At 50.8% G+C, this 57,671-nt stretch carries 48 protein-coding genes and 2 tRNA genes (2 of these 50 running past the window's edge); 35 read left to right on the plus strand and 15 right to left on the minus strand.

Annotated features, from left to right (window positions below):
* Positions 1-514: the start of a transglutaminase family protein gene (locus tag DWB84_RS04140; protein ID WP_187408470.1), read on the minus strand. Its footprint begins 1,022 nt before the window's first position; only the first 514 of its 1,536 coding nucleotides appear in the window; the start codon lies at positions 512-514; its stop codon lies beyond the left edge, outside the window.
* A gap of 229 nt (positions 515-743) precedes the next feature.
* On the opposite strand from DWB84_RS04140, the gene DWB84_RS04145 reads away from it, so the two are divergent.
* The 13 genes from DWB84_RS04145 to mgtE all read left to right on the plus strand — a co-directional run bounded on the left by DWB84_RS04145 (position 744) and on the right by mgtE (position 13,316).
* Positions 744-1,964, plus strand: coding sequence for an argininosuccinate synthase (locus tag DWB84_RS04145; RefSeq protein WP_187408471.1), 1,221 nt, complete (start codon positions 744-746; stop codon positions 1,962-1,964).
* A 106-nt stretch (positions 1,965-2,070) separates the two neighbouring features.
* A complete protein-coding gene (locus tag DWB84_RS04150; RefSeq protein WP_187408472.1) occupies positions 2,071-2,625 on the plus strand; it encodes a hypothetical protein in 555 nt (184 codons plus the stop codon).
* 298 nt (positions 2,626-2,923) lie between these two features.
* Positions 2,924-4,375 carry a cytochrome-c oxidase, cbb3-type subunit I gene (ccoN, locus tag DWB84_RS04155; RefSeq protein WP_187408473.1) on the plus strand — a complete coding sequence of 484 codons (1,452 nt, stop codon included), beginning with the start codon at positions 2,924-2,926 and terminating at the stop codon, positions 4,373-4,375.
* Between the two features lie 13 nt (positions 4,376-4,388).
* Positions 4,389-5,000, plus strand: a complete 612-nt coding sequence (gene ccoO / locus DWB84_RS04160; protein ID WP_187408474.1) for a cytochrome-c oxidase, cbb3-type subunit II — start codon at positions 4,389-4,391, stop codon at positions 4,998-5,000.
* Positions 5,001-5,003: 3 nt separating this feature from the next.
* Positions 5,004-5,198, plus strand: coding sequence for a cbb3-type cytochrome c oxidase subunit 3 (locus tag DWB84_RS04165; RefSeq protein ID WP_187408475.1), 195 nt, complete (start codon positions 5,004-5,006; stop codon positions 5,196-5,198).
* Positions 5,195-6,091: a cytochrome-c oxidase, cbb3-type subunit III gene (gene ccoP / locus DWB84_RS04170; protein ID WP_187408476.1), complete on the plus strand. Its 897-nt coding sequence runs from the start codon at positions 5,195-5,197 to the stop codon at positions 6,089-6,091. Before DWB84_RS04165 ends, ccoP begins: the two co-directional genes overlap by 4 nt.
* A 61-nt stretch (positions 6,092-6,152) precedes the next feature.
* The gene (ccoG, locus tag DWB84_RS04175; protein ID WP_187408477.1) at positions 6,153-7,598 is read left to right on the plus strand and encodes a cytochrome c oxidase accessory protein CcoG; all 1,446 of its coding nucleotides are present in this window, start codon (positions 6,153-6,155) and stop codon (positions 7,596-7,598) included.
* Entirely contained in the window at positions 7,595-8,104 is a 510-nt protein-coding gene (locus DWB84_RS04180) for a FixH family protein (protein ID WP_187408478.1), read from the plus strand. Before ccoG ends, DWB84_RS04180 begins: the two co-directional genes overlap by 4 nt.
* Complete coding sequence (locus DWB84_RS04185; protein WP_187408479.1) at positions 8,105-10,498, plus strand: heavy metal translocating P-type ATPase; 2,394 nt, start codon at positions 8,105-8,107, stop codon at positions 10,496-10,498.
* 84 nt (positions 10,499-10,582) lie between these two features.
* Positions 10,583-10,789, plus strand: coding sequence for a cbb3-type cytochrome oxidase assembly protein CcoS (ccoS, locus tag DWB84_RS04190; RefSeq protein ID WP_187408480.1), 207 nt, complete (start codon positions 10,583-10,585; stop codon positions 10,787-10,789).
* Positions 10,786-11,517 (plus strand): sulfite exporter TauE/SafE family protein, encoded by a 732-nt coding sequence (locus DWB84_RS04195; protein WP_187408481.1) that lies wholly within the window; start codon positions 10,786-10,788, stop codon positions 11,515-11,517. The genes ccoS and DWB84_RS04195 overlap by 4 nt, the downstream gene beginning before the upstream one ends.
* Before the next feature lie 17 nt (positions 11,518-11,534).
* Positions 11,535-11,933, plus strand: a complete 399-nt coding sequence (gene gloA / locus DWB84_RS04200) for a lactoylglutathione lyase (protein WP_187408482.1) — start codon at positions 11,535-11,537, stop codon at positions 11,931-11,933.
* 15 nt (positions 11,934-11,948) lie between these two features.
* Positions 11,949-13,316, plus strand: coding sequence for a magnesium transporter (gene mgtE / locus DWB84_RS04205; protein WP_222868002.1), 1,368 nt, complete (start codon positions 11,949-11,951; stop codon positions 13,314-13,316).
* Positions 13,317-13,329: 13 nt separating this feature from the next.
* Here mgtE and nth read toward each other — a convergent pair whose 3' ends face one another.
* From nth to map, 4 genes are read right to left on the minus strand one after another with little or no spacing between them, the layout of a single operon-like run.
* Positions 13,330-13,992: an endonuclease III gene (nth, locus tag DWB84_RS04210; protein WP_222868003.1), complete on the minus strand. Its 663-nt coding sequence runs from the start codon at positions 13,990-13,992 to the stop codon at positions 13,330-13,332.
* Positions 13,993-14,014: 22 nt separating this feature from the next.
* Positions 14,015-15,211, minus strand: a complete 1,197-nt coding sequence (gene dapC / locus DWB84_RS04215; RefSeq protein WP_187408483.1) for a succinyldiaminopimelate transaminase — start codon at positions 15,209-15,211, stop codon at positions 14,015-14,017.
* Positions 15,211-17,922 carry a [protein-PII] uridylyltransferase gene (locus tag DWB84_RS04220; RefSeq protein WP_187408484.1) on the minus strand — a complete coding sequence of 904 codons (2,712 nt, stop codon included), beginning with the start codon at positions 17,920-17,922 and terminating at the stop codon, positions 15,211-15,213. Before DWB84_RS04220 ends, dapC begins: the two co-directional genes overlap by 1 nt.
* Positions 17,922-18,692, minus strand: a complete 771-nt coding sequence (map, locus tag DWB84_RS04225; protein WP_187408485.1) for a type I methionyl aminopeptidase — start codon at positions 18,690-18,692, stop codon at positions 17,922-17,924. Before map ends, DWB84_RS04220 begins: the two co-directional genes overlap by 1 nt.
* 339 nt (positions 18,693-19,031) lie before the next feature.
* Between map and rpsB the strand changes: the two genes are divergently transcribed.
* The 16 genes from rpsB to DWB84_RS04305 all read left to right on the plus strand — a co-directional run bounded on the left by rpsB (position 19,032) and on the right by DWB84_RS04305 (position 34,920).
* The gene (gene rpsB, locus DWB84_RS04230; RefSeq protein WP_187408486.1) at positions 19,032-19,772 is read left to right on the plus strand and encodes a 30S ribosomal protein S2; all 741 of its coding nucleotides are present in this window, start codon (positions 19,032-19,034) and stop codon (positions 19,770-19,772) included.
* Positions 19,773-19,894: 122 nt separating this feature from the next.
* On the plus strand, positions 19,895-20,767 hold the full coding sequence (gene tsf / locus DWB84_RS04235) for a translation elongation factor Ts (RefSeq protein WP_187408487.1): 873 nt from the start codon (positions 19,895-19,897) through the stop codon (positions 20,765-20,767).
* A gap of 111 nt (positions 20,768-20,878) precedes the next feature.
* Positions 20,879-21,610 carry a UMP kinase gene (gene pyrH / locus DWB84_RS04240; RefSeq protein WP_187408488.1) on the plus strand — a complete coding sequence of 244 codons (732 nt, stop codon included), beginning with the start codon at positions 20,879-20,881 and terminating at the stop codon, positions 21,608-21,610.
* Positions 21,607-22,164, plus strand: coding sequence for a ribosome recycling factor (gene frr, locus DWB84_RS04245; protein WP_187408489.1), 558 nt, complete (start codon positions 21,607-21,609; stop codon positions 22,162-22,164). Before pyrH ends, frr begins: the two co-directional genes overlap by 4 nt.
* 58 nt (positions 22,165-22,222) lie before the next feature.
* The gene (gene uppS, locus DWB84_RS04250; protein ID WP_222868056.1) at positions 22,223-22,927 is read left to right on the plus strand and encodes a polyprenyl diphosphate synthase; all 705 of its coding nucleotides are present in this window, start codon (positions 22,223-22,225) and stop codon (positions 22,925-22,927) included.
* Positions 22,920-23,738, plus strand: coding sequence for a phosphatidate cytidylyltransferase (locus DWB84_RS04255; protein ID WP_370589663.1), 819 nt, complete (start codon positions 22,920-22,922; stop codon positions 23,736-23,738). Before uppS ends, DWB84_RS04255 begins: the two co-directional genes overlap by 8 nt.
* An 8-nt stretch (positions 23,739-23,746) precedes the next feature.
* Positions 23,747-24,934: a 1-deoxy-D-xylulose-5-phosphate reductoisomerase gene (ispC, locus tag DWB84_RS04260; protein ID WP_187408492.1), complete on the plus strand. Its 1,188-nt coding sequence runs from the start codon at positions 23,747-23,749 to the stop codon at positions 24,932-24,934.
* A 27-nt stretch (positions 24,935-24,961) separates the two neighbouring features.
* Positions 24,962-26,314 (plus strand): RIP metalloprotease RseP, encoded by a 1,353-nt coding sequence (gene rseP, locus DWB84_RS04265; RefSeq protein ID WP_187408493.1) that lies wholly within the window; start codon positions 24,962-24,964, stop codon positions 26,312-26,314.
* A gap of 95 nt (positions 26,315-26,409) precedes the next feature.
* Positions 26,410-29,040: an outer membrane protein assembly factor BamA gene (gene bamA, locus DWB84_RS04270; RefSeq protein WP_187408494.1), complete on the plus strand. Its 2,631-nt coding sequence runs from the start codon at positions 26,410-26,412 to the stop codon at positions 29,038-29,040.
* A gap of 77 nt (positions 29,041-29,117) precedes the next feature.
* Positions 29,118-29,705 (plus strand): OmpH family outer membrane protein, encoded by a 588-nt coding sequence (locus DWB84_RS04275; protein WP_187408495.1) that lies wholly within the window; start codon positions 29,118-29,120, stop codon positions 29,703-29,705.
* Positions 29,706-29,816: 111 nt separating this feature from the next.
* Positions 29,817-30,869, plus strand: a complete 1,053-nt coding sequence (gene lpxD, locus DWB84_RS04280; RefSeq protein WP_187408496.1) for a UDP-3-O-(3-hydroxymyristoyl)glucosamine N-acyltransferase — start codon at positions 29,817-29,819, stop codon at positions 30,867-30,869.
* 124 nt (positions 30,870-30,993) lie between these two features.
* Positions 30,994-31,434, plus strand: coding sequence for a 3-hydroxyacyl-ACP dehydratase FabZ (gene fabZ / locus DWB84_RS04285; protein WP_187408497.1), 441 nt, complete (start codon positions 30,994-30,996; stop codon positions 31,432-31,434).
* Between the two features lie 18 nt (positions 31,435-31,452).
* Positions 31,453-32,235 (plus strand): acyl-ACP--UDP-N-acetylglucosamine O-acyltransferase, encoded by a 783-nt coding sequence (gene lpxA / locus DWB84_RS04290; protein ID WP_187408498.1) that lies wholly within the window; start codon positions 31,453-31,455, stop codon positions 32,233-32,235.
* 105 nt (positions 32,236-32,340) lie between these two features.
* A complete protein-coding gene (gene lpxB, locus DWB84_RS04295) occupies positions 32,341-33,588 on the plus strand; it encodes a lipid-A-disaccharide synthase (RefSeq protein ID WP_187408499.1) in 1,248 nt (415 codons plus the stop codon).
* Positions 33,585-34,169, plus strand: coding sequence for a ribonuclease HII (rnhB, locus tag DWB84_RS04300; RefSeq protein WP_187408500.1), 585 nt, complete (start codon positions 33,585-33,587; stop codon positions 34,167-34,169). The genes lpxB and rnhB overlap by 4 nt, the downstream gene beginning before the upstream one ends.
* A gap of 190 nt (positions 34,170-34,359) precedes the next feature.
* Positions 34,360-34,920 (plus strand): PilZ domain-containing protein, encoded by a 561-nt coding sequence (locus DWB84_RS04305; protein ID WP_370589664.1) that lies wholly within the window; start codon positions 34,360-34,362, stop codon positions 34,918-34,920.
* A 45-nt stretch (positions 34,921-34,965) separates the two neighbouring features.
* Here the strand turns inward: DWB84_RS04305 and DWB84_RS04310 are convergent, their stop codons facing one another.
* On the minus strand, positions 34,966-35,499 hold the full coding sequence (locus DWB84_RS04310) for an energy transducer TonB (RefSeq protein WP_187408501.1): 534 nt from the start codon (positions 35,497-35,499) through the stop codon (positions 34,966-34,968).
* A 90-nt stretch (positions 35,500-35,589) separates the two neighbouring features.
* A complete protein-coding gene (gene yciH / locus DWB84_RS04315) occupies positions 35,590-35,919 on the minus strand; it encodes a stress response translation initiation inhibitor YciH (protein ID WP_187408502.1) in 330 nt (109 codons plus the stop codon).
* Between the two features lie 325 nt (positions 35,920-36,244).
* On the opposite strand from yciH, the gene DWB84_RS04320 reads away from it, so the two are divergent.
* A complete protein-coding gene (locus DWB84_RS04320) occupies positions 36,245-38,407 on the plus strand; it encodes an EAL domain-containing protein (RefSeq protein ID WP_370589665.1) in 2,163 nt (720 codons plus the stop codon).
* A gap of 25 nt (positions 38,408-38,432) precedes the next feature.
* On the opposite strand, the gene DWB84_RS04325 is transcribed toward DWB84_RS04320, so the two are convergent.
* The gene (locus DWB84_RS04325; protein WP_187408503.1) at positions 38,433-39,899 is read right to left on the minus strand and encodes a M48 family metalloprotease; all 1,467 of its coding nucleotides are present in this window, start codon (positions 39,897-39,899) and stop codon (positions 38,433-38,435) included.
* Between the two features lie 226 nt (positions 39,900-40,125).
* Here DWB84_RS04325 and DWB84_RS04330 point away from each other — a divergent pair, with 226 nt between their 5' ends.
* The 3 genes from DWB84_RS04330 to aceF all read left to right on the plus strand — a co-directional run bounded on the left by DWB84_RS04330 (position 40,126) and on the right by aceF (position 45,457).
* Positions 40,126-40,386: a sulfurtransferase TusA family protein gene (locus DWB84_RS04330; protein ID WP_370589667.1), complete on the plus strand. Its 261-nt coding sequence runs from the start codon at positions 40,126-40,128 to the stop codon at positions 40,384-40,386.
* Between the two features lie 466 nt (positions 40,387-40,852).
* A complete protein-coding gene (aceE, locus tag DWB84_RS04335) occupies positions 40,853-43,504 on the plus strand; it encodes a pyruvate dehydrogenase (acetyl-transferring), homodimeric type (RefSeq protein WP_187408504.1) in 2,652 nt (883 codons plus the stop codon).
* Between the two features lie 15 nt (positions 43,505-43,519).
* Complete coding sequence (gene aceF, locus DWB84_RS04340; RefSeq protein ID WP_187408505.1) at positions 43,520-45,457, plus strand: dihydrolipoyllysine-residue acetyltransferase; 1,938 nt, start codon at positions 43,520-43,522, stop codon at positions 45,455-45,457.
* Positions 45,458-45,528: 71 nt separating this feature from the next.
* On the opposite strand, the gene galE is transcribed toward aceF, so the two are convergent.
* The 5 genes from galE to DWB84_RS04365 form a co-directional block, all read right to left on the minus strand.
* Positions 45,529-46,548: a UDP-glucose 4-epimerase GalE gene (galE, locus tag DWB84_RS04345; protein ID WP_187408506.1), complete on the minus strand. Its 1,020-nt coding sequence runs from the start codon at positions 46,546-46,548 to the stop codon at positions 45,529-45,531.
* 207 nt (positions 46,549-46,755) lie between these two features.
* A tRNA-Asn gene (locus tag DWB84_RS04350) sits at positions 46,756-46,831 on the minus strand.
* A gap of 116 nt (positions 46,832-46,947) precedes the next feature.
* Positions 46,948-47,024, minus strand: a tRNA-Val gene (locus DWB84_RS04355).
* Between the two features lie 82 nt (positions 47,025-47,106).
* Positions 47,107-49,695 carry an SLBB domain-containing protein gene (locus DWB84_RS04360; RefSeq protein ID WP_255428819.1) on the minus strand — a complete coding sequence of 863 codons (2,589 nt, stop codon included), beginning with the start codon at positions 49,693-49,695 and terminating at the stop codon, positions 47,107-47,109.
* Positions 49,601-51,154 (minus strand): capsule assembly Wzi family protein, encoded by a 1,554-nt coding sequence (locus tag DWB84_RS04365; protein ID WP_187408507.1) that lies wholly within the window; start codon positions 51,152-51,154, stop codon positions 49,601-49,603. The genes DWB84_RS04360 and DWB84_RS04365 overlap by 95 nt, the downstream gene beginning before the upstream one ends.
* Before the next feature lie 425 nt (positions 51,155-51,579).
* On the opposite strand from DWB84_RS04365, the gene DWB84_RS04370 reads away from it, so the two are divergent.
* A complete protein-coding gene (locus tag DWB84_RS04370) occupies positions 51,580-51,792 on the plus strand; it encodes a cold-shock protein (RefSeq protein ID WP_187408508.1) in 213 nt (70 codons plus the stop codon).
* A gap of 109 nt (positions 51,793-51,901) precedes the next feature.
* On the opposite strand, the gene DWB84_RS04375 is transcribed toward DWB84_RS04370, so the two are convergent.
* Positions 51,902-52,825 carry a CsiV family protein gene (locus DWB84_RS04375; protein WP_187408509.1) on the minus strand — a complete coding sequence of 308 codons (924 nt, stop codon included), beginning with the start codon at positions 52,823-52,825 and terminating at the stop codon, positions 51,902-51,904.
* Between the two features lie 17 nt (positions 52,826-52,842).
* The gene (mfd, locus tag DWB84_RS04380; RefSeq protein ID WP_187408510.1) at positions 52,843-56,346 is read right to left on the minus strand and encodes a transcription-repair coupling factor; all 3,504 of its coding nucleotides are present in this window, start codon (positions 56,344-56,346) and stop codon (positions 52,843-52,845) included.
* A 458-nt stretch (positions 56,347-56,804) separates the two neighbouring features.
* On the opposite strand from mfd, the gene DWB84_RS04385 reads away from it, so the two are divergent.
* A protein-coding gene (locus tag DWB84_RS04385; protein ID WP_187408511.1) for a Na(+)-translocating NADH-quinone reductase subunit A crosses the window boundary here: on the plus strand, positions 56,805-57,671 show its 5' portion. It continues 474 nt past the right edge of the window; the window shows 867 of its 1,341 coding nt (coding positions 1-867); its start codon is at positions 56,805-56,807; the stop codon falls past the right edge of the window.

Here is a 57,671-nt window from a genome sequence, read left to right on the forward strand (position 1 = left end):
ATGCGTGCGAGGGGAGTAGAACGCCCTGAACCCGCAGGTTGTAGTGACGCGCCAAGATCGCGTACAGCAGGCTGGCGCTGATGCAGTTGAACTCGCCGGTTTCAAAGATCCCCATGAGCCGTGATTGATCCGTCGAATAGCCGTTGGGAGCGCCGCCCCGGCTCTCCTTGAGAAAGAAAGTGTTGTGCATCTCGATATTGAGCAGCTGTCCGATCAGCCAGTCGTTTTTGCGCTCGACGATCAGTTTGTCGATCTGTTTGCGGAATTGAGCGATACGGGTTTTGACGGATTCGTAGTCGGCAAAATCCCGCACCCCGGAGGCGACGAGATAGAGGGCGAGCAGGGCGTCCGGATCGTCGCGGCCGGCGAGGTGGAGATCGCCCAGGGTGGCGCGCTCGAAGTAGCTGAGTTCGGACCAGATAGGGTAGTGCGTCGTCCCATAGTTGGAACGATCTTCGTCTGCCAGAGCGCCTCCCGCCAAGCCAAGCAGTAGTAATAGCAGCAGCGCCAGCACGCTTCTGCTCCTGGTCGGCGGTAGGGGAATAAAATGAAGGCTGCGGTTCGACATGGTCACTTGGATGGCGCGCTGTGCAAATGGTTCTCTGATTAATTTTTACCCGGATTTAAAGTATGACCCAGCATGCCGCTGATTACTGTTAATTCGTCGACTATGGCGCTACAATGCGCGCCCAGGCAAATCCGCCACTCCCCATTCCCCCCGCTCATAAATGTTGGAGAGCATCATGTCTTCCGTTAAAAAAGTCGTATTGGCTTATTCCGGTGGTCTGGACACTTCGGTGATCGTGCGTTGGTTGCAAGACACCTACAAATGCGAAGTGGTGACCTTTACAGCAGATATCGGTCAGGGCGAGGAATTGGAGCCAGCGCGCGCCAAGGCACAAGCGCTGGGCGTTAAAGAAATTTATATCGAAGACCTGCGCGAAGAATTCGTGCGGGATTTCGTGTTCCCCATGTTCCGCGCCAATACTATTTACGAAGGCGAATATTTGCTGGGCACTTCCATCGCGCGCCCATTGATTGCCAAACGTTTGGTCGAGATCGCCAATATCACTGGTGCGGACGCTATCTCTCACGGCGCTACTGGAAAAGGTAACGACCAGGTTCGTTTCGAAATCGGTGCTTACGCCCTCAAGCCCGGCATTAAAGTCATCGCGCCTTGGCGCGAGTGGGATCTGACTTCACGTGAAAAGCTGATGGCTTATTGCGAAGCTCATAACATCCCGGTCGATTTCGCGAAAAACAAAAAGAAATCTCCATACTCCATGGATGCCAACCTGCTGCACATCTCTTACGAAGGTGGCATGTTGGAAAATCCTTGGGCCGAGGCCGAAGAGGATATGTGGCGCTGGACTGTGTCACCCGAGGCCGCGCCCGACAAACCAGAATATGTTGAACTGACCTATAAAGGCGGTGACATTGTTGCGATCAACGGGCAGCAAATGTCTCCTGCAACGGTTTTGGCAACCCTTAATAAACTCGGTGGCGCACACGGTATTGGCCGCTTGGATTTGGTGGAAAACCGCTACGTCGGCATGAAATCTCGCGGCTGCTACGAAACTCCTGGCGGCACCATCATGCTGAAAGCGCACCGCGCCATTGAATCCATTACTTTGGATCGCGAAGTCGCGCATCTGAAAGATTCCTTCATTTCGCGTTACGCCTCCATGGTTTACAACGGCTACTGGTGGTCACCTGAGCGTTTGATGCTGCAAAAAGTCATCGACGAATCTCAAGTGTTTGTGAATGGCGATGTTCGAGTGAAATTGTATAAAGGCAGCGTAACGGTTGTCGGCCGCCGCTCTGCGGACAGTTTGTTCGATGAAAAAATCGCAACTTTCGAAGACGACGCAGGTGCATACAACCAGAAAGATGCGGAAGGCTTTATCAAGCTGAACGCTCTGCGCATGCGCATCGCAGCACAAAAAGGACGCAAGCTGATTTAATCATTGCTCATTAGCTTGTTAATCGGGGCCGAGCGCAGCTCGGCCTTTGTTAATGAATGGAGCCGCCAGTAAGAGCGGTGACCCCAATATTATTTTGAGGACCATCATGCTCGTACGAATTTTTGCCGCCATTCTTTTGGTTGCTACGACTATCGCCCCCGCGCTCGCCGCTCGCCCCAACTACAATTACATAGGTGCAGGTTATGCACGCCAACATCTTGACTTGGATTGTGAGCAGGATGGTCTATTTTTAGAGGCGAGTTTCACTCTCAATGAGCTGATTTATTTCCACGGAAGTCACACTGATTTGACGAGCAGCAGTTGGTGCGGCTCTACGTCAACAGCACTTTCTCTCGGTGTGCGTGCGGATATCGGTCGTCAATCGAGCCTTTACGGTATGGCGACCATGATTAATCGCGATTATGGCCCGGATTCTGATGCAGGTTTTGGCGGCACTATAGGTGCGCGCGGTTTCGTTTCGCCAGGTTTTGAAGCGCGCGCTTTCATCACTTATGAATCCATTGATGAAATTCGAGAAACTATTTACGGCGTTGGTATGAACCTCTGGTTCTCGCGCGCATTTAGCCTCAATGCGGAAGTGGCCACCAGTGACGACAGCAATGAAAGCTTCGCTGTAGGACTGCGCTTTAACTTCTATTGATTCTGGAATTTCTGGTTGTTCAGTTTTTTCAGACTTTTCTGAAAATTCAGGCTATAGTATTGGGAGCTGTATTTGTAAACGTTTTTTGTAGTGGACGTTATGCAACAGGGCGGAGTACCAGCAGGCGGTTATTTCCAAAGGGTTTGACGCTCGTCAAATCCTAGAATGGGATCCTATCTATACTGCTTTTAACAGCATCGAAAATCTTTCATACCGCGTAAATACAGCTCAAGACCGCAGAAAGGAACAGTTCTGTGAGTGCTCCGGTTTTTCTTTAACCAACCTTTTGGAAGTTGATATGAGTAACGACACGGCGGCATCCGCCCTTCCTGCGCCTGCCTACAACTATCACGTGGTGCGTCAGTTCTCCATCATGACCATCGTGTGGGGCGTTGTTGGCATGGCGGTAGGTGTGCTGCTCGCAGCGCAATTAATGTGGCCGGATTTAAACGATTTTTGGCAACCCTTTAGCCATTTTGGACGCTTGCGTCCTCTGCATACCAATGCGGTGATTTTTGCTTTTGGTGGCTGCGCTTTGTTCGCGACTTCTTATTTTGTCGTTCAACGCACGTGCCAAGCGCCTCTTTTCGGAGGCTTTTTAGTTCCGTTTACGTTCTGGGGTTGGCAGGCGGTTATTGTTGCTGCTGCTATTACTCTGCCAATGGGATTTACTACCTCTAAAGAATACGCAGAACTTGAATGGCCAATTGATATTCTGATCACCCTGGTATGGGTGGCTTATGCGATCGTGTTTTTTGGCACCATCGTGAAGCGTCGCACTCAGCATATCTATGTTGCCAACTGGTTCTTCGGTGCATTTATCATCACCGTCGCAGTACTTCACGTAGTGAACAGCGCTGCGGTGCCTGTGCATTGGCTGAAATCTTATTCCGCCTATGCCGGTGCTGCAGATGCCATGATCCAGTGGTGGTATGGTCACAACGCGGTAGGCTTTTTCTTAACCGCAGGCTTCCTTGGCATCATGTATTACTTCGTTCCCAAGCAAGCTGGTCGCCCTGTTTATTCCTATCAATTATCAATCGTTCACTTCTGGGCGTTGATTTCCGTTTACGTTTGGGCGGGTGCTCACCACCTGCATTACTCCGCCTTGCCAGATTGGGCTCAGAGCCTCGGTATGGTGATGTCCTTGATTCTGCTGGCTCCGTCTTGGGGTGGCATGATCAACGGTATGATGACCCTGTCCGGTGCGTGGCACAAACTCCGCACTGACCCGACGCTGCGCTTCCTAGTGGTTTCTCTGTCCTTCTACGGTATGTCCACCTTTGAAGGCCCGATGATGTCGATCAAGACTGTTAACGCGCTTTCTCACAACACCGACTGGACCATCGGCCACGTACACGCCGGTGCGCTGGGATGGGTGGCAATGATTTCCATTGGTTCTATCTATCACTTGCTGCCTGTGCTGACTGGTCAAAAAGCCATGTGGAGCGTACGTCTGATCAATGCGCACTTCTGGTTGGCTACTGTAGGTACCGTGTTGTATATCGCCTCTATGTGGGTCAATGGCATTACTCAAGGCTTGATGTGGCGTGCGTTCAATACAGATGGCACTCTCACTTACAGCTTTGTGGAATCGGTTGAAGCCAGTTACCCAGGTTATTTTGTCCGCTTCCTTGGTGGAGCGTTTTTCCTCTCCGGCATGCTTTTGATGGCCTACAACGCCTATCGCACGGTTAATTCAAAAAATGCGATAGAACCGGAAAAAGCTGCACAACCGCAATTGGCGTGAGGAAGAAGTCACCATGAAACACCATGACATAGTGGAAAAAAACATCGGCTTAATGATCGTGTTGATCATAGTCGCCATCAGCTTCGGCGCACTTGTGGAAATTGTTCCGCAATTTTTCCTCAAGGATACGACCGAGCCTGTTGAAGGGCTGAAGCCGCTTAGCGCAGTGCAGTTGGAAGGCCGCGATATTTATATTCGAGAAGGTTGCCACGTGTGCCATACCCAAATGGTGCGGCCGCTGCGCGCGGAAGTGGAGCGCTACGGCCATTATTCCGTTGCTGGTGAATCGGTTTATGAGCACCCGTTCCTGTGGGGCTCAAAACGTACGGGACCTGATCTGGCGCGCGTGGGGCAGCGCTACAGCGACGAGTGGCACAAAGCGCATTTGTATAACCCCCGCAACGTGGTACCACAGTCCAACATGCCAGCTTTCCCTTGGCTGTATGACCGCGTCCTGACCGGTAAATACACCGCTGACAAAATGAAAGCATTGCGTTCAGTGGGTGTGCCTTATACGGACGAAGATATAGCGGGCGCCGCGGACGCAGTTCGCGGAGTGACAGAGATGGACGCCCTGGTCGCTTACTTGCAACAGTTGGGAACACTCTTGACCTACAAGCGGTGAGCCATGGACATCAATACGTTACGCAGTATCTCTCCGATACTGGTTTTATTGGCGTTTATCGGGGTGTGTTGGTGGGCTTTTTCGCCCAAACGGCGCAAGCGTTTCGATGAGGCGGCAAATCTGCCGTTTGCTGACGAAAACGAGAAAAAAGACGCGCAAAAAACCACCTCATCCGAGCAAGAGCGGGACAAATTATGAGTATTTTTTGGAACATCTGGATTATTGGCTTGACCCTGGCGTGCATTGCTTTGGTGACCTGGGTATTGTTCGCCAATCGCAAAGTCGCCATCAAAGATGACGAAGAACCAGAAAATCGCACTACCGGCCACGTCTACGATGGCATTGAAGAATATGACAATCCACTGCCCAAGTGGTGGTTTCAATTGTTTGTCGGAACCTTGGTATTCACTGCGGTTTATTTGGTTATCTATCCTGGTTTGGGTAGTTTTCCAGGGGTAACTGGTTGGACTTCCCTGAACCAGTTGGAGCGTGAGCAAGACAAAGCACGTGATGTCCACAGTGAAATTTACAGCGCTTTTTTGCAGACTCCGATCGAAGAATTAGCTCAGGACAACGCGGCCATGAAAATGGCAGTGCGCCTGTTTGCTAACAACTGCGCGGTATGTCATGGCGCTGACGGCGGTGGTAACTACGGCTTCCCCAACTTGACCGATAAGGATTGGTTGTATGGCGGCAGCGCAGACAAAATCAAAGAAACCATCACTCACGGACGTGCGGGCAGTATGCCAGCTTGGGGCCCCATTATCGGTGAACCCAATGTATTGGCTGTGAGCGAATACGTGTTGTCTCTTTCCAATCAGGAACACGACAAGGATCTCGCGGCAAAAGGTTCTGCGGTTTTTCAACAGAATTGCATTGCATGCCATGGTGTTGACGGAACCGGTAACCAAGCGCTCGGTGCTCCTAATCTGGCGGACAATATTTGGCTGTACGACGGCAGTCGTGAAGGTATTGCTTATTCCGTCCGCAATGGCCGAGCGAATGTGATGCCTGCGCAGAAAGATATGTTGCAGGAAGAAAAAATCCATCTGTTAGCCGCTTACGTTTACAGCTTATCGCTGGAGAATTAAAAATCCCCGCGGCACTGTTTAGTAGTACCTAGGTAGTGCCGCCATTCCGAGGGCTTGTGAAGTGTCCGAAGACCCCAAATCGGGCCACGCGCCTGATAAAAAGGGAGACGCTATTCGCTACGTCAACCTTTACGAATCTGAATCCAAAATCTACACCCGAAAAGTTTCCGGCTTTTATCAAAAAATCAGACGTTACACGGGACTTCCGTTAATTCTCGGTTTTTTGTTATTGCCGTGGTTCACCATTGATGGTCGTCCGGCTGTTTTATTTGATCTTGCCGCCCGTAAATTTCACATACTCACGCTGACGTTTTGGCCGCAAGACTTCATGCTGCTGGCCTGGGCGCTGATTATTTCCGCGTTTACCTTGTTTACCGTCACGGTGTTGCTCGGCCGCGTGTGGTGCGGTTTTACCTGTCCACAAACAGTTTGGACATTGATGTTTATTTCTGTTGAGCATTTGTGCGAAGGCGATCGCAACAAGCGCATCAAACTGGATAAACAGCCGTGGAATTTGGAAAAAGTACTGCGCAAATCCAGCAAACATTTTTTGTGGGTGGTAATTGCGTTTATTACTGGAGCCACGTTTATCGGCTATTTCACGCCGATTCGTGAACTCTTGCTGGGATTTGTTCCGCATCGTGCGGAGAGTGGTTTGGTTTATTTCGATATCCATCCAGTTGCCGCGTTCTGGACGTTGTTTTTTACCGGCATGACGTATCTCAACGCCGGTTGGATGCGTGAGCAAGTGTGTAAATACATGTGTCCTTACGCGCGTTTTCAGGCGGTTATGTATGACCGCGATACTTTGGCCGTGTATTACGATCCGAAGCGCGGTGAAAAACGCGGTCCGCGTCGTCCAGGGGATGACTATAAGAAAAGCGGCTTGGGTGATTGCATCGATTGTTCCTGGTGCGTGCAGGTTTGCCCGGTGAATATCGATATTCGCGACGGTTTGCAATACGAATGCATTAACTGCGGATTATGTGTCGATGCGTGCAACACCGTTATGGATAAGATGTCTTATCCTCGAGGCTTGATCCGTTTTACTTCCGAGGACGAATTGCAGACCGGTAAAACGCGATTTTTCCGTCCGCGCTTGTTCGGTTATTGCTTCGCAGTTCTGGCAATGGTTAGCGTGTTTGCTTATGCCATCGCAACTCGCAGCCCTATAGGTATAGATGTGATTCGCGACCGGGGCGCGCGTTTGTATCGCGTAATGGGGAACGAGATCCAGAACGTGTATACGGTGAAAATCAACAATATGGATTCGCACGACCATGTTTATGACATAGAAGTGGAAGGCGATTATCCGTTTGAGTTGAGAAACTACCACCCGAAAACTGTGGAAGCAGGGGAAGTCTTTACTTTGCCAGTGCGTGTTTCTGTTCCGCGCGATCAACTGAAAGGCGAGAAAAACAAGCTGCGTTTTATTGTGCGTGCTCAGGATAATGAGTCCATTCACGCCTCCGAAACCACCGTTTTTATGGGACCCGACGTTAAATGAACCTCGAAGCCAAAAAGCCCGCCTACAAAGAACCCTGGTTTTGGATGGTCCTGGGGCCGTTGCTGGTGGTTATGGTCGTCAGCTTGACCATGGTTTCTGTGGCATTTCGTTTGGCGGATGATCGAGTCAAGGATGACTATTACAAGGAAGGTCGCATGATCAACAAGCGCTTTGCGGAAGAGCAAGTTGCGATCACTCAGGGAGTGGTGGGTGATATCACTTTTGATTTCACCACAGCTGAAGTTTTTGTCGAACTTCAGGCGAAGGAATTACCGGATCAGTTGGTTCTCACTTTCTCTCATCCTGCCAATGCGGATGCGGACGAAACCTTGTTGTTGCGCCGCATCGCAGGTGGTCGGTACCGTGCCGATCTTGCTCATAAGTTTCAAGGGCGCTGGTATTTAATTGTCAGCAATTCCGGTGCAACGGAAGACGACAATTGGCGGGTCACTACAGAACTGGATTTCAATCGCGGCCATAGTGCGCGTTTCAGCGCCCATCTTTAAATGTCTGGATCTGTTGCTGCTGTTTCTTGTTTCCATTGTGGCTTGCCTGCGGACGCGAATTTCCGCGCGGAGATCAATGGTCAACAGCAGTATTTTTGCTGCATCGGTTGCCAGGCCGTTGCCCAGGCAATAGTCGGCCAAGGTTTGGCGGATTTTTATCGCCATCGTGAGCAACTCAATCCCCGCCCTCAAATGATCGATACGCGCTTCGACGCTTACGATCTTCTCGCGGTGCAGGAGGATTTTGTCGAACATCATGCAGACGGATCGATTACCGCGAATATATTTGTGAGCGGCATCAGCTGCGCAGCCTGCGTCTGGCTGATCGAAAAACATTTGCAGTCTTTAGCGGGCGTTATGCAAGTTCAAGTCAACGCCAGTACCCTGCGCGCACGAATTCGCCTTCAGCCGGAAAAAACCAAAGTCAGCGAAATTTTTGCTGCTCTGACCAATATAGGTTTTCAGCCACAACCTCTGGTTGGTAGGGCGGAGCAGGAGTTGTGGCAGAAGGACCAGCGCGATTATTTATTGCGTATGGCGGTCGCTGGCATCGGCATGATGCAAGCGGGCATGGTGGCGGTGGCGCTGCACGCCGGTGGGTTGCAAGGTATAGAGCCGCAGTGGGAACAATTGCTGCGCTGGGTGAATCTGCTGCTGACGCTGCCCATTATGTTCTTCAGCGCAAAACCTTTTTTCAGTGGCGCTCTTCGCGCTCTGCGCGTTGGGCGGTTGGTAAACGACGTATCCATTTCTCTCGGCTTGACCCTGGCGTTCAGCGCGAGTGTTTACGCCACCTTCACCCACAGCGGTGAAGTCTATTTTGATTCCGTTGCCATGTTCGCGTTTTTCCTCCTGCTCGGACGCTATCTGGAAAAGCGCGCGCGCTACGCCAACTTTAAAGCCTCAGCGCATTACCACAATTTGCTGCCCATGACGGTTAACCGGATTCTCAGTGATGGCTCTGTAGAAACGGTTCCTTACAAACAACTGCAACAGGGGGAGCAGATACTAGTATCGCCGGGTGCGGTATTTCCGTGTGACGGAACCATTCTCGACGGCCATAGTGAAGCGGATGAAAGTCTGTTAACTGGTGAAGCCACTCCGCGCCCCAAAGCGCCGGGCGACACAGTGTTTGCCGGCACCTATAACGGCGGCACACCTTTGCGAGTGGGTGTTAGTGCGGTGGGCAAAAATACGCAGCTCGCGGCAATCGAAAATCTGGTTCAGCAAGCTGAGCAGGAGCGCCCGCGGCAGGTGACCTTGGCCGACCGTATTGCTGCGCGTTTCGTTGGCACTATTCTCACCATTACCACTATGGTGGGGGTTGCTTGGCACTTTATCGACCCAACCAAGGCTTTTTGGGTCAGTTTGTCGGTGTTGGTCGTGTCATGCCCTTGCGCACTCAGTCTGGCGACGCCGACTGTTTTGACGGTTGGTGTCGGGCGATTGCGCCAATGGGGCATATTGGTGACGGGGGGCCAAGTCTTTGAGAATCTCAACAGCGTCGATTACGTCGTCTTCGATAAAACCGGCACACTCACTGACGGCGCTCTGCGCATTGTGGAAACCCGCTGTTTGGCGGATATGGATGAATCTGCGGCGCTAAGTCTGGCTGCGGCCTTAGAGGAGGGCAGCAGCCATCCTATCGCGCGTGCGTTCTCAGGGATTGAGCACGCTCACACAGTCACAAGCCGGGTAAGCCAAACCGCAGCGGGTGTCGGAGCTGTCATCGCTGGCCGCGAATATCGTTTAGGGACACCGAGTTATGCGTCTCCCCAAGCGCCGTTAAGCTATCCATCTGACGGCTTGTGGCTATTGCTTGCGGATGCCGAAAAACCGCTCGCCTGGATTCGTCTGGAAGATCGCTTGCGCGAGACCGCCAGCCAATGTATCGAGCAATTGCGCCGTTTGGGCTGCAAACCGGTACTGCTCAGTGGCGACCGCGTGGAAAACGTGGCTCGTGCGGCGCAGAACCTGGGTATTGATGAATGGCAAGGTGGTTTATTGCCGGGCGATAAGCTCGCATACGTGCGCGGCCTGCAAAGCAAAGGCGGAAAAGTTTTGATGATCGGCGACGGCATCAACGATCTGCCGGTGCTGAGCGGTGCGGATGTGTCCTGTGCCATGGGTTCGGCAACGCGTTTGGCGCAGACTAAGGCTGACTGCATTTTGTTGGGTGAAGACCTGCTGCAAATACCCGCGTCCTTGCGTTTTGCCCGCGAGGTGCGCAAAACTATCAAACAAAATCTCACCTGGGCTATTGTCTACAATTTGTGTGCTCTGCCGCTCGCCGCAGCCGGTTTAGTTCCCCCCTGGTTGGCCGCGATCGGCATGTCTTCGAGCTCGTTGGTGGTCGTGCTCAACTCTTTGAAAGTAGGGCGTAACAAGACCTAAACGGATTTTTGTTTTTCCACTATTTTTGCTTTTTCAGTCTTTCCTCAATCCCCTACAATGCCCGCTTTTCGCGCTGGAGGTGTCGTGGACAGTCTTTATCTTCTGATTCCCCTGGCAGTGATTTTGGTTGCTGCAGCAGTTTGGCTGTTGTTCTGGGCCGTCAAATCCGGCCAATACGATGATCTCGATACCGAGGGGCGGCGCATTCTGTTTGACGATGAGGATCGCCCACCTCCGCCTAAAAAGGACGAAGGGGAAAAGCGGGACGATACCCCCGGTGACTCAAAATGACAGAACTCATTCCGACATTACTGGCGGCGTTGGTACTGGGGTTGATGGGAGCTGGCCATTGTCTGGGGATGTGCGGCGGAATCGTCGCGGCCCTGACTTTCGCGATTCCTGAGCATGCGCGCGCGGCGCAATGGCGGCTCAATCTCGGCTATAACCTGGGGCGGGTCGCCAGCTATAGCGTGATCGGTGTTATAGCTGGTGCCCTGGCCAGTCAGGTGCCCTCTACCGGTTTTCCCTGGGGGCGGACTTTAGCGGGCCTTCTGTTGATTGCCATGGGCTTGCATATCGCGGGAGTGTGGCGCGGCATTCTCTGGCTTGAGCGCGGCGGCCGGTATCTGTGGCATTGGATCAAGCCAGTCGGCGATCGATTTATGCCGCTGGATTCGTTTCCAAAGGCGCTGGTCATTGGCGCTGTGTGGGGCTGGTTACCCTGTGGTTTGGTCTACGCTGCTCTGGGTTATGCAGTGGCGCAACAAAGTGCTGTCGCGGGTGGACTCGTCATGTTGGCGTTTGGTTTAGGCACCTTACCTGCGCTCATTTTGGGCGGAGTCGCCGCTGCCAAGATAAAACCTTTTTTCAACAAGGGTCAGGTGCGTGCAGGTTTGGCCTGCGCTTACATCTTATTCGGGGCATGGATGGTCACATCGGCCTGGTATCACCTGCTCGCGCATGGCGATCACTCGTCAGCAGCCGAACAGACTGAACACCAGCATCACCATCATCATTAAAAATTGAGGTACATACCATGCGCTTGTTACATACGATGTTGCGAGTGGGCAACCTGGACAGATCCATTGAGTTTTATCGCGACGTGCTGGGTATGACGCTTTTGCGTCGCCAGGATTATCCGGAAGGGCGATTTACCCTCGCTTTTATCGGTTACGGCGAGGAGGCAAACCATACAGTGATTGAGCTGACCCACAATTGGGATACGCCATCCTATGATTTAGGTAACGGCTATGGCCATATCGCCATTGGGGTCAATGACGTTTATGCCGCCTGCGAAAAAATTCGTGCGGCCGGAGGAAAAATCGTGCGCGAGCCAGGCCCAATGAAGCACGGCACAACTATATTGGCATTTGTGGAAGATCCGGACGGGTATCGTATCGAGCTTTTGTCCGACCACAATCACGTGTTCATTTAACGCATAAGGATTCCTATGCAACCGCCGCACGAAGAACTCGATCCAGCGCGCGCTATCGCGGAATTGGCTGCTCATTTGGAAGAAGATGACGCCAATACCAAGGCACGTGCGTTAGCGGCGGAAATTTTTCATAACCTGGAGACTGAAGAAGTCGCCCTGGCGCTGGAGTCGCTGCCGTTCGAGCAGCGTCTGGCGGTCTGGCAACTGATTCCCAAAGACGAGCAGCTGGACGTTCTGGTGGCCATGCGCGGTGAAGCGCGCCTCCTGCTGCTGCGCCAGCTGTCTCCCTCCGAACTGCACGCCTTATTCGAAGATATCGAATCGGAAGATTTGATCGAACTGGCGGAAACCGTACCGGATTCAGTCGTCGATATGGCGCTCAGCCGCATGGATGAGCAGCAGCGCAAATACTTCGAAATGGCGCAGCAATATCCGGACGAATCCGTCGGTCGTTGGCTTAATCACGACATTCTGGTGGTTTCGCAAAATACTCGCGTCGCTGATGCATTGCGCCTGTTGCGGCGTGAAGTGCCGGATTACACCGAGGTGCTGTATCTGGTCGACCGCACTGGCCGCTGGACGGGCTGTACCAAGATCACCCGTCTGTTGTCCGCTCACCCGCACCAACACGTCTCGGAAATTCGCGAAGAGGATTACCCGCATCTGCAAGCTGCTGACGACATGTACGAGGCGGCGGAAGAGGTGGAACGCTCCAGTTATACAGCATTGCCAGTGCTTAATAACGATGGTGTTCTGCTCGGTCGTTTGGATGTGGGCACAGCCATGGATTTATTGCGCGAACAGGCAGAAGGCCAATTGATGGCGTCGGCAGGTCTCGGCGAAGACGCGGACTTGTTTGCGCCGGTGAAACGCAGCGCACAAACGCGCGCGGTCTGGCTCGGCGTCAACCTGATGACTGCCTTTATGGTGTCCTGGTTTATCGGTTTGTTCGAAGCCACTCTGCAGCAAGTGGTCGCTTTGGCGGTGCTGATGCCGGTGGTTGCCTCGATGGGAGGTGTATCCGGTAATCAAACCCTGACACTGATTATTCGCGGTCTAGCCCTCGGGCAGATTTCTGCGTCCAACCTTAAAGCTCTGTTGTTTAAGGAGTTGGGCGTAGGGGCATTGAATGGCCTGCTCTGGGCCATAGTGATCGGTGCTATTGCTGGAACCTGGTTTCACAGTCCGACGCTGGGATTTGTTATCGCCTGCGCCGTGGTCACCAATATTCTTACCGCCGCAACTTTCGGGGTATTAATTCCGGTGCTGCTCGACAAACTCAAATTGGATCCGGCGTTGTCAGGTGCCATGATCTTGATGGCATTTACCGATGTGGTGGGATTTGTCGCCTTCCTTGGCCTAGGTACATTAATTTTGCTTTAAGTAGTTTTTCGCCTCACGCTTTACGCGTGACTTTCGGCTTTTTCCGATCCGGATAACAAGTGGTACAGATCGGACAAACCGTGCCGTCACAGCCGCGTGCGGTGCAGTATTCCCGCCCGTAATAAATAATCTGCAAGTGCAATTTTTCCCAATATTCCTGCGGAAATAATCGTTTGAGATCTTTTTCGGTCTGCTCAACGCTTTTGCCGGAGGTCAGGCCCCAGCGCTGCGCCAGTCGGTGAATATGGGTATCGACAGGAAACGCTGGTATGCCAAAACAATGGCTCAGCACCACACCAGCGGTTTTATGGCCGACACCGGGAAGCGCTTCCAACTCTTCGAATGTTCGGGGAACTTCACCGGCATATTCTTCCGTCAGTATTTGCGACAGCTTTTGAATGGCTTTCGCTTTTTGTGGTGACAAGCCGCAGGGGCGAATAATTTCCTGAATTTTTTCCACCGGCATTTTCGCCATGGCAGCGGGCGTGTCCGCCAGCTCCCACAATTTGGGTGTGACGCGATTGACGCGTTCGTCGGTACATTGAGCCGATAACAACACCGCCACCAGCATGGTGTAAGGATCTTTGTGATCGAGTGGAATTGGCGGGTTCGGGTAAAGTTTCTGCAATGTTTCCAGAATTACCGCGACCCGCTGGGATTTGTTCAAATTCGCCATGAACTGATATCAAACACGCATTTTATGGATGGGCTAAAAATCGTTTGATTCGCTCAGCCGCTTCACAACACTCTTCCAGAGTTGCAACCAATGCCATGCGAATGCGATTTTCGCCGGGATTGCCATCCGCTGTCGGGCGAGCGAGGTATTGACCGGGAAGTACGGTCACATTTTGCTGGGCGAACAAATCACGGGTGAATTCGGTGTCGCTGTAAGGCGTCTGTGCCCAGAAATAAAATCCTGCATCCGGCATGGTGAGGTCGAGATGATTTTTTAATATTTCGGAAACAGCTGCGAATTTGCGGCGGTACAGCTCACGGTTTTCGCGCACGTGTTCTTCATCCCGCCACGCCGCTATGCTGGCGAGTTGGGTCGGCACAGGGAGGGCGCAGCCGTGATAGGTTCGATAGAGAAGATATTGCCGCAAAATTTCCGCATCGCCCGCAACAAATCCCGAGCGTAAACCAGGCAGGTTGGAGCGTTTTGACAGACTGTGAAAAACCACGCAGCGGCGAAAATCGTGGCGGCCAATCTCATCGCACACCTGCAACAAGCCGAGCGGCGGATTTTCTTCGTCGAAATACAACTCGGAATAACATTCATCACTGGCGATGATGAAGTCGTACTTATCGGCCAATTCAATCAGATATCGGAAGGTTTCCCGATCCAATACGGCACCTGTCGGGTTGCCGGGAGAGCAGACATACAACAACTGGCAGTCGCGCCAGACTTCGGCGGGGACTGCGGAAAAATCCGGGGCAAAACGATTGTCGACCGTGCAGTTGAGAAAATAGGGTTGCGCACCCGCCAGCAATGCCGCGCCTTCATAAATTTGATAGAACGGATTTGGCATCAACACTTTTGCATTCGGCTTTTTTTCGACGCACGCTTGCGCAAACGAAAACAAAGCTTCGCGAGTACCCGCAACTGGCAATACATGATGTTCTGCCGTCAAAGTGCCGCTCTTGAGATTAAAACGGCGTGTCGCCCATTGGGCGATGGATTCGCGCAACTCGGGCAAACCTTTGGTCGCGGGATACTGCGACAAACCGCTCGACTGTTCCGCCAGGATTTTTAATAAAAACGGCGGCGGCGCATGTTTAGGTTCGCCGATGGAAAGCGCAATATGCGGCAAATGCGTTGGCGGTTGAATGCCCGCTTTGAGCGCCGTGAGTTTTTCGAAAGGATAGGGCTGCAACAACGCCAGATGTTCGTTCATCAGATATCTTTTTCCACTTGTAAATCGAGTTCCCGGCAGATGGTTTGCTGGAGGCGATCACATAAATCCGGGTCTGTGAGAGGTTCTTTGTTTGCGTCTGTAATAAAAAAGATGTCTTCCACTCGTTCACCCAAAGTGGAAATTTTGGCGTTCTGCAGCTGTACACCGAATTCCATGAAAATGCGACCGATGGTCGCCAGAAGTCCGGGTCTGTCGGGGCTGATGACTTCCAGCGCAGTCACATTGCTATTGGGCGCATTGTGGATACTGGTGCGCGTTGGTGTGGCGAACTGCTTTAACAAGCGCGGAGTGCGCCGGCGGACAATTTCCGAGTACTGGTCGACCAAACTCAATTCATCGGCCAGGGCTTTATGCACTACCGCCAATTTCGCCGGATCATTGCCGAGTGGTTGATAATTTTCATCGAGCACATAAAAGGTATCGATGGTATAGCCGCGTTTGGAGCTGTAAATTCGCGCATCCTGAATGTTTAAGCCGAGTTGCGCGAGTGCTGTTGAAGCAGCGACAAAAACATTGTTTACGTCTTTGACCCGCACAAATATTTGCGTTGCACCCTGCCAGGGTTGATGCTCCGAATCCCGAATCAAAATCAGCGGTTCTTCGCTGTTGTGCCGCAAAATCGCTTCCGTTTGCCAGACGATATCCTTGACACCTTCGCGCACAAAATAATCGTCGCGCATTTCCGCCCAGATTGCCCGCGCTTCCGCTTCACTAACGCCTTTTTCCGCTAGTGCTGCAAGAGCATTATTCCTGTTTTCTTCGACAACTTCCTTCAAGTCGACAGGATTTTCCAAGCCGCGGCGCAGGGCGAGTTTGGTCTCGGTGTACAGCTGGCGCATCAGGCTTGCGCGCCAGCTGTTCCAAATTTCCGGGTTGGTGCCGCACATATCGGCGACGGTGAGCAGATACAGATAATCCAAATGCGTGGTGTCGCCGACTTGCTGGGCGAATTTATGGATGACATCAGGATCGGAAATATCTTTTTTCTGTGAGACGTAGGACATCAACAGGTGTTTTTCCACCAACCATCTCACTAGGCGGGTTTCGCGCGCGTTGAGGCCGTGTTCCTGACAGAAAAGTTCCGCGTCTTCCGCACCGAGCTGCGAATGGTCGCCACCGCGGCCTTTGCCGATGTCGTGGAACAGTGCAGCTATGTAAAGCAGTTCGGGTTGCGGAAGATTTTTAATGATATTGGCGGCGAGAGGAAAATCCTGTTCAGCACTCGCATTACGGAAGCGCCGAATATTTTGCATCACCAATAAAGTGTGTGCGTCCACTGTATAGCGGTGGAACAGGTCGTGTTGCATTTGCCCGGTGATTTTGCCAAACGCCGGCAAATAGCGGCCGAGAATGCCGTAGCGTTTCATGCGCTTGAGCTGGGGAACGAGTCCTTTCTCGATTTTGAACATACGCAAAAATTGCGCGCGAATTTCCGGATCCTGGCGGAATTTTTCGTCGACAAGTGCGCGCTTCTCGCGAATTAATCGGATGGTTTGCGATTGCACACCTTTGATCGACGAGTCCTCGCACATGCGCACAAAGATTTCCATCAATGCAGCCGGGCGCTCGTCGAACACTCGATTGTGGGTAACGCCGATATAGTGGTCGCGCAATTGAAAATCCGCGCTCAGTTGTACGGTTTCACTGGGGGTGACGGCGACTTTATTTTCTTTTTCGTGAATACGCTCATCGAGAATGCGCAGCAGAATATCGTTCAATTCCCGCAGCGCTAATACGGTGCGGTAATACTCATGCATGAATTGCTCGACGGCGAGGCCGCGCTCATTGTCTTTATAGCCAAATTGTTTGGCTAATTCGCGCTGATATTCAAAGAGCAACCTTTCTTCCGCGCGCCGCGCCATTTTGTGCAGCCCGTAACGCACACGCCACAGCAAGGCTTCGCCGTTGCGCAGCAGGCCGAATTCCTGTTCGGTGAAGAAGCTTTGGCCTTCGAGTTGCCGCAAGGTTTGCACGCCGTAATAGCGTTTGGCCACCCAGTGAATGGTTTGAATATCGCGCAGGCCACCGGGGGAATTTTTGACGTTGGGCTCGAGATTGCACTCGGTGAAATTGTGTTTTTTGTGGCGCTGGACCTGCTCTTCAAATTTCGCCCGATAAAATTCTCCGAGAGGCCACATATAGTCTGGCCCAGTGAGGGTTTGCAGTTGGTCGCGCAAACGATCATTGCCCGCCAGGCGTCGCGCCTCCATCAAATTGGTAGCGACTGTGATGTCTTGTTTGGCGATGGCGACACATTCGTCCAGAGTGCGAACGCTGCTGCCGATTTCCAAACCTATATCCCACAGAAGCGTAATAAAACTCTGGATCTCTTCCTGGTAGCGATTGCCGGCGTCGTTGGCGAGCAATACCAGCAGGTCGATATCCGAATGTGGGTGCAATTCGCGCCGCCCGTATCCGCCCACGGCGATCAGGCAGACATCATCGCCCCAGGCGTATCTGTGCCAGGCGTAGTGCAGGATCAGATCGATAAAGGTCGCACGTTCGGCCACGAGGAAACGAATGTCCTCACCTTCCTCGTAGCGGCGGTCGAAATGGGCATTGACGCCATTAATGGCGTCTTTAAAAACTTTGATAACCGGCTTTTTGGCGAAATCCTCGCGAAATTGCCGCTGATTAAAAAAGATGGGCTGGTACGGATACTCAGGCCAGGACTCGGGAGGGACGTTCATCAAAATGGTTCTTCTTTGCGCGCTGTTAGAACTTCCACACCCGTAGCGGTCACCGCCAGAGTGTGTTCCCATTGAGCCGACAGGCGGCCGTCGCGGGTTTCAACTGTCCAACCGTCGCTTTTTAATTTGGTCGCAGCTTTACCAGCGTTGAGCATGGGTTCGATAGTGAAGGTCATGCCTTCCACCAATTCCATACCTGTGCCGGGGGTGCCGTAGTGCAGAACTTGTGGGTCTTCGTGAAAGCCCAAGCCTATGCCGTGACCGCAATAATCGCGCACGATAGAGAAATAATGAGCCTCTGCATGCTTCTGGATGACATGGCCAATATCGCCGAGATGAGTGCCCGGTTTAACAAGTTCAATAGCCTTATATAGGCACTCCTGGGTAACGCGGACCAAGCGCTCGGCATGGGGAGCAACTTTCCCTACCAGAAACATCTTGCTGGTATCGCCGTGGTAGCCGTTATCTATGACGGTGATGTCAATATTGATGATGTCACCACTTTTCAGAATCTTTTTCTCGGACGGGATACCGTGACAGACGACTTGATTCACGGAAGTGCAAATGGATTTTGGAAAGCCTTTGTAGTTCAGCGGGGCGGGAATCGCTTTTTGCACCTGGGTTATGTACTCATGGCACAGCCGGTTCAATTCTTCGGTGGAAACGCCGGGAACGACATAGGGCTCGATATACTCCAGGACTTCTGCCGCTTTGCGTCCCGCAATGCGCATCTTCGCGATTTCATCTTCAGTTTTAATCGTTACGGCCATGAGGAATCACTGCAAAAGGGTTTGTTTCAGGATAGCCGTACATTCTAAACGATAGTGGGCGCGCCACCTACTGTTCCGCATTGGGTAGTCCCCGCGCGAGTCGTTCAACAAGCGTTGTCTGCTGAGAATCGGCTCGTTTGTGGGACGTATAGAGGTGAATCAGACTTTAATCAGGCAGTCGTTTGTGGTATAAAGCGCGCCCTGCTTACGGGCAGGTAATCTAAACCAACGTCGCACACACATCGGCACACTGTTCTGGGTGCCTTGCTCCTTCAGGAGTAGGGTTGAATGGTGGGATGTGTGGAGGCTTAACCCAACAATGTATTGAAGGAATACATCATGCCTACAGTTAGCATGCGCGATATGCTGAATGCCGGTGTCCACTTTGGTCACCAAACCCGTTACTGGAACCCCAAGATGCGCAACTACATCTTCGGTTCTCGCAACAAAATCCACATTATCAACCTGGAGCACACTGTTCCAGCGTTCAACAAAGCGCTCGAATTAGTTCGTCAAATGTCCGCACAGAAGAAGAAAATTCTGTTCGTCGGAACCAAGCGCGCCGCCCAAAAGACCATCGCTGAGCAAGCAACACGCGCTGGTATGCCGTACGTCAGCCACCGCTGGCTGGGTGGTATGTTGACCAACTACAAAACTATCCGCGCTTCTATCCGTCGCTACCGCGATCTGGAAACTCAGAGCAAAGACGGTACTTTCGACAAGCTGACCAAAAAAGAAGCTCTGATGCGTACCCGCGCTATGGAGAAGTTGGAGCAAGCGATCGGCGGTATCAAAGATATGGGCGGTCTGCCTGATGCATTGTTCGTGATCGATGTTGATCATGAGCGCATCGCCGTTCAAGAAGCCAACAAGCTCGGCATCCCAGTTATCGCAATCGTAGATACCAACAGCGATCCTGCTGGCGTTGACTATGTCATTCCGGGTAACGATGACGCTATCCGCGCGATCAAGCTCTATGTGACCGCACTGGCAGATGCCTGCATCGAAGGCGCTGCTCAGCACAGCTCAGTTCCTAACAAAGACGAATTCGTCGAAGTGGACGAAGCAGCTAAAGCCTAATTTCTGCGTTTCACGATTTACGCCGAATTGACGGCGCAGACTGGATATTGTGAAAAGGGGGGAGAACCCCCTTTTTCTTACGTATCTCTCCCATTTGAATACTGACGACAGAGGACTAAATCATGTCAATTACCGCTTCTCTGGTAAAAGAACTGCGCGAGCGCACTGGCCTCGGAATGATGGAATGCAAAAAGGCGTTGGTTGACTCCAACGGCGACATCGAACTGGCTATCGAAAATCTGCGTAAAGCAAGCGGCTTGAAAGCGGCTAAAAAAGCTGGTCGTACCGCAGCTGAAGGTGTGGTTCTGGCTCGTGTTGCAGACGATGGCAGCTTTGGCTTGTTGCTCGAAGTTAACTCTGAAACAGACTTCGTTGCACGCGACGACAACTTCCTCGGCTTTGCCAACACTGTTTTGGAAAAAGCTTACAGCTCCAAACAATCTGATGTGGCAGCTGTAATGGCTGGCGAACTGGAATCTGCTCGTGAAGCTCTGGTACAAAAAATCGGTGAAAACATCAGCGTGCGTCGCATCGCTGCAGTTTCTCCCGCTGATGGCGTAGTGGGCTCCTATGTTCACTCCAACAACCGCATCGCTGTGTTGGTGGAATTGAAAGGTGGTTCTGTTGAGCTGGCTCGCGACATTGCTATGCACGTTGCCGCGGTTAACCCTCAAGTGGTTGATCCGAGCCAAATGCCTGCCGATATCGTCGAGAAAGAGAAAGATATCATCAAGGCGCAGCCCGACATGGCTGGCAAACCAGCTGAAATCGTCGAGAAAATGGTGCAAGGCCGCATCTCCAAATTCCTGAAAGAAGCGAGCTTGACCGAGCAGCCATTCGTCAAAGATCCGGAAGTCACTGTAGGTGCGTTGGCGAAAAAAGCCGGTGCGCAAATCGTTTCCTTTGTGCGTTACGAAGTAGGCGAAGGTATCGAAAAAGAAGAGACCGATTTCGCTGCAGAAGTGGCTGCGCAGGTGCAGGCATCCAAGGGTTGATCGAGGCTTAACCTCTCGGTTCGACCGGATAATTTAAAGGCGGGAGGAGATCGCTTCTCCCGCCTTTTTGCTGTTAAACTGCCGCCAATTTTTGCTTCGGAGAAAGAGTCTATGGCTACCACCCGTGATCGCAAATATAAACGGATTCTGCTCAAACTCAGCGGTGAGCAGCTGATGGGTGATGAAGGATTTGGCATAGATCCCAAAGTGCTGGACAAAATGTCTCTGGAAATCGGACAGCTTGTCGGCATAGGGGTACAAGTCGGCTTGGTGATCGGGGGCGGCAATCTGTTTCGCGGTGCCGCGCTGCATAAGGCTGGGCTCGATCGTGTGACAGGTGACCACATGGGTATGCTGGCCACCGTTATGAATGCTCTGGCGATGCGTGACGCCCTGGAACGCTCCAATATTTCTTCCAGCGTTATGTCCGCTATTCCGATGAGTGGGATTGTCGAGCATTACGACCGCCGCCGCGCCATTCGTCTACTGGAAAACGGCGAAGTGGTCATCTTCTCTGCTGGAACTGGCAATCCTTTCTTTACAACGGATTCTGCGGCTTGCCTTCGCGGTATCGAAGTCAACGCAGAATTGGTTCTGAAAGCCACCAAGGTCGATGGCGTCTACAGCGCCGATCCAATGAAAGATCCCACAGCTACCCGTTATACGCACCTCAGCTACGACCAGGTTTTGGCCGAGAAACTCGGGGTGATGGACTTAACGGCTATCTGCCTGTGCCAAGAGCATAAAATGCCGGTGAGAGTATTCCGTATGGATAAGCCGGGAGCCCTGCTGAACATAGTCGTCGGGGGTGATGAAGGTACTTTGATTGAGGACATCGCATGATTAATGACATTAAAAAAGATGCTCAAGAAAGAATGAAAAAAGCGGTTGAAGTTCTTGGCGTGAACTTCAACAAAATCCGCACTGGTCGTGCACACCCCAGCATTCTCGATGGGGTAATGGTGTCGTACTACGGATCCGATACACCGCTGTCTCAAGTTGCCAATATCAGTGTTTTGGATGCGCGTACGCTGTCTATTAGCCCTTGGGAAAGAAAGATGGTCCCGGAAATTGAAAAGGCCATCATGAAGTCCGACCTGGGTTTGAATCCGTCCACAACCGGGGATTTGATTCGCGTACCTATGCCCGCCCTGACGGAGGAAACGCGCAAGGGCTTTATCAAACAAGCTCGCGCCGAGGCGGAGCACGCACGGGTTTCCGTTCGCAATGTTCGTCGCGACGCTAACAACCTGCTGAAAGACAAAGTTAAAAACAAGTTGATCAGCGAGGATGACGAGCGCAGGGCGCAAGACGAAATTCAGAAACTGACGGACAAGTACATTGCTGAAGTTGATGCAGCTTTGGCAGCGAAAGAAAAAGACCTGATGGAAATCTGACGGATTCGACGGGAGCTAATGGGTGAGTTCTGAGGCATTGCGGCATGTGGCCATCATCATGGATGGCAATAATCGATGGGCCAAGCGAGAAGGCAAGCAGGGCATCATGGGACATCGCGTTGGAGTTGAGCGTATTCGCGATGTGCTAGAGGTCTGTCGCAAGAATCAGATCGAAGTGCTGACCGTATTCGCCTTTAGCAGTGAAAACTGGCGCCGTCCGCCGAAGGAGGTTGAGGCCTTGATGGGGCTTTTCCTTAGCTATCTTCAGCGCGAAGCGCGCCGCTTGGCGGAAGAAGGGGTTCGGTTGCGGGTTATTGGCAACCGCAATCGTTTCAGCGCCAGTTTGCGCAATGCGATCGAAGAGGCGGAACGCACAGCGTCTCAAGGTGATTCGACCTTGGTCATAGCTGCCGATTACGGCGGTCAGTGGGATATGGCTCAGGCGGCTCGTCGTGTGGCGCAGGACGTTATGGAAGGGCGGTTGTCGCTTGATGATGTTGATGCAGATCGCATTGATCAGAACATGTCCACAACCGGTCTGCCGCCATTGGATCTTTTGATTCGCACCGGTGGCGAGCTTCGCATCAGCAATTTTTTGCTGTGGCAGGCCGCCTATGCAGAGCTTTATTTCACCCCATTGTTATGGCCGGAATTTGATGCGACGGCCATGGAAGCCGCGATTGCCGACTTCTATCAACGCCAGCGCCGGTTTGGCCGTACTGCCGATCAATTGGCATCCAGTAAGGGCGTTTTCAGTGCTTAAGCAACGAGTGATCACCGCTTTGGTGCTGGCTGCAGTTTTTCTCGGTGTGCTTTTTCTCTTCCCGCCGTTGGCATTTGCCGCGTTTGCCGCAGTTGCCGCCGCTATAGCTGCTTGGGAGTGGGCTAATCTCTGCCATCTTACGTCCACCAAGGCTCGGCTCATCTATGCATTTGTGATCCTTGGTGTGGGCGGAGGCTTGCTGGAGCTTTTGCGTGTATCGGATTTGATTACCCTGGATCAGCTGCTGTTACTGAGTTGTGTCTGGTGGGCGGTGGCGCTTTTGTTTGTGCAAGGGTATCCCAGCAGCGTGATTTTATGGCGTCACCAGATTATTCGAATGGTAATTGGGGCCTTGGTGTTGATTCCGGGATTTATTGCCCTGATCCATTTGCGCAACTTGGCAAATGGGCAGTGGTTGGTTATAGCGGTGGTATTGCTGGTGGCGGCGGCTGACATAGGCGCTTATTTTTCCGGGCGCCGATTTGGCCGGCACAAGCTCGCGCCGCAAGTGAGTCCTGGTAAATCCTGGGAGGGTGTTGCAGGCGGTGTGTTAGCCGTAGCGGTGTTGAGCATCGCGTATGCCTTGTCTCGCGGCGCATCTGTAGGAGTCATCTTGGCGCTGGCTCTTCCTGCGGCGCTCGTATCTGTTGTTGGGGATCTTCTCGAGAGTATGCTGAAGCGCTTTCGCGGCATTAAGGATTCCGGGCAGATACTGCCAGGGCACGGCGGAGTTCTGGACCGCATCGACGGCCTGGTCGCAGCAGTTCCTGTATTCACTCTGGCGGTTATTACTGCTAACAGAATGTTGTAGGAGACCTTATGCAGCGGCTAACTGTACTGGGCTCCACCGGCTCAATTGGGGTAAATACTTTGGATGTGGTTAGCGATCATCTTGACCGCTACCAGGTGTATGCCCTCGCAGCAAACAACAATGACGCCAAGTTGTTCGAGCAGATTGTGCGCTTTCAGCCCCGCTATGCGGTGCTGTGTGACGAAACAGCGGCGGCGCGGTTGCGCGAACGTACCAAAAGCGCGCACTTGTCGACCGAAATTCTGTGTGGCGAAAAAGAGTTGGTGAACGTCGCCAGCAATGCAGAAGTGGATACGGTTGTCGCAGCAGTCGTTGGTGCGGCGGGTTTACCAGCGACTATGGCTGCTGTGACAAGCGGCAAACGGGTTTTGCTGGCGAACAAAGAATCCCTGGTAATGGCTGGTCGTTTGTTCATGGAAGCTGTGCGTGAAAACGGCGCGCAGTTATTACCAGTGGACAGCGAGCACAACGCGATTTTCCAGTGTTTGCCGCAGCCTTTTGTCGATCTGTATTCCGCCGGGGTGCGTCGCCTCCTGCTCACAGGATCCGGCGGACCTTTTCGTGAATTTGAACTAGGCTCATTCTCTAGCATTACGCCAGAACAGGCGTGTGCACACCCCAACTGGAACATGGGGAAAAAAATCTCGGTGGATTCGGCCACCATGATGAATAAAGGGCTTGAATATATTGAGGCGTGTTGGCTGTTTGGCGCATCGCCTGAGCAAATTGAAGTTGTCCTTCATCCACAAAGCATCATTCACTCGATGGTGGAGTTTGTGGACGGTTCCGTGCTGGCGCAGATGGGACAACCGGATATGCGGACACCGATTGCTCACTGTCTCGCTTGGCCGGAGCGCATTAAAAATCGTGTTTCCAGTCTGAACTTTTTGCAGTTGGGAAGTCTGAGCTTCGGCGCGCCGGACCCGCAGCGGTATCCATGTTTGTACGCCGCAGTCACAGCTTTCAAAGAGGGCGGAACAGCACCCGCAGCACTGAACGCGGTCAATGAAGTGGCGGTAGCCGAGTTCCTGGCAGGTCGTATTCGTTTCACCCAGATTGCCGAAACCGTCGATCAGGTCATGCAGGGGTGGCAGTCCTGGGAGCCGCGAGATCTCGATTGCGTAATTCAAGCCGATCAGCTAGCTCGAGTGCGAGCCAAAGAAACATTAATGGCACGCGCTTGTGCGGTGTCGTGACATTTGAAGACTAGGTGGTAGAAGTTCATGGATCTAATCCAAACCATTGCAGGCTTTCTGGTCGCTCTATTCATACTGGTGAGCGTGCACGAGTTTGGGCACTTTTATGTGGCTCGTTTGTGCGGTGTAAAAGTGCTGCGTTTTTGTATCGGCATGGGCAAACCATTCTGGTCATTCCGTGATCGCCATGGTACAGAGTTTGGCCTCGCGCCAATTCCGTTGGGTGGTTACGTCAAAATGCTCGATGAGCGAGAAGTGGATGTCCCGCCTGAAGAGCGCCATCTCAGCTACAACGGCAAATCCGTATGGCAGCGCATCGCTATTCTGAGTGCCGGGCCGCTGGCCAATTTCCTGCTCGCATTAGTGATCTTTTTTGTCTTGTTGTTATCGTCCGGCAGTGTCGGTATAGCGCCTGTTGTTGGATTGGTCGAGAAAGACTCTCCTGCCGATAAAGCCGGCTTGGAAATCGGGCAAGAAATCGTGGCGGTCGATGGGGTTCCCACCCCGACGAGCCAAGCAGTAATGGAGCGTTTGTTCATGCGCTTGGGGGAAACGGGTATTCTCGAATTGCGCGTAAGACAAACGGATTCTGATCTCTACTACGACCTTAATATTCCCCTGAGCAGCTGGTTGAGCGATGCACGGGATCCCAATCCAATCGAGGGGCTGGGGTTCGATTTTTATCTACGATCAGTGATATTTGGGGACGCTCAGCCCGGCACCCCCGCCGAACGCGCAGGCCTGAAGGCCGGCGATGTGTTGCGCACGGTCAACGGCGAAGTTCTGCCTGGCGTTGATCATTTTATAAAGTTGATTCGCAGCTCCGTAGGTCAGCCGCTGGATATTGAGGTCCGTCGCAATGATGAAACCGTGCGCTTGTCGGTGGTGCCTGAGATGAAGACTTTGGACGATGGTACTCAAGTTGGGCAGATAGGCGTGGCATTAGGTTACGGCCCGTGGCCGCAACATCTGATACGACAGGAATCCTATGGCCCATTGAAAGCAATGTGGCTGGGATTTAATCGCACTATAGACACCTCCGTGTTTGTTCTTGTCTCCCTGAAAAAACTGATCGTCGGCGAAATTTCGACGAAGAACTTGAGCGGCCCTATTGGCATTGCTAAAGTGGCGGGCGATCACGCCAGGGCAGGTTTAGTGTATTTCGTTGAATTTCTTGCGATTCTCAGCGTTTACCTGGGTGTTCTGAACCTGCTGCCCATCCCCGTTTTGGACGGTGGACACATTCTCTACTCCATTGCTGAAGCCATTAAAGGAAGCCCGCTTTCGGAGCGGGTGCAGATGTTTGGCTATAGCCTCGGCCTAGTGATTTTGGCCGGTGTGATGGTAATGGCTTTTTACAACGACTTGCTGCGGTTGTAACTCAACGTGCGAGTCGCGCATTAACAATAAATTTCCAACCAGAAGAATTCATTTTGTCTGTGAAACCACTTGCCAAGTTTAAGAAGAAATCGTGTTTGATTGCACTGGCGGTCGCATTGTCTGGCCATGTTCAGGCGAACAGTTTCCGCATAGAGGACATTCGGGTGGAGGGATTGCAGCGGGTATCCGCTAGCCCTGTGTTCGCTGCTCTTCCCATAGCATCGGGTGATTTTGCTGACGCTGAATCCATTCGCACAGCAGTGAAATCGCTTTTTGCCACTGGTTTTTTCGATGACATCGAAGTTTTGCAGGATGGCAATGTCGTTATCTTTCGCGTGAAAGAACGGCCGACCATTAGCGAGATTACCATTAAGGGTAATAAAGCGATCAAAACAGAAGCCCTGATGGACGCCATGAAGAAAAATGATCTGGCGGAAGGGCAGATCTTCCAACGTGGAACATTGGACATCATCCTTAATGAGTTGGAACGTCAGTATGTAGCACAAGGCCGCTATTCGGCAGACGTAACTGCCAATATTGTCGATTTGCCGCACAACCAGGTCAAAGTCGAAATTCAGGTGGATGAAGGCAAAGTAGCCTCCATTAAGCACATTAATATCGTCGGTAACGAAGTATTTAGCGATAAAGAACTATTGGAGTTGTTCGAGCTAACGTCTACCGGCTGGCTTTCCTGGATCACGAGCGACGACCGCTATGCGCGGGAAAAACTCAAAGGTGATATAGAGAAACTGGAATCATATTATCTGGACCGCGGATACCTGGATTTTCGTGTGGTATCTACGCAGGTGTCTCTCAGCCCCGACCAAAAATCTGTTTATATCACCCTCAATATTCATGAAGGCGATGTTTATACCGTTAATAAAATAGATTTGGCTGGTGAATTGATTGTTCCGGAACAACAAATTCGCCAGCTGGTTATGTTGCGAGAGGGTGCAACTTTTTCGCAGGTTCTGATGACGTCTACATCAGAATACATGACCAGTCTATTGGGTAATGCCGGTTATACCAATGCTGAAGTAAAAGGAATTCCAACTCCAAATCCCGAAACCAAAACTGTTGACGTAACGTTTTTTGTTAACCCATCGCAACGGGTGTACGTGCGCCGTATTGAGTTTAGAGGTAATACAAAAACCCAGGACGAAGTGTTGCGACGTGAAATGCGCCAGATGGAAGCATCTTCTGCTTCCAATGCCAAAATCCAGCAAGGAAAAGTTCGTCTCGAGCGCTTAGGCTTTTTTAAAGAGGTTAACGTTCAAAATAAGGAAGTGCCCGGCGCGTCTGACCTTATTGATGTGGAATATACCGTTGAAGAGCAGCCTTCTGCTTCCATTAATGCCAGCATAGGCTACAGCCAAGGATATGGACTTCTATTGGGAGCATCCCTGCAACATAACAACTGGCAGGGAAGTGGTAAGCAAGTGGGAATTTCGGTTAACCATAGCCAATATCAAACACTGTATAACTTTTCCTATGTCGATCCCTATTTCACCCCTGATGGCGTGAGCCGCGGTATCAGTCTGTACTACAGCGCTCGCGATTACGCCAAAATTAATGTCGCTTCCTATACAACAGATACATACGGTCTAAATTTCAGTTTTGGTTATCCGATTTCGGAAATTCAACGCTTGAATTACACCTTTGGCTACAGCCATCTGAGTGTAAAAACGGGTAGCTATACCGTTCAGGAAATTCGCCGCACTCCGTTCGAGCTGGATTTGACAAGCAGACCGCAATTTTATGTAAAGGCCTCGGATCTAGCGAGGCTTAATGACCTTTTGGGGGGCGTTCCCGTTGAGGACGTGAGTTTGCCGGTTGGTGTTGTAACGGAAGATATGCTGGTAAGCACACCTCCAGGATTCGTTGATATTTACGGCGATGAATTTGACAGCTTTACCGCTGGTATTTCCTGGATGCGCAACACATTAAACCGCGGCATCATGGCCACTCGCGGCAGTAAGCAGACTTTGACATTGGATGTTTCTGTTCCAGGAAGTGACTTGGAATACTATACGCTTCAGTATGAAGGGCAGATTTTTGTGCCTTTGACGCAGCAGCTGACTATGCGCTTCCGGACATCGCTGGGTTATGGTGACGGATACGGCAGTATGGATCGACTGCCTTTCTTCAAGAATTTTTATTCCGGTGGGTTTGGCTCTGTTCGCGGGTTCCGTCGCAGTTCTCTCGGACCCCATGCATCGTCATACGGCAACTATATAAGCGATTACACCGATTATTTGGCCTTCGACAGCAATGGTGATGGCATCAACGATACCTACCAAGAGACCGGCGCTGCCTATGTGTTGTGTGATCAAGCGTTGACGAATTCGCAGGGTCGTCAGCTGTGTGGTGAAAATGAATTGATGCGTAGTTACGGCTCTTTATATACGCGCAACAGGGCATTTGGTGGCAATATGTTGGTTGAGTTCGGTGCGGACTTAATTTTTCCGTTGCCATTTATTGATGACCAACGCTCGTTCCAAACGTCGCTGTTTCTCGACGTGGGCAACGTATTTGATACTGAGTGTAGCGAAACACAAGTCAATTGCTACAGCTTTGATGCAGATGAGTTGCGTGCGTCTGTCGGTATTGGTCTGAACTGGCTGTCTCCTATGGGGCCGTTGACATTCAGTCTGGCAAAAACTCTGAAATACAACGAAAGCGATGACCGAGAAGGATTCCAGTTTTCTTTGGGAGCGCCGTTCTAGCGCTATTTATTCGTGATTCTGCTGCACCATATAAAACCTACAGCGGACCAATAAAACAAATTTGAGGAGTATTGATAATGCGTATCGCAAAAATGATCATGGCGGGATTGATATTCAGTTTCGCTCAAGTGGCTTTCGCAGCGGGTGCGACAAAGGTTGCTGTTTTGGATGTTGAAGCATTGGTGTTGGGTTCTGAGGCTGGTAAAAATGGTATGGCCCAGCTGGAGAAAAATGCTGAGTTCGCCACCTTAAAAACCAAATTGGATAATCTTGAAGCGGAATTAAAAACCTTGGACGAACAGGGAAAAACCCAAGGTTTGACATGGGGCGAAGACAAGAAAAAAGAACATCGTGAAAAGATGGCGAACATTGCCAACGAGCGCCGCGAGACAATGGCGATGCTGTCGCGTGGGCAGGAAATGGTTTACGTCCAACTGTTGAATGCCATGCAGCCCGCAATTTCAGCAGCTTTGAATGCTGTAATGGCAACGGAAGGTATCGATTTGGTTTTGGATAGCAAAACCGCAGTATTTCGCTCTCCGACATCTGATATTACTCTGATGGTTTTGGATCGGCTGAACAAAATAAATGCAGAAGCGGCTGAAAACGCAAAAAAATCCGCTAAAAGTAATGAAAAAGCCAAAGACACCAAGAAGAAAAACTGACGCCTAGTATGGCAATGGAAGAGTTTTGTTAGGGACGTCGTTTGATGATGACAAATCCTGCAAAGCGTTTTGTCTGTTGCTCTTAAAACTCCGTTATCGGTAGTCAGACATATGAATAACAGCTTTACATTGCAGCAGCTTGCGGAAATTCTGCAGGCGAAATGGATTGGCGATCCGGACTATAAAGTCATTGGTATCGCCAGTTTGGATAAGGCTGAGCCGCATCATTTATCTTTTTTAAGCAAGAAAAAATATGAGGGGCATTTACACAGCACCCGCGCTGGGGTCGTGATTGTCAAACATGACGTTTCTGTGCCGGAGCGGTTGAATGCCCTGATAGTTCCGGATGCCTATTTGGCCTATGCCAAGGTAACCAAATTATTTTGCCGCCGTGTAAAACCGCAGGCTGGTATTCACCCTGGTGCTACGGTCGATCCTAGAGCAGTGGTGCCACCTTCTGTTTCAGTTGGTCCCGGTTGCTATATCGGCCCTAACGCGGTTATAGGGGAAAATACGGAAATCCACGCAGGCGCCGTCATTAGCGCAGGCTGTCGTATAGGGGTGGATTGCATCATTTATCCCAATGCGGTGATTTATCACGATGTCGTTTTAGGGGACAGAGTCACCATTCATTCCGCAGCAGTAATCGGTGCTGATGGTTTTGGTTTTGCTCCATCTCGAGAGGGGTGGGTAAAGATTTATCAGCTCGGCAGTGTGCGTATAGGAAATGACGTAGAAATCGGTGCGAGCTCTACCGTGGATCGTGGTGCAATTGATGATACTGTTATTGAAGACGGGGTCATTATTGATGATCAGGTTCATGTCGCACACAACTGCAAAATTGGCCGCAATACTGCGATCGCGGGTTGTACAGGAATTGCAGGAAGCACAGAAATTGGTGAGAACTGTCTGATCGGTGGTTTGGTTGGTATAGGCGGACATTTAAAAATCGCCGACAATGTGCAGTTTAATGGCAGCACAGCTGTGACCAAATCGATTACCGAGGCGGGCATATACTCATCGGGTACGGTGATTCAGGATGTGCACACTTGGCGAAGAAATGCGGTGCGATTCGGTCAGCTGGATCAATGGGTCGAACGGGTTAAGAATTTGGAAAAACATGTTTTTCCCGAGCAGGAAGCTAACTCAAACAAGTCGGATTAACTAGAAGCTATTGCAAAATGCCCGTGCTTGGCTGATTTGGGGATGGCTTCTATATACATGAATAAAACGCCTGCTGGGTTATGCTGGTCGGGCGCAATGAGAATTTATTTTTGGGGTTAGTCGTATGATGGATGTCAATCAAATTCGGCGCTATCTGCCGCATCGTTATCCTTTTTTGTTGCTTGATCGCGTCGTTGAATTAAAAGAAGGCGAATCCATCGTTGCGTACAAGAATATTACGATCAACGAAGATGTATTTAACGGCCACTTCCCCGATTATCCTGTTTTTCCTGGCGTGATGATTTTGGAAGCTATGGCGCAAGCCTGCGGTGTGCTCGGCTTTAAAACCATGGATAAAACTCCTGAAGACGGTTCGATCTATCTGTATGCCGGAATTGATGACGCGCGTTTCAAAAAGCAGGTGGTTCCTGGCGACCAGCTTTTTATTGAAGCCAAAATCATTTCGGAAAAGCGCGGTATTTGGAAGTTCGAATGCGTCGCTAAGGTTGATGGTCAATTGGCTGCGAGCGCGACAATCATGTGTGCAGATCGCAAAGTATCCTAACGGGATGAAGCTCTGCTTATGAATAAGAGTGACATTGATCCTCGTGCAGTCATTCATCCCTCAGCAATTTTGGGTGAAGGTGTTTCCGTTGGCCCATTTACGGTTATTGGACCCGATGTGGAAATTGGTGAAGGTACCACCATCGAATCCCATGTCGTGATAAAAGGGCCCACGAAAATTGGTCGATTCAATAAAATCTTCCAGTTCTCCACTTTAGGTGAGGCGACTCCGGATCTGAAATATAAGGGAGAGCCTACTACGCTGACGATTGGCGATCACAATGTCATTCGCGAAGGCGTAACGATTCACCGGGGCACTATCCAAGACCGCGGCGACACCTTGATCGGCAATCACAATCTCTTGATGGCCTATGTACATATAGGCCACGACAGCGTCATAGGAAATCATTGTATTTTGGTTAACAACGCTGCCTTGGCCGGCCATGTTGTTATTGACGATTGGGCGATTTTGAGCGGCTACACCCTGGTGCACCAATTCTGCAAAATCGGTGCGCACGCTTTTACCGGAATGGGGGCTGCTGTCGGTAAGGATATTCCCGCTTTTGTGATGGTGGCTGGTGCTCCGGCCGCTGCGCGCAATATCAATGTCGAAGGGTTGAAGCGCAGAGGGTTTACCAAAGAGGATATCGCGGCTCTGAGCCACGCGTATAAGACCTTATATCGACGTGGCTTGACCATCGACGAGGCGTTGGTGGAGCTGCAAGAGCAAGCGTTGCACAATGCCCATATTCAGACGCTGATCGATTCGCTCAAAGCTTCTACCCGCGGCATAGTGCGCTGAACAAAACATTGCGTTTGGTTCAGCGCATCCAGCGCTGGGACGGTTAAAACTCGCCAAAGATAATCCGCAAATCATTTATTTAGTCCGAGAATCGTGGCAAACGTTATGTCGCAGCAGGACCAGAATTCTTTATCAGACCAAGAGAACGTAATTGCGCTCGCTCAGGCTGCAGACTCTGTGTCTGTAGAGGAATCAAAAGGGCCTCTGATCGGAATTGTCGTCGGTGAAACATCCGGCGATATGTTGGGGGCAGGTTTAATCCGGGCGCTGCGTGTGCATTTCCCCAATGCGGTTTTTCAGGGAATCGGTGGGCCGAAAATGTTGGCGGAGGGATTTGATTCGCTCTTTCCGCAAGATCGTTTGGCGGTGATGGGGCTTGTCGAACCCTTGGCTCGGTTGCCGGAACTGCTGAACATCCGCCGCCGTTTGCGCAAGCATTTTCTTGCTAATAGACCAGCCGTTTTTATCGGTATCGACTCACCGGATTTCAATCTTGACCTGGAACTGTCGCTCAGACGCGAGGGAATAAAGACGGTCCATTATGTAAGCCCGTCGGTATGGGCGTGGCGTCAGGGGAGAATCAAAAAAATCGCGCGCGCAGTGGATCATATGTTGGCACTGTTGCCGTTCGAAGCGGATTTTTATCGTGAGCACAAGGTGCCGGTAACCTATGTGGGGCATCCGCTCGCTGATCAAATTCCGCTAGAACCAGACCCAGCTGCGGCTGTGCAAACCTTGGGATTGGGTGAGCGAGCCGACAATAAAAAAATCATTGCATTAATGCCGGGCAGTAGGTCAGGAGAAGTCGCTCGCATGGGGCCGGTTTTCTGGCAGATGGCTGAGTATTGTTCTTCGAGACAGAAGAATCTGTTATTCCTGGTTCCCTCAGCAAATAAAGAGCGCCACGAGCAACTGAGTGAGCAGCTTAAGGCTCTGTCACCGCAGCTACCTATAGAGTTAATCGAGGGGCGATCTCATCAGATAATGGAAGCGGCTGATGTTGTTGTGATGGCCTCTGGCACGACTACATTGGAAGCTATGTTATTTAAACGTCCGATGGTTATTGCCTATAAATTGACGACGCTGACATTTTGGCTGTTGTCGCGGCTGGTAAAGGTCAAATATATAGGCTTGCCCAATTTGTTGGCTGGCAAAGGTATTGTCCCGGAGTTTATCCAAGACAGGGCCACGCCTGTCGCCATAGGTGATGCCGTATTAAATTATCTAAATAATCCGAGCACCACCAAAAAACTATTGAGTACGTTTACGGATTTGCATCTGGCTCTTAAAAAGAATGCAGACGAAACGGCAGCTTCAGCCATTGCTGATTTGATTAATCGGGGCGAGAAATGAAAGTGCGTATTTTGGCCGGCGTTGACGAAGTAGGGCGTGGACCACTGGCAGGTGACGTGCTTGCAGCAGCGGTTGTATTGGATGAGCGCCGTCCTATTGCCGGACTGGCAGACTCCAAAAAATTGTCAGAGAAGAAAAGGGAAGCGCTGTACGAAGAAATTCGCGAAAAGGCGGTTAGCTATTGCATAGCTAGGGCAACCGTTGCAGAGATTGACCAGTTGAATATTCTTCACGCCAGTTTGCTGGCAATGAAACGCGCTGTCGAAGGATTGCATTTACAACCGGATCACGTCCTGGTGGATGGCAATAGGTTGCCTAAATGGCAATATTCGAGCGAGGCTGTCATTCAGGGCGACGCTTCTGTGGCTGCTATCAGCGCTGCGTCGATTTTGGCGAAGGTCACAAGGGACCGGGAAATGGTCGTGCTCGATGATCTCTATCCCGGTTACGGTTTTGCCGAACACAAAGGCTATCCTACCCGTGCGCATCTTTCTGCTCTTCAAGCACTTGGACCTAGTGCAATTCACCGCAAGGGTTATGCTCCGGTACGACAGCTAATGGTACAGGAATCTCTTTTCTAAATCGGCGCAACATTTGTCGCGCCGATACTCCTCATTATTTATTTCGACGACAAATTTTTTGAATCGCGACATTATTTTCAAAATTTGATGTTGCGGTCATTTTTTGCGCTATAACTTTATGTAGCCCCGGTTGTCGAGAAATCTATTGGTATCATGACCCGGGTAAAAAATAAAAATATTGGACTGCAGAGTGAATACAGCGAAGCCAGTGCAGTTACCCAAAGAAAATTCCAGGCCCGCCTGGTGGACCGCATGGTTCGGATTGTACCGGGAATGGTTGCAACAACTCCTGTTACCTACGGAAGAGTCTGTTATGCGCCGTTATATACGTCATCCCTCCGATATCCCCATAGATTTTCAAGTTGATGAAAGCGAGCCACGCGTGGTCCGGCGAATGCGCGACGTCAGTGCGGGCGGGTTATGTTTTACAGCCGATCGCCCGATGCAGAAAGGCGCGCGCATTCGCATAAATATACCTTTACTGCGTTGTGCCGAGGACAGTCCTCCCGATATGACTGAGTCCTTTAAGGCAGAGGGCATAGTGGCGTGGTGTCGCAAAGAAGGGGAGAACTACGCTATTGGAGTTCAATTTGCTGATCAATCGACGCAATTTGGGCTGCGTATGGTTGAGCAGGTGTGTCATATCGAGCATTACAGATATGACGTTTTGCAGGAAGAGGGAAGAGTATTAAGCAGTGAGGAAGCGGCGCGTGAATGGGTCGAGCGTTACGCGGCGGAATTTCCGCGGTAGTTGGTAGTGCGGTCACTGTCGGTGACCGCATCAAGTAATTTATTTTCAGGCCGCAACTAAAAGCCGGTCGTAGCGCTGACTTAGCAAGTCGTAAAACTGCTCTCGCAACGTCAGGATCGCGGTTTTCAGATCGGCAATTTCCTGTTCGGTAATATCTTGTCGTCCCACATAAACCTGCTTGCGAAATAGAGCGATGCGGGCACCGTAGAGCCGCAAAGTTTTCTCCATGGCTTTTTCACCCAACATCAATAACTTCGCTTCTGCATCCGCGAGTTTGCGGAATTCTTCAACCAATTCTGTGTTGGCTTTTTCGAGTTCCTGTTTGCGCGCTGCAGGCCAGTTCTTGCCGAACTTGGTGGACTCTATAACCAGCGCGGAATAACGGGCGAAACAGTGATTGACGGTGCCGACCGATGCGGATATTTCTTCCAGCAGCTCAATCCGACGATTGGTGTAGGGGGCATTTTGGGGGTTGGCCTGTTTGCGGTGATACAGCCATGCAGTAGTCAGGGTTAATGCGCCGCCCAGGCCAACTTTTAAAGCAGTGTCAAAAATGGGCCAGATTTCTGTAAAGCTCATGGGGCTTTGACTCCTCTCCCGTCAAAAAAATGGCGATAAAAATGATTTGGAAGAGACAAAGCAAGAACCTAACCAGCCTGGCATTTCTCTTTATCCGCCGGCGATTTTTACTTTAAAACCTTTCTTTTCCAGAATCGGTTTTAGCTTTTCCCTTTGCTCGCCCTGAATTTCAATAACCCCATCTTTGACAGTCCCGCCCGTTCCACAGGCCTGTTTCAGTTCTTTGGCGAGGTTTTTTAAGCCTTCTTCATCCAGGGGAAGCCCCGTGATGAGGGTCACCCCTTTGCCGCCGCGCCCTTTGGATTCGCGCTGCAGGCGGACGACGGAATCGGCAGGGGGAATAGGTGCAGCATCTTTGGGTTTGGGCTGTTTAATGCGGCCAGTTTCAGTGGAGTACACCAAACGCGAGGAGTCCTTCATAAATTCTCCGGACATGGTTAGAAAATCGCACCGAGTATAACCTCAGCAAAGCGGCAGGGTTAGTCTCAGAGAAATGCAGAGGTGCCTTTTGAAAAATTTGACTATAAGTTTTAGGAATTAAAAGTCACATTTCATGCTTTTTAAGTTGCGTATTGACAGGGTTGGCTATACTGAAAGTGTTTGTGTTTATTGTGGCGACAGTACAGAAGGATTCATTGACTGTCCGACCAATTCCCTGGTGTCAACGGCTGGGACAGCCGCTACCCTCATAATCGCCGTGCAGCAATCGCTATAACAATATCTGCCGCAGTAGGGTAACTCTGGTGTGACGAACCCAAATGAAATGATTTCATCGGAATTTACCGGTGCCGCGTTCGGTGCGTATCAAACCAATCACGCGCTCAACGTGCTTTTGAATTCCATGCGGGAAATCGTCCTGTATTTTGATCGTTGGGGCGTAATCCGGCATGCGAATGCCCGGGCGTATGAGTGGCGCAAAGACGGCCAGCTCATAGGTAAAACATTTGTCGAGATAGCCCCGTGCTGGGATGATCCAGCTGAGCGCCAGCGGGAGATCATGCAGGTGTATCGGACGCGTCGGCCGCAATTGGAATCGCGCGAGCGCGCTTTGGAAGAATGCGGTGACTGCTGGTTCCGGGTCGACAAAATTCCGACGACCGATGAGTGCGGTAAAGTCGATGGTGTCATGGTTGTCATCAGTGATATCACACAATCTGTGCGGCGCGAGCTGGCGATCAAAGAGAGCGAAGCTCGCTACCGCGCCTATATTGCCAACAGTCCAGATGCGATCTGGCGCTACGATATCTGCCCCCCCATCAATACCCGTCTCCCCATAGAACAGCAGGTCGATTTAATTCTGAAGCGTGCGGTGCTCGCCGAGTGTAATGAAAAGTTGGTGCGGTTGTACGGTGTAGGTTCGGCGTCCCATCTCATTGGCTTACCGATCTACCACAATGGCTCGCCAAATCTCAGCGCTGACATCACCGATTTTGTGCAAAACCGCTATCGTCTTGAAGATCGCGAGTACGAACATTTGGATAGCTCAGGGCAAGTGATGTCGTTGCAAAGCAGCGCTATCGGAATCGTCGAAAATGGATTTCTTACCCGGGTATGGGGAACAACACGAAATATTACGGATAAATGCCGTTATCTCGCCAGAATGGAATACCTCGCCAATCATGATGTGCTGACGGGGTTGCCCAATAGAAGTGTGCTATATCGCACCATGAATAAGGCACTCAAGGAGCGCGGCGATGAACAAAAAATGGCGCTGTTGTTGATCGATTTGGATAGATTCAAGGAAATCAATGATACGCTCGGGCATCTGGCTGGCGACAAAGTTCTCAAACAATTGGGGCAGCGCCTGCAGTCAATGCTGAATGAAACAAAAGGTTTGGTGGTGCGATTGGGCGGCGATGAGTTCGCGATTTTTTTACCCAATTTACGCAATGCACAGCAAGCTGCCATATTGGCCCACAAAATCCTCGACAGTATTTCGTTGGTATTTGAAGTTGAGGGTTTGCGCACGGAGATTTGTGCAAGTATTGGGGTTGCGATTTGTCCTGATCAGGCGCAGGACGTCAGTGCTATGATGAGGTTTGCTGACGTAGCCATGTACAGGGCCAAAACCTGTTTGCAGGGAGTAGCCGTCTACGATTCCGCGTTCGATCCTCACTCTCCCAAGCGTCTTGAATTAATGGGAGCTTTAGGGCGCTCTATTCGCGAGAATCAATTAATTTTGCATTTTCAGCCAAAAATCCAGCTGAGTTCAAACAAGGTTTATGGTTTTGAAGCCTTGCTGCGCTGGAATCATCCGGAACTCGGATTTATTCCGCCGAATGATTTTATTCCGATTGCCGAGCACTCCAACCTTATTTATCCCATGACGCTCTGGGTATTGGAAAATGGCATTCGCCATTGCAAGCAATGGTTGCAACAAGGATTTCATATCAGCATGGCGATGAATTTATCTGCGCGCAATTTGCTGGATGATCGAATTGCCTTGGATTTAAAGCGCCTGTTGCGCGAATATGAAGTTCCAGGACATTTGGTGGAGTTGGAAATTACTGAAAGCACCATTATGTCCGATCCAAGTCGCGCGGAAGCGGCGCTCGCGCGGATTCATCGTTTGGGTGTTAAATTGTCGGTGGATGATTTTGGTACGGGATATTCATCGCTCGCTTATCTCAAGCGATTGCCTGTACAAACATTGAAGATTGACTCGTCCTTTGTGCGCTCCATGTTAAATGATGAGCAGGACGAGATTATTGTTAACTCAACAATTAATCTCGCTCACAACCTCGGATTGCGGGTGGTGGCGGAGGGTGTAGAGAGTTCGGCGATTTACCAAAAGCTCGTGGATCTCGGTTGTGATGAAGCCCAGGGTTTCTATATGGGACGACCATTGCCAGCGCCGGAGGCAGAGCGCTGGTTGAAGGAATCGATTTGGGGATTGTGCGAGACTTAAGCCCGCTTTTCCTTTGCAAATTTATTTATCTAAATTGGCTGTTTTCTTTAAGTTTTCTTACGTCTAATAGACGTTGTTCTATTCTTGCGCGGGCTTGAAAATCTTTTTCATCGGTTAAGCGCAGTGCATTGCGCAATTGAATTTCCGCTTTGTCGTAAATACCTTTCAGCAAAAAATATTCTGCGCGGGCTTTGTGTACGTCGAGAATGTGTCCGGCCAAGCCGTGCACCTCGGCCAGCAAATACCAGACATAGGAATTGCTGGGATGTCTTTTAACGTGTTCCATTAAAAGTGCTTCGCATTGGATATAGCGCCCCGATTCCATCAGTATTTCGGCCAAGCGCACGTTTAATGGATGATTGGCTGGTTGTTGGGCGAGTGCAGAGCGCAGTACGTCAATCGCTTGCTCCCAATTTTCCTCTTTGGCCGCAATGTCAGCTTCCGCCACTGCTAGGATTGCGCGATTATTGGTCATGGTTTTAAGGCGCTCCAAGGCTGAGCGGGCACCTTTGATATCGCCGTTGCGAATCCGCGCCAGCACCAGGCCGTAGTGCGCGGTCAGTGGTGACATGGTTTGATAGCGGTCCACTTCCTCTTCAAATCGTTTTGCTGCGCGTGCGGAGCTGGTTTCGAAATGCAACATAACGCGCGCGCGGAGCATCTGGTATTCCTCGTCGGGCTCCACATGTTTCTTCGGATATCGTTGTGCCCGGCTTGCAGAGTCCGAAATCCGCGCTTCGGTCAACGGGTGGGTTAGAAAAAATTCAGGTACCCGAGTTTGATAGCGGGTGGATTTGATCATCTGCTCAAACATATTGGTCATGGCATGAGGATCAAATCCCGCGGCAGTGAGAGTCTGCATGCCAATGCGGTCGGCTTCGATCTCCATTTCCCGGCTGAACCTCAGCGAAGACTCAACAGTGGCGGCCTGGATCGCGGGAATCGCAGCAATTCCGACATCGCTATTACCCGCTGCCAGCACCACAAGGCTGGCCAGGAGGGCGGCCAATCCTACGGTTGAGGTGGTTTTTTGTTGCTGTACTCGCCGGGCATAGTGGCGTTGGCTCAAGTGTGCAAGCTCGTGCGCAATGATGGAGGCGAGTTGATGCTCGTTTTGTGCTGTGAGAAAGGTTCCGGTATTGACCCCTACGATCCCGCCGGGAGCGGCAAAAGCGTTTAGCTGAGGGCTGTCGAGTACGATCAGTTCCAGGCGCTTATCCTGCAGGTCGCTGTAGTTCGCTACTCGCTGGATGAGCGATGCAAGATAGGATTCGATGAACGGGTCCAGGGATGTTGGCAAAGCGGCGCGGTAGAGTCTGATCAGCTCTTGGCCAAGTGCATACTCTTCGGAGACGGAGATCAATCCTGCGCTGCTTTCACCCAGCGAGGGCAATTGCAGTTCGGCCTTATCAACGACTGCCCAGGCCTGCGCGAACAAAGCGTGCAGGATGAAAAGAAATATCACGTAGAATGAAGCGCGACGCCGAACCATAACCAACCTTTGTTAAATGCGAGCGAGGGATAGGCTTGGTTCCGGGTTCAAACGAACCGGGAATTCCCCGTACGCGGCGAACTAATGTAGCCAGCTGTCGCCTGCTTGACCAGATCGCATGAAAAAAACTGATATTGATCGTTATGCGATAACAAATAAAGCCTACAAGATCGCAATGAATTAAGTTGCGCTGCTTGAGACCATTCCGTAACGGAGAGATTCCATAGTGTCCAACCCGATTGATCTGCCTGCCGGCTCCCCACCTATCGAGATAGATCTGAATGCCTGCGGGCTTCGCTGCCCATTGCCCTTGCTGAAAGCCAAACAAGCGCTCAACCAAGTGGCTTCCGGGAGCTATATCCGGGTTCTGGCGACCGATTCCGGCTCGGTCCGGGATTTTCACGCTTTTGCGGAGCTCAGTGGCAACCAGCTGTACTCATTCCGTGATATCGACGGAATCTATGAATATATATTGTTGAAAAAGTAGGTGCGGTTGCGATTACACTGGGAGCGTTGCAGGCGGTGCAGCATCTTCGAGTGATTATCTGCCAGCTGTTTCGTGGGAAAGAGGGGCTGCCCTGAAGGCGCCGGGACTGCTGCAATGCAGCGAAAACAGCCGGTAGATAATTGGGGTTGACCTGTGTAGAATCGGTCACCCGTAGCTGGCCGGCGGCCTTGTGCCTATGGTTGTTACAGAATATTTTGCCAACCCTGTACGTGTAAAAACGAATATCAAGGCGAAACCTTTCTTTCCGCCAATCACCTGTGTTGCTCTGAACACATTACTTTCGTAATGAGGGAATTGTTTGTTTATCAGGACGACGTTTTGGTTCTGAGGTGCAGTTATTGTGTGTGGATTCAGGTCAGCGCCAACTACAAAGGCCTCGACATAGATTGAGGTAAACGTTTGTTGAATGAAGCGCGATCCCCGCGCGACGGATGAGGAGACTTGAATGCTCGAGGATATTGATGCTCTCGAAACCCGAGAGTGGCTAGATGCTCTTGAATCAGTAATTCGACACGGTGGTTCAGAGCGGGCCGCGTATTTGCTGGCACAACTGGCAAATGCGGCGACCCAATCCGGCGTAAAACTGCCTTCTGCTATTAACACGCCGTATTGCAACACTATTCCTGTTGCAGAAGAGAAAAAACTTCCTGGAGACCCCAAGCTAGAGCGCCGAATCCGCTCTTTGACTCGTTGGAACGCCATGGCCATGGTTATGCGCGCTAACGACAATGATGAGGGGCTCGGTGGTCATATATCCACATTCTCCTCGGCAGCGACCCTGTACGATGTAGGTTTTAACCACTTTTTCCGCGGCAACGACGGCGATCAACTGGGTGATTTGGTTTATTTCCAAGGCCACAGCGCTCCCGGCATGTACGCGCGTTCTTACCTGGAAGGCCGACTGACAGAAGACCATCTCGATAACTTCCGCCGTGAAGTGGATGGCAAGGGTCTTTCCTCTTATCCCCACCCATGGTTGATGCCGGATTATTGGCAATTCCCCACCGTATCCATGGGACTCGGGCCTATCATGGCCATCTATCAAGCTCACGTAATGCGTTACATGTCCGCGCGCGGTCTTGCTCCTCGCGGTGATCGTAAGGTGTGGGCGTTCCTCGGTGACGGTGAGTGTGACGAGCCAGAATCACTGGGCGCAATTTCTCTTGCGGGACGAGAGCAGATGGACAATCTGATCTTCGTCATTAACTGTAACCTGCAGCGTCTGGACGGCCCTGTGCGCGGCAACGGCAAAATTGTCCAGGAATTGGAAGGTGTTTTCCGCGGTGCAGGCTGGAACGTCATTAAAGTTCTGTGGGGCAGCAAATGGGATGAATTGCTGGCCAAAGATAAAACCGGCTTGCTGCAGAAGCGCATGGACGAGTGCGTCGATGGCGAAATGCAGAATTTCAAAGCCAACGGTGGCGCCTACACGCGCGAACACTTCTTCGGCAAATATCCGGAGTTGTTGGAGTTGGTCAAAGATATGACCGACGATGAAATCTATGCGCTCAATCGCGGTGGTCACGACCCACAAAAAGTTTACGCGGCTTATGCTGCGGCGGTTGCTCATAAAGGTCAGCCGACAGTTATCCTTGCGCAAACAGTTAAAGGCTATGGCATGGGAAGTTCTGCTGAGTCTGCGAATGTCGCGCACTCAGTCAAGAAGCTGGATCTCGATAGCCTGAAAGCATTCCGTGACCGCTTTGAAATTCCCATCAGTGATGAGGAGTTGAAAAATGTTCCATATTACCGGCCCGCACCGGATTCGCCGGAGATGATTTATCTGCACGAGCGACGCAAACAGCTGAACGGCTATTTACCATCGCGCGTGTCTGATTTTGAATCTTTGGAAGTGCCGAGTCTGGAGTCTTTCAGAGCCTTGCTGAAATCCACCGGTGACCGAGAAATCTCCACCACTATGGCTTTCGTGCGCATTCTGTCTACCCTGGTGAAAGACAAGAATATCGGTCAGCGAATTGTTCCGATCGTGCCGGATGAGGCGCGCACCTTTGGTATGGAAGGGATGTTCCGTCAGTTGGGTATCTATTCGTCAGCCGGACAGAAATATACGCCGCACGACGCCAACCAGATCATGTATTACAAGGAAGATCAAAAAGGGCAGATTCTGGAAGAAGGTATCAACGAAGCCGGCGCTATGTCAGCCTGGATCAACTGTGCCACAGCCTATAGCACTTACAAAGTGCCTATGGTGCCTTTCTATATTTACTACTCGATGTTCGGCTTCCAGCGCATTGGCGATTTGGCGTGGCTGGCGGGCGATATTCAAGCTCGCGGCTTCCTCATAGGCGCAACCGCTGGTCGCACCACATTGAACGGCGAAGGTTTGCAGCACCAGGACGGTCACAGCCATATTCTGGCTAATACCATTCCTACCTGTCGTACATACGATCCCGCGTACGCCTACGAACTGGCCGTCATTATCCAGGACGGTTTGAAGCGGATGTATGCTGATAAGGAAAACTGTTTCTATTACATCACCACTATGAACGAAAACTACGTTCATCCGGACATGCCGGAAGGCGCGGAAGAGGGCATAGTGCGTGGAATTTATAAGCTGATTGAAGGCAAGAAAAAAGCGAAGAAGAAAGTTCAATTGATGGGTGCTGGCACCATCCTGCGTGAAGTGGAAGCGGCTGCGCAGCTGTTGCGAGACAACCACGGAGTTGAATCCGATGTGTGGAGCCTGACCAGTATCAATGAACTGACTCGCGACGGTCAGCGGGCTGACCGTTGGAATCGTTTGCATCCCGATCAACCAGCGAAAAAAGCTTATATCACTGAGCAGTTGGAAGGTCAGGAAGGCCCATTTATCGTTTCAACGGACTATATGAAAAACTTCAGTGAGCAATTGCGTCCATATATCCCCGGTCGTTATTACGTCTTGGGTACCGATGGTTTTGGTCGCAGTGACACCCGCGCGAAATTGCGTCATTTCTTTGAAGTGAGCCGTTATTTCGTTGTGATCACTGCTCTCAAAGCTTTGGCAGACGAAGGCAAAGTGCCCACATCAGAAGTGGTAGATGCCATGAAAAAATATGGTATCGATCCTGACAAAGCCGACCCTACGACCGTCTAAAAAGGAGTGCTGAGAGTGTCTATTGAAACCATCAAGGTTCCTGATATCGGTGGCTCCGAAAATGTGGATGTCATCGAGATTTCTGTCGCGGTCGGCGATGTCATTCAGGCAGAGCAGACCCTTATAGTGCTGGAGTCTGACAAGGCTTCCATGGAAGTTCCCGCGCCTAAAGCTGGTAAAGTTGTGAAGGTGCTGCTCAAAGAAGGAGACAAGGTGTCCGAAGGCTCTCCTATTATCGAGCTGGAAGTCGAAGGGGCGGAGACAACGACAGCCGCTGCTCCAGCTGCAGCTCCGGCGCAGTCTAAGGCTGAGCCAGCAGCGGCGGCACCTGCCGTATCTGCTGCGCAGGAGCTGACGGTCGAAGTGCCGGACATTGGCGGAGCTGAAAACGTCGATGTCATTGAGGTCTGTGTTAAGCCCGGACAGGATATCAGTGAGGGCGATTCCATTATCGTTCTGGAAAGTGATAAGGCATCTATGGAAGTGCCTGCGCCTGCATCCGGTAAGGTTGTTAGCGTTTTAATCAAAGAAGGCGATAAAGTTTCTGCTGGAAGCAAAGTTCTGGTTCTGGCAACTGCAGGTTCAGTCGCGGCTTCTGCGCCGGCTTCTCCGGAGACTAAACCAGAGGCTGCTGCCAGTTCTTCCGCGCCAGCTGCTTCCTCATCTGTCGTTGATCTTGTGGTGCCCGATATAGGTGGTGCAGAAGGTGTCGATGTTATTGAGGTCAGTGTAAAAGTTGGTGACGAGATCAAAGAGGGTGATTCTTTGATCGTGCTGGAGAGCGACAAGGCATCTATGGAAGTGCCTGCAACTGCGTCTGGCAAGGTAACCGAGTTGTTTGTCAAAGAGGGCGACAAGGTCTCCAAAGGAACTCCAATTGGGCGTTTGCAAGTTTCTGGTGGCGCGGTTCCCACAGTGGCGCCGCAGCCTGCAAAAGCTCCATCTGCATCGCCAGCAGCCCCCGCGGCCGCTCCTGCGCCATCAGTCGCACCAGCGGCTGCGAGCGTTTCTACAGAGCCTGCTCCTCGGTCCAATGCCACCGTTTACGCCGGGCCCTCCGTGCGCAAGCTGGCTCGTCAGTTGGGCGTCGATTTGGCGGAAGTGAAAGCGAGCGGTCCAAGGGGCCGTATTACCAAGGATGATGTGCGCGGCTTCGTTAAATCCATTATGGAAAATCGCTCCAAAGGCGGTTCTGTTGCAGCTTCTGTGAGCGGTAGCGGTATCCCGGCAATGCCTGCCGTCGATTTCTCTCAATTCGGGGAAATCGAAATGGTGAAAATGAATAAGATCAAAAAAGTTACGGCATTTAATATGTCCCGTAACTGGTTGAATATTCCTCATGTCACCCAATTTGATGACGTGGATATCACGGAGCTCGAAAATTTCCGTAAATCCATGAAAGATGAAGCGGAAAAAGCAGGTGTGAAACTGACTCCGCTACCATTCCTGTTGAAAGCATGCGCGGCCGCATTGAAAGCTGAGCCTTCCTTCAATGTTTCTTTGCATGCGGATGGCGAGCATATAGTTCAGAAGAAATACATCCACATAGGTATAGCGGTTGATACACCGAATGGCCTGGTTGTGCCAGTGATTCGCAATGTTGATCAAAAAGGATTGTTTGAACTGGCTGCAGAGGCCACTGCGTTGGCGAAAAAGGCGCGCGATGGAAAATTGTTGCCGAAAGAAATGCAAGGCGGCTGCTTTACCATCTCCAGCCTTGGGGCAATTGGCGGAACCGGTTTTACTCCGATCGTAAATGCTCCTGAAGTGGGTATATTGGGTGTATCAAGAGCTGATACCAAGCCTGTTTGGGATGGTAAAGCATTTGTGCCGCGTTTGATGCTGCCGTTGTGTCTCTCTTATGACCATCGTGCTATCAATGGTGGTGATGCTGGTCGATTCCTGACGTACCTCGGTTCTCTGCTGTCGGATGTCAGACGCCTTCTTCTTTAATTCGCTTTGAATAAGCAGGTAAAACAAAAGCCGACGTAAGTCGGCTTTTTTTATGCCCGGGAGAAGTAGGATCAGGATCTATAACCATTGGGGTTTTGTTTCTGCCAGTTCCAGGTGTGTTTAATCATGTCCTCCAGGCCGTATTGGGTGTTCCAGCCGAGCACCTTCTGGGCCTTGGTGGGATCAGCGTAGCAGGTTGCCACGTCGCCTGGGCGGCGGGGAGCAATTTTGTAAGGGATTGGCTGTCCTGAGATCTCGCGGAATTTCTCGATGATTTCCAATACTGAAACGCCTCTCCCGGTTCCCAGATTAAAAATATGAAATCCAGAGCCCGTATTTTGTAGGTGTTCAAGCGCTTTCAGATGCCCAGCAGAAAGATCCATTACATGGATGTAATCACGCACTCCTGTACCATCTGGTGTGTTGTAATCATTTCCAAATACGTTGACCTGGCGCAATTTGCCGGTGGCAACTTGGGCCACATAGGGCAGTAGATTATTAGGGATATCGTTGGGATCTTCGCCAATTTGTCCTGAGGGGTGGGCGCCGATAGGGTTGAAGTAGCGCAACAGGGTGATGTTCCAGAAATCGGGTCTAGAGCGCTGAGTATCCGCCAAAATTTCCTCAACCATAAGCTTGCTTCGGCCGTAGGGATTGGTTGCGGAGGTTTTACTGCTCTCAGGAATGGGTACTTGCTCCGGATTCCCATAAACAGTGGCTGATGAGCTAAAAACAAGAGTATTGCAGTTATGCCGTTCCATCACCTCGCACAACCCTACAGTGCCTGCCACATTGGTGCGGTAGTAGGCTAGGGGGATTTGATTGGATTCTCCCACCGCTTTTAGTCCAGCAAAATGGATGACGGCTTTAATCTTGTGTTGCTGAAAAATGGCTTCTAGCGCCGATTGATCGTTGATGTCGGCCTTTATCAAAGGAAATTCTTTTCCTGTAATGCGTTTTACCCGCTCTATAGCCTCGATATGACTGTTGTGGAAATTGTCGATGACAACTATGTCATATCCTGCTTCTAACAATTGCACAGCTGTGTGCGTTCCTATATACCCCGCACCGCCCGTGACCAGGATTGTCATTTGTTTCTCCTAATTGCTGGTGAAAGTTTTCCGTTCCGTTCAATGTCGCTTTATTAGCATACTCAACAATGCATTGCAGGATTGTAAATTTATGAGCGAAGAGTATGAAATCTGGGAGAGTAAATCTTGATTTGACGAATCGGATTTATTTATCGATGGTATCCGGAAATAAAAAAGCCCTGGTATTTCTACCAGGGCTTTTTTGTTTGGCTCCGCCTGCTGGGCTCGAACCAGCGACCCAATGATTAACAGTCATTTGCTCTACCGACTGAGCTAAGGCGGAATGATCTGATGCTTGCTTGTCGAGGCGCGTATACTAGTGCGCTCCTCGCTCTGTGTCAACCTTCTTAACTGTTTGAATTTAAAAGTTTTTAAAGCTCAAAATTCGCACATTTAGGTTGGTAGGACCGAGCGGACTCGAACCGCTGACCCCCACCATGTCAAGGTGGTGCTCTAACCAACTGAGCTACGGTCCTGTGCAGAGGTCGCGTATTCTAGCGACCTAAATGCCGTTGAGCAATATCTTTCTGAGCTTTTAAAACGCTTTTTTTATTGCGATTAGAAAGCCTTCAGTGCGGCGGCGCCGAGCGCAGCCTGATAAATAATTTGCGTTGCCCGCGCCCATACTGTCAGCTTGTCCACGCGATCGGTCTCGAGCGGTACCACGATAGTGTCGCCTGGTTGGATGCGACCCTTATTGGACCTAAACCAAGCTGAATTATCTGGTTGCATAACGCTACCGTTTGCTTTGACGATATAGACGCGCGCTTCATCCGCGTTCTTCTTGAAACCACCAGAGCGTTCAATATAGGTCTGAGCATCCAGAGAGGGATCATAAAAGTGAGACGTGGGGTATTGCACTTCGCCGACCACTGTGACCGAAGGTTTATAGCGTGGAATTGTCAGTGTATCCCCATGTTCCAATTGGAAGTCGTGATGAGCGGAGTTTTCCAGAATTGCGGGCAAATCTATAACCATTCTTCCGAGCGGTTTTATGGAATTTAGGTTCTTAATCAGCTGCTCGGCCTCTTCAACACCGATTTCTTCCTGTCCTGTTGCAAGACCTGCGCTGCGAGCTGCGATTTCGCTTTGTAATTTATCTTTTAGCTCTGTCAAACGCTGTTGCTCTAATTCGCGCAGCTCTTGACGGGAAAAGACGGCACCTAAAGGATAGGCGTGTGGAGTTAGGCCTCCCGCGCGAGTTAATACATCAACCAGCGTTTCCCCTGGAAGAATGGTATAAGTTCCCGGAAACATTACTTCGCCCAAAATTTCCACGGTTTCTTTTTGTTTCCAAAGAGGAATTTGTTTCACCTGCAGGGTGTCACCGGGTTCTATCGGGACTGGTTCATCTGAAAAGTTGACCGCTATATGAATTACAACACGACGGCGCTCTTCATCAATTCCATAACGTGTAATCTCGCCATTAGTGTCTAGTGCGCTCTCGGTGAGACCCCCGGCAAGCTGGATCAGGTCTTTTGTAGTCATTCCTTCTGAAATGGGATAAACCCCCGGAAAGCGCACGCTACCGCTGATGGCGACGACTTTTTTGCGTTCGTTGAAACGGGCCTGCGCTTCCAGCTGCGTTACAACATCTGCCAATTGCTCATCGCGTTTATCGTCGTAATTAAACAATTGGACAACATCAAAGCCCTGTAGAAGAGGATCTTTGGCTGAGCCAGGCGACTGCCATGCCTCAGTAGGAGAAAATAAAAGCACTTCTACCCGCCGGGTTTCTAAACTAAAACGCTGAATCAAGGCAATGTCGATATCAGGATTTGGCAATAATTCTCGAGGGCTTGGAATCAAATCGGTAAAACGCAGGTCAGGCTTCCACGAGCGAGGGCCTGGGCGTTTTACATGGCCGGCGAGGGTCACTTGGTTATTAACAAAATCCAGCTTTGAGGCTATGGACAACAAATCTCCGTCTTGTAGCTCGTATTGCTTTCCTTGGGGAGTTGATAGGTCGATGTTTATCAGCGTTCGTTCACCAAAAGAATCGTGGCGAACCAAATAAGAAATTGGCAAGTAAGCGTTGTTGGTGAGGCCGCCAGCGAGCTGAATGAGTGTATTGACGGTAGCTTCTTTTTTTATTTCATATGTGGCTGGCCGCTTTACTTGTCCCGTGACTGAAACGGTTTTTCCGATTGGCGGAACAAAAATAACGTCTCCGGGTAGCAGGCGAGAATCCTTTGATGTGTCTCCCAACAGAAGCAAATCATAAAGGTCTAAAGACGTTATAACTTGTCCACCGCGTTTGAGTTGAACATTGCGCATGCTGCCCACTTCAGTAATCCCACCGCTGGCGAACAAGGCATTGGTCATGGTGGCGAGTGAGCCGACCGTAAATGAACCAGGTCTTTCTACTTCTCCTAGTACAAAAATCCGAATGGTGCGAAGTGCGCCCATGGTGACTGAGGCTTTAATCCCAATCATTTGTTCGCTGACGATTTGCTCAATTACTTTTTGGGCCTTTTCAAATGTAAGACCAGCGAGAGTGACTGGGCCAATCTGCGGAAATTGAATTTGTCCTTCGCGATTCAATACCAGAGAGTGGGCAATATTTTCTTTTCCGTAGAGCTGAATGACTAAGGTGTCTCCAGGCCCCAATACATAATTGGCTGGTACCGGAATATCAGTGGCGGGGCGAAAGGCTTCTACACCACTCGCAAACAGGTCGCGACCGAATAGAGGCAATTTTGTTGGATCAGAATTTTTTTTGGTTGCTGAATCTTCGGTTTCCGATTCTGTTTCCGCATCTTTTTTGGAGTCAACCGTAGCGCTCCTGGGTTGTATATCCTCTGTAAGAACCGGTTGATTATTGTTGCTTTGGCGCGATCCCAGTAGTGCATTTAAATCAATGCCCGCAGCTTCGGCCATTTGCTGCTGCTGAGCGGGCGACATGTTTTTGAATTGCTGAATTTGTTCAGGTGTGGGGGTAAATCCCTGAGCAAAAGCACTTCCTATTCCCATCGCAAGAATTGCGCAAAGCACTCGGATCAGCCGGGTCATAAATCTTCTCATGAAAGCCATCGCAAAGATAAAAGTTAAGTTACCAATAGGCGCGCAGTGATACATGACCACCACCGCTGATTTTTTCGCCAGAATATTGAATCGCTGAAGAGTAATGAAATGCTCCAACTTCAAGCAGGAGAGTCGAATTGATCGGGCGCGTATAGGCCACCTGAATGCGATTCGTTGTTGTTTCTCCGGAGCCAAATGCGCTTCCGCCTGATCTGTAGCCTGTGGTACTGCCGTCGGCGTTCAGGTGAAATCGGCCATAACTTAGATTCAGACTATCCCCATCGCTGAAATGGAATTGACTGCGCAAGACATAGGCTTCCGTATCATTGTCCGTGGATGCCCCTATGGGGCGCCCGTGATAGCGATACCCGCTCTGATATATGCTGTGTTCATATGCCACATTGGGGGCGGTTTTATCGGATTCATAAAAATAAACTGTGGTGTTATGGGTTTCGAGGCTCAGTCGAATCTGTGTGTCTCTCCAAAGAGTTTGGAGTTCTCCGCCGGCCATTCCTATATGCCGAGAGGGCATTCCACCTGCTTCGTCTTCGCCGATCAGCTGACCATAAAAAGCCGTCGATAGGCTGTTGAATCTATGACTCCACCGCCAATCGATTCCCGCCAATTGGTTGCCGGGTTCGTTGCTGCCATCCTCGGCGACTCCTGCATCCCCACGGTTGTCGTTACCCAGAAGCAGGTTGACAAAAGTTTCTATGTCTCCAGGGCGACCTTTACCGCCCCACATGGCAGTGCGGGAAAAGCCAATTTCCAGGCTGCGCAGTGGTTTGATATTGAGCCGCATCCCCCAAAGTCGGGCATCTGGAATATGTCGCTCCGATTCCAATTGCGACATGAAGGTGACCAGTTGCCAGGGACCAATCCAACTGAGCCAAGGAGATTCAAACGCGGTGCTGGAATTTCGCTGGATAAAGATGCCAGGCGCTGGTCGTGCGTTATGGCTAAGGATCAGGCTGGAATCCCATCCTGGACCCCACCAGCGATCAATGGCTCCTACACCTATAGCCCAATTGCCTGCCAGAAAGCTCCAATAAGAACCATCAAATCGGAGGCGATCGTCGTCCTGCGGTTCATGAACGTAATTGATATCGAGGTTTAGCGTAGTAAATCGGCCGGTGTAGTTGAAAACGAGTCCAGATTCGTGCTCCTCCCTTCGGTTGGCTGAAAAATCACCAATAGAGGTAACCGAGTTACCTATAGAAGCTGTTTGTTGAAAGCTGATGCTGCGCATAGCTTTGCGTAGTTCGTGGCGAAGGTACTGATAAGACCATAACTCATCCTTATCTAAGGATGCCGGTTCGATTCCATCGAGTTCCTGTTTGATATGCGCCCACATGACAGGCCATGAGGTGATCGGGGTATTGAGCACGCCGCGATCGATGAGGTTTTGTAAATGATGACGTGTTTGTCCTTCATTCGCATCGATCCACGGAGCGGCATTGGCTGGCATGTAGCTAAGGACTCCTGTGGCCAATGTCAGCAGCAAGGACCATAACAATCTATGAATCTTGAAATGCGGCTGAGGGGTATGGCGGGGAAGAGGCGCTGCTTGAGCTGCGTACATGAGATCCACTTAGTTATTGTGAGGAGTTTCGCTGCACTTAAGGGCATGCATCTTAGGATATTTTTCAAGCGAGTCAAAGTTCGCTGATCGACGATTGGGCGGGTCGAGCTCAGGAAATGAGTGGTGGCTTCGCGAAAGCTATATATGTTGGTGATTTTTAGAGCGCAAATTTTGAGCGATTAGGTTTGCTGTTTTATGCAGTTCACAAAGTCGTACGCGAGCCCGCGCTTTGGCGTCAAACACCTTTGAAACATGCGTCAGTACCTAGACACTCTTAAAAAATTCGCATAAGGTCCCGCTCTGGTTCCGCATGAAATTTATGTTGAACCAGCTTAGAAATCGGAGAAAGTGGTGGATTACCGTTGTACCTTCACTGAGTGAATTCAATATCAAAAAAATAAGCGCAAACAACAGAGGAGTGGATTATGGCTACTCGTGAATATGGCACTGTAAAGTGGTTCAATAATGCAAGAGGCTATGGTTTTATCACGCGTGGTGATAATACAGATGATATCTTCGTGCATTACCGAAACATTCGTGGCGAAGGATATAGATCTTTGAGTGAAGGCCAGAAAGTGGAGTTTGAACTGCAGCAGGGAGAAAAGGGGTTGCAAGCCGATGATGTGGCTTGTGTTTGATCTGTAAGGCAAGTCCTTTATAAATTCCTGCACGCAGTCGCGCTTATCACGACTGCGTCATTATATTCGTTAAGTATCTGATTGTTCCTTTATATATCCTGTTAATAATTCAGATCTGCGGTTTCTGCTGCAATGGGCTTATTTTGATGACCACGCCCAGTCTTGGGTGGTCGAGGTAATGAAGCTCGCCGCTGCGCATTCTCCTTTTTTGTCTTAAGGTTATGATTTGCTTAACCAGATATTCAGGTTGAGCAGCTGCTTCATATCCATCAGCGTCCCAGCTGTTGTCTTGATTAACCTCTTCTTCGGAGGTTGGGCTTTCAATCGTTTGAGTGAGTGATGGCCCGATAGATGCCGCATGTATTGTCTCGTTAGGTTCTATTGGTAATTCGGGCCACGGATCTGCCTCTTGACCATAATTGGGTACAAATTGGGTAAACCAAAGATCAGTTTCCAGCTGCAAAAATTTGCTTACACCCAACCGAATGAACCCCTGCAGCTCAAAATGATCACCATAGCGATTACCTCCGTGAAGAATTAGGGCAGGAGCCTTTTCTGGTGCGGGAAAAGGTTGGGTCCAGGCCTCGTGAAACAATACGCGCAGTTGGCGGCTACCATTCAATGACTCCTTGGTTTTGCTTAGGTTTTGTTGGTCAGCTGGCAAGTATCGATAGTGTTGTTGGATGGGCGCAGATGCTTGCTGGTCTGCAAGATCTGCTTCGCCATTTATGGATTGCCGCTCTGCTTGCAGCGCCTGCAGAAAATCATCGGGTTCAGCTTCCTCTTGGCTGGAGATTTCTTCTTTTGGATCTACAAGGCGAAGCCAGGGAGTAGGGTAGGCCAAATGAAAATTATTTCCCCAGCGCTCTTCATCCCCGGTTGCGGGGCGTTCACTGCGTTCGAAAACGATTAATTCCACATGATAGATATTGTCAGCCGATGCCTGGCTGGACAGAGAGATCAACAATGCAAATGTCGCTAGATGGGAAGGTTTTTTGTAAAGCGATGAAAATAATCTTGTAAACGCAGTCATGAAGCTACCTTTGCTCATTAATTCGAAAGTGAATTTCCACTCTTTCCATCAGCTAATAATTCCAATGTTTTATGTGTTTGCAGAATACGATCTTCGGCATTTTCCATATTGGCGTAAAACCTCAAATAGGTTGCACCGTCCAGGCGATAATTACGCGGCTGACTTTGTACCAATTTAACCAGGGTGATCGGATCTATAGCCACTTTGCTACCAAATTCAATTCGGCCAAACTCTTTATTGGCTTCAATTTTGAGTATACCCAGCTGTTCCGCCGCAAGTTTAATGCGGGTAATGCGTAACAGGTTTTTGGTGGCATCGGGTAACAGACCGAAACGATCAATCATTTCTATCTGTAGTTCATCCAATTCATCCGGGTCTTTAACGCTGGATATCCGTTTATAAAGAATAAGCCGTGTGTGAACATCTGGCAGGTAATGATCGGGAATTAATGCCGGAATTCGGAGGTTGATCTCAGTTCCGCCTTGCACCGGTTGATCCAGATCGATTACTTCGCCTTTGCGCATAGCTCTTACCGCGCGATCCAGCATATCCATATATAAAGAAAAACCAATTGCCTGCATTTGGCCGCTTTGTTCTTCACCCAAAAGCTCTCCTGCACCGCGAATTTCGAGATCGTGTGAAGCGAGCATAAAGCCCGCGCCCAGATCCTGAGCTTCTTCGATGGCCGCAAGGCGCTTATGTGCGTCGGCTGTCATGACCTTGGCATTGGCCGTCAGCAGGTACGCGTATGCTTGATGGTGAGATCTGCCCACGCGTCCGCGCAGCTGATGCAATTGTGCCAAGCCAAATTTATCTGCTCGTTCAATGATAATGGTATTGGCGCTGGGTACGTCGATGCCGGTTTCGATAATCGTGGTGCAAACCAAGACGTTGAAGCGCTTGTGGTAGAAGTCGCTCATCACCGATTCCAGTTCGCGTTCGCGCATTTGGCCATGGCCGATTTGCACGCGCGCTTCGGGAATGGCTTCGGCCAGTTCGCGCGCAGTTTTTTCGATGGTTTTGACTTCGTTATGCAAATAATAAACTTGGCCGCCGCGCAGAATTTCCCTCAGTATGGCTTCTTTGACGATGGCGAAATCGAACTCGCGCACAAATGTTTTGATCGATAAACGTTTGGCTGGTGGAGTCGCAATAATGGATAGATCGCGAATGCCATTCATGGCCATGTTAAGGGTGCGCGGAATGGGAGTGGCGGTCATTGTGAGAATGTCCACTTCCGCTCTCAGTGATTTCAGTGCTTCCTTTTGTCTGACGCCGAAGCGGTGCTCTTCGTCAACAATTAATAAGCCGAGTTTGGGATACTTTAAACTGCCCTGAAGTAGTTTATGGGTGCCGATCAAAATATCGATTTTGCCTTCCTCAACTCGCTTCTCGATCTGTTCAATTTCCTTGGCGGTTTTGAAGCGTGAAATCGATTCGATATATACCGGCCAGTCGGCAAAACGGTCTTTAAAATTCTCGAAATGTTGTTGCGCTAACAGCGTTGTCGGCACCAACACCACTACTTGCTTGCCGTTTTGTACGGCGATAAAGGCTGCGCGCATGGCGACTTCCGTTTTACCAAAGCCGACATCGCCGCACACCAAGCGATCCATTGGTTGGGGGCGCAACATATCCGCGCGAACCGCCTCGATTGCGCTGAGCTGATCAGGTGTTTCTTCAAATGGAAAGCTTGCGCAGAATTCTTGATAGGCTTCTTCGGGATCTCTAAATGCAAATCCTTGACGGGCTTCTCTTCGGGCATAGATTTCCAGCAATTCCGCAGCAACATCGCGAATTTGTTCAGCTGCTTTGCGTTTGGCTTTCTGCCATTGATCGCTGCCGAGCTTATGGAGAGGCGCGTGATCCTCGTCCGCGCCCATATAACGGCTGATCAGATGCAAATTGGCGACAGGGACGTAAAGTTTGGCTTCGTCAGCGTACTCGATGACTAAAAATTCATGGGTCTGTCCATCTACTTCGAGCGATTGCAACCCTTTATAGCGACCCACACCATTGTCCACGTGAACAACTGGCGCCCCGAGTTTCAGCTCGGTGAGGTTTTTGATGATGTTGTCTTGATCTTCTGCCGTGCTGGATTTGCGCCTGCGTTGTTGCTGAATGCGCTCGCCGTACAGTTGTGCTTCTGCAATAACAGCGATTTTATTTTTTGTATCTATAAGGCCGTTATCCAGCGGCGCGATCGTTATGCCGTATGATTCATTGCTGCGCACAAATTCGGCGAAATTATTGAAATTAACTGGTTTTACCCGAATCTTTGCCAATTGCTCGCGCAGGGCTTCGCGCCTGCCTGAAGACTCGGCGCAAAACAGCACGCGAAATTCCTTTTCGTATAAAAATGCTTCGAGTGCGAGCAGGGGCGTTGAGGCTTTATGTGTGATTCTCAGGTCGGGCAGGGGGGAAGTGGCGAAGTTGTATTGCCCTGTCTTATCTTCTTCGACAGCTTGGTTTTTAGCTGTGATTCTGGCGAGAGGTTTGAGCTTCGCGAAAATTTCATTGGCCGCCCAGAACAGTTGTGTGGGCGGAAGAATGGGTCTAAGGCGGTCGCCTTGGCGACTTTCATAACGTTCGTAGGCCGAGCGCCAAAAATTTTCGACGGACTCCTCCAGATTGCCCACTACAACCGTCAATGTGTTATCAGGCAAATAATCGAACAGGTTTGCGCTTTCTTCAAAAAAAAGCGGCAGGTAATACTCGATTCCCGCAGGAGCGAGGCCAGAGGAGACATCCTGATATACGGGGCACGCCTTAGCGTCTCCTTGGAATTGCGTATGCCACTGATTTTTGAAAAGGGAAATCGCGGGTTTATCTAAGGGGCATTCTTTCGCTGGCAGTAGTTCTATTTGCTCAACGTGTTTAATTGTTCGTTGCGTCTCCGGGTCGAATTCGCGCAGAGACTCAACTTCATCGTCGAAAAGCTCGATGCGGTACGCCTGGGTGCTTCCCATGGGGTAAATATCCATCAGCGCACCGCGCACAGCGTACTCTCCGTGTTGGAAAACCGTGTCCACCGACTGATATCCCGCTGCTGCCAATTGCTCACGCAATCGACCAATCGCCAGCCGCTCGCCAACCTTAACTACGAGGCTGTTGGCGACGATATAGGATTTAGGTGCTATCTTTTGGCAGAGCGTTTGAGCCGCAACGATTAATATGCTTCTTTTCCCTCGGGCTAATTGGTAAAGAGCCCGCATGCGATCCGAGACAATGTCTTGGTGAGGGGAAAAGGTATCGTAGGGAAGAGTTTCCCAGTCCGCGAAGCGAAGGACGTCCGGTGCGTTATCGGTCCCTTCAATTAAAAGCTTGATGTCTCGTTCAAATTGATCCACTGCGGCGGTTGTCGGGACTATGACAACGGTCGCGAACTCGTGCCGAGCCGCCGCGTGTGCGATAGCGAGAGGCAGCGCGCCACCAGCGAGATTGCCCCACAAAATTTTGTCTCCGGGTTTGCGGGGGAGAGGTGGGGTGAACAAAGAGATCTGGGAATCTGGTGTTGGCATGAGTGGCATCCGCCGCTAAATCGTGGTTTTGAACCTTGAGTGCCCGGTAACAGGGCGGTCGCTATTCTAGCGATCCCGCCATTTCATGGCGACCTTTACCTGCCGAGAAAACTCTTGTGGCCTCTGGAGTTATCTGGCATGCATCTCTATAATGTGCGCGGCCTAAAAACGGGTGTTTCTTCTTCCGGTTGAACATTTATCTCTGACGCTGACGTCATGTAGGGATTCCCCGGATAAGACTTTCCACGGTGACAATTGAACGTCCTTGCCGTTTAAGGGGCCTTGGCAAACTCCGTTGTAAAATCCGCGAACTTTGACTCTCGAGATGGGAAGCAGGTCAGTTCCTGAACAGCACCATCGGCGGGATTTTTTGCGTTCGTAGAAAACAGTTTCCCAGTGGCTCGTCGTTGCCTTCCGACGGGCTGCTTTAGTTTCCAACCATTATCAGGCAACAACCTATGATTAAGATCCGTAAAGGATTGGATTTGCCTATTACCGGCGGTCCAAAACAAACCATAGAGGATGGTCCTAAAGTTCGCAGCGTTGCTGTCATCGGTTTTGATTACCACGGAATGAAACCGTCGATGGCAGTGGCTGTGGGTGACAGGGTCAAACGTGGCCAGGTGCTGTTCAGTGATAAAAAGACTCCAGGGGTGGTGTTTACCGCGCCGGCGTCGGGTACTGTTTCAGCCATACATCGCGGCGCTCAGCGAGTCTTCCAATCGCTCGTAATTGATGTCGAAGGCGATGACTACGTTGAGTTTGACCGGTATTCAGAGGATCAATTAGCTAAATTGGACCGCCAGGCGGTGCAGGACAATCTGGTGAAATCCGGATTGTGGACTGCGTTCCGCACTCGTCCGTTCAGCAAGACTCCCGCTCTGGATACAACCCCGAATTCCATTTTTGTGACAGCCATGGATACCAATCCGTTGGCGGCGGATCCGCAAGTGATCATTGCGGAAAAGGCGCAGGCGTTCAGCAACGGTCTTACCCTGATAGCCCGTCTGTTGGAAGGCAAAGTGTTCGTATGCCACGCTCCGGAAGCCAAACTTCCTAAAGGGCAGGGCAGCAATATTGTGTTCCAGGCTTTCTCCGGAGTGCACCCAGCAGGCAACGCTGGTACTCACATTCATTTCCTGGATCCCGTCAGTGCGAAGAAAACCGTTTGGACTATCGGTTATCAAGATGTGATCGCCATTGGTGAATTGTTTGTAACCGGACAGTTGCCATCTGAGCGAGTGATCTCTCTGGCTGGTCCCCAAGTGGCAAATCCCCGTCTGGTTCGCACGCGCTTGGGTGCAAGCCTTGAAGAACTGACTGCT

The organism is Saccharophagus sp. K07, from assembly GCF_014336955.1.
Classification (GTDB): Bacteria; Pseudomonadota; Gammaproteobacteria; order Pseudomonadales; family Cellvibrionaceae; genus UBA5868.

Coding starts and splice junctions, on each gene's coding strand:
- DWB84_RS04375 (WP_187408509.1), bottom strand. CDS start 52,825: ATGACTGCGTTTACAAGATTATTTTCATCGCTTTACAAAAAACCTTCC.
- DWB84_RS04165 (WP_187408475.1), top strand. CDS start 5,004: ATGGACATCAATACGTTACGCAGTATCTCTCCGATACTGGTTTTATTG.
- yciH (WP_187408502.1), bottom strand. CDS start 35,919: ATGAAGGACTCCTCGCGTTTGGTGTACTCCACTGAAACTGGCCGCATT.
- DWB84_RS04370 (WP_187408508.1), top strand. CDS start 51,580: ATGGCTACTCGTGAATATGGCACTGTAAAGTGGTTCAATAATGCAAGA.
- aceE (WP_187408504.1), top strand. CDS start 40,853: ATGCTCGAGGATATTGATGCTCTCGAAACCCGAGAGTGGCTAGATGCT.
- uppS (WP_222868056.1), top strand. CDS start 22,223: ATGGATGGCAATAATCGATGGGCCAAGCGAGAAGGCAAGCAGGGCATC.
- DWB84_RS04220 (WP_187408484.1), bottom strand. CDS start 17,922: ATGAACGTCCCTCCCGAGTCCTGGCCTGAGTATCCGTACCAGCCCATC.
- ccoO (WP_187408474.1), top strand. CDS start 4,389: ATGAAACACCATGACATAGTGGAAAAAAACATCGGCTTAATGATCGTG.
- DWB84_RS04310 (WP_187408501.1), bottom strand. CDS start 35,499: ATGAGCTTTACAGAAATCTGGCCCATTTTTGACACTGCTTTAAAAGTT.
- DWB84_RS04365 (WP_187408507.1), bottom strand. CDS start 51,154: ATGTACGCAGCTCAAGCAGCGCCTCTTCCCCGCCATACCCCTCAGCCG.
- galE (WP_187408506.1), bottom strand. CDS start 46,548: ATGACAATCCTGGTCACGGGCGGTGCGGGGTATATAGGAACGCACACA.
- DWB84_RS04185 (WP_187408479.1), top strand. CDS start 8,105: ATGTCTGGATCTGTTGCTGCTGTTTCTTGTTTCCATTGTGGCTTGCCT.
- DWB84_RS04195 (WP_187408481.1), top strand. CDS start 10,786: ATGACAGAACTCATTCCGACATTACTGGCGGCGTTGGTACTGGGGTTG.
- map (WP_187408485.1), bottom strand. CDS start 18,692: ATGGCCGTAACGATTAAAACTGAAGATGAAATCGCGAAGATGCGCATT.
- mfd (WP_187408510.1), bottom strand. CDS start 56,346: ATGCCAACACCAGATTCCCAGATCTCTTTGTTCACCCCACCTCTCCCC.
- nth (WP_222868003.1), bottom strand. CDS start 13,992: ATGGCGAATTTGAACAAATCCCAGCGGGTCGCGGTAATTCTGGAAACA.
- lpxA (WP_187408498.1), top strand. CDS start 31,453: ATGAATAAGAGTGACATTGATCCTCGTGCAGTCATTCATCCCTCAGCA.
- dapC (WP_187408483.1), bottom strand. CDS start 15,211: ATGAACGAACATCTGGCGTTGTTGCAGCCCTATCCTTTCGAAAAACTC.
- rpsB (WP_187408486.1), top strand. CDS start 19,032: ATGCCTACAGTTAGCATGCGCGATATGCTGAATGCCGGTGTCCACTTT.
- DWB84_RS04145 (WP_187408471.1), top strand. CDS start 744: ATGTCTTCCGTTAAAAAAGTCGTATTGGCTTATTCCGGTGGTCTGGAC.
- DWB84_RS04150 (WP_187408472.1), top strand. CDS start 2,071: ATGCTCGTACGAATTTTTGCCGCCATTCTTTTGGTTGCTACGACTATC.
- rnhB (WP_187408500.1), top strand. CDS start 33,585: ATGAAAGTGCGTATTTTGGCCGGCGTTGACGAAGTAGGGCGTGGACCA.
- ispC (WP_187408492.1), top strand. CDS start 23,747: ATGCAGCGGCTAACTGTACTGGGCTCCACCGGCTCAATTGGGGTAAAT.
- ccoN (WP_187408473.1), top strand. CDS start 2,924: ATGAGTAACGACACGGCGGCATCCGCCCTTCCTGCGCCTGCCTACAAC.
- lpxD (WP_187408496.1), top strand. CDS start 29,817: ATGAATAACAGCTTTACATTGCAGCAGCTTGCGGAAATTCTGCAGGCG.
- gloA (WP_187408482.1), top strand. CDS start 11,535: ATGCGCTTGTTACATACGATGTTGCGAGTGGGCAACCTGGACAGATCC.
- lpxB (WP_187408499.1), top strand. CDS start 32,341: ATGTCGCAGCAGGACCAGAATTCTTTATCAGACCAAGAGAACGTAATT.
- tsf (WP_187408487.1), top strand. CDS start 19,895: ATGTCAATTACCGCTTCTCTGGTAAAAGAACTGCGCGAGCGCACTGGC.
- DWB84_RS04325 (WP_187408503.1), bottom strand. CDS start 39,899: ATGGTTCGGCGTCGCGCTTCATTCTACGTGATATTTCTTTTCATCCTG.
- mgtE (WP_222868002.1), top strand. CDS start 11,949: ATGCAACCGCCGCACGAAGAACTCGATCCAGCGCGCGCTATCGCGGAA.
- rseP (WP_187408493.1), top strand. CDS start 24,962: ATGGATCTAATCCAAACCATTGCAGGCTTTCTGGTCGCTCTATTCATA.
- DWB84_RS04180 (WP_187408478.1), top strand. CDS start 7,595: ATGAACCTCGAAGCCAAAAAGCCCGCCTACAAAGAACCCTGGTTTTGG.
- DWB84_RS04275 (WP_187408495.1), top strand. CDS start 29,118: ATGCGTATCGCAAAAATGATCATGGCGGGATTGATATTCAGTTTCGCT.
- fabZ (WP_187408497.1), top strand. CDS start 30,994: ATGATGGATGTCAATCAAATTCGGCGCTATCTGCCGCATCGTTATCCT.
- pyrH (WP_187408488.1), top strand. CDS start 20,879: ATGGCTACCACCCGTGATCGCAAATATAAACGGATTCTGCTCAAACTC.
- frr (WP_187408489.1), top strand. CDS start 21,607: ATGATTAATGACATTAAAAAAGATGCTCAAGAAAGAATGAAAAAAGCG.
- ccoP (WP_187408476.1), top strand. CDS start 5,195: ATGAGTATTTTTTGGAACATCTGGATTATTGGCTTGACCCTGGCGTGC.